The following is a 57,149-nucleotide window of genomic DNA, read 5'->3' on the forward strand; positions in this document are numbered from 1 at the left end:
CTGCGACCGGCTCGTCGCCGTCTGGGACGGCCAGCCCGCCCGCGGACACGGCGGCACCGCCGAGATCGTCGCCTACGCGCGGGCGCTCGGCAAACCGGTCACCGTCATCTGGCGCGAGGGCGTGACCCGGGACTGAGCCACGCCCCGCCCACCGCCCTCAACTGCTGTGCCGCGCCAGCCAGTCCGTGTGCTGCGGAGACACGTACCGCTCCGTCTCGTACACCGACGAGGGCCACTGCGACTCGGTGATGGTCGTCTGCATCACCACCATCATCGCCGCCAGATCCTGCTCGATCAGGGTGTGCGCCTCGATCAGCGGATGATGGCGGCGCACCTCGTTCCAGGCGATGCCGGCCGCCGCCGCCGCGCTCAGCAGCGCGGTCAGCCTCGGCCCCGGACCCGACCCGAACGACCCCAGCAGCGCGAACAGCAGCGCCAGACAGGTCAGCAGCACGATCGTCCACGACCACAGGTTCGTCGCCCGCCGGGACACCTCCGTCCGCCGCCGGTACCAGTTGCGCTGCTCGATCAGCCGGTCCCGGACGTACGTCTCGCGCCGCGCCTGGTAGTCCATCCCGCGCAGCCGCTGCATGGCACCGGTGATCTCCCCGCCCTCCGGCACCGCCCCGGCGGCCCGCGGATCGTCCCAGCCCATCTTCCGCAGCTCGGCCAGCCCCGCCTCCAGCCGGGTACGGTACGTCGCCTCGGGCGCGGCGACCTCACTGCCGAACGGGGCCCCGTGCACCGCGTACCGCCAGGCCAGGGACTTGATGAACTCCGCCGCGCTGCGGTTGAGCTGCCACTGCGGCCGGGCCCGGCGCCGGGTCGCCCGCATGCCCACGCCCAGCACCCCCGCGTACGAGAGCACGCTCAGCAGCCCGAACAGGTACATCGAACCCAGCCTCGGCCCGGCGGGCAGCGCCGCGGCCGCCGCGGCCGCGACCAGCAGCAGCAACTGGGCACGGGTGGCCTGGGTGGACTCCCGCTGCCGGGAGATCGCCGCCTGGTCGGTGTGGTGGAAGAGGGCCGGCAGGTCCTCGTTTCGGAAAGTCATGCTGTCGGTCACAGCGCCCCCCTGCTGTCGGGTGGCGGGCGGCGGGGGACCCGCGGTCGCGGACCCCCGCCGCCCTCCGTGGAATCACACGGCGAGAGGCTCCAGATCGCGGTGGATCCGCCGCTCGTCACGGGCGTACCGGGTCAGGCTGTGGTCCTCGCCGAGCAGCCGGGTCAGCTCGGACACCGCCTCCGCCCGCAGCCGGGCCGCCTCCTCCTTGCGGCCCATCGAGTCCAGGCTGACCGCCATGTTGGAGCTGCTCGCCAGGGTCTCGGGATGGTGCGCCCCGAGGGCCTCGCGCAGCCGCATCACCGCGAGCCGCTCCAGCTCCAGAGCACCCTCCGGATCGCCCAGGTCGGCCCGGGTGTTGGCCAGGTTGAGGTGCGCGAAGACCGTGTGCGGGTGATTGTCCCCGAGCACGTCCCGCATCCCCCGTATCGTCTGGCGCAGCATCGCCTCCGCCGTCTCCGCGGCGCCCGTGCCCCAGTGGAAGACCGCCAGGTTGTTCACAGCCGCCAGGGTGTACGGGTGCCGCTCGCCCGGCACCTTCATGTACTCGTCCACCACCTCCTGGGCCAGGTCCCGCGCCCCGCCCGGATCCCCGGTCGCGAACAGGTCCGAGGCCAGGTTGAGCTCGCAGGACAGCAGGTCCGGGTTGACGGAGGTGTACTTGGCCCGGTAGCGGGCCCGGGTGGCCGTGGTCAGCCGCAGGGCGTCCTCCAGCTGGCCGGCCCGGCGCAGCGACACCGCCAGGTTCTTCGCCGCGGACAGGGTGCCGGGGAAGGCCCGGCCCAGCGTCCTCTTGTAGGTCTCGTACGTCCGGCTCAGCAACTGCGCCGAGTCCTCGTACCGGCCCACCTCGCGCAGGTCGCGGGCGAGGTTCTGCGCGGAGGACAGCGTGTACGGGTGCTCCGGCCCGAGCACCTCCGTCCGCAGGTCGTGCACCTCCTGGTCGATCTCACGGGCCCTGGTGTACTGACCCACCAGCCGCAGGTTCAGCGCCAGGTTGTTCGCGGCGGCCAGCGTGCGCGGGTGCGCCTCGTGGAAGATCTGGCTGAAGCCCTCGTGCGCCTCGGTCGCCAGCTCCATCGCCTGGCCGTACTGGCCCAGCGCGCCCAGCGTGTTGGCCAGACCGCTCATGGTCATGTACGTGTGCGGGTGCGAGGGGCCGAGCACCGCCTTCTGCCGCTCCAGCGTGACCTCGTCCAGCTCCTTCGCCTCCACGAACCGGCCCTGCGAGCGCAGGATGTTCGACAGGTGGAAGCGCAGGTACAGGTACTGCAGGTCGTTGTTGCCCAGCATCTCCTTCCACGCCTCGCGCAGTTCCTCGCCGAGGGCGTACGCGGCCTTGAAGTCGCCCCGCTTCCACAGGTAGCGCACCCGGTCGATCAGCAGCCTGCGCGTCTCCGGTTCCTTGCAGAACCGGGCCTCCGACGGGGTCAGGTGCGACCAGATGGTGTTGAACCGCGGCCACGTCTCCGGATTGTCGATCGGCTCGTCGTCGTCCGGCCGGGCCCCGGCCAGGATCCGGTGGACCGCGTGCCGGGCCTCGCGCTGCTCCTCCTCGCTCAGCTGGGCCCGGATCACCGCCTGGACCAGCCGGTGCACCTGGATGCTGTTGCTGACCTGGTCGACCTTGGCCAGCGCGAACCGGCCGATCTCCCGGATCACCCGGCCGAGCACCAGCTTCTCCTGCAGCGAGGAGTCGTAGGGCTTGAGGGCGTCGATCATCTCCTTGCTGTACAGCAGGTTCGCGGAGATCGGCTCGGGCGCGAGGAAGGCGCAGAGCTGCAGCAGCCGGACGGCCGCCGGGGAACGGGACTGCAGCCGCTCGATGGAGATGTTCCAGGTGGCGGCCACCGGCTCCGGGTATCCCGGCGGCTGGTTCAGGGCCAGGACCCGGGCGGCCTGCTGGGCCAGCTGCTCCAGGTACGCGGACACCGGCGTCGCCGTCTCCGCGATCCAGGCACCCGCCTGCTCGACGGCCAGCGGCAGGTCGCCCACCGCCACCGCCACCTGCTCGGCGTCGTCCTTGCCGAGCCCGGGCGCCCGGCGCTGCAGGTGCTCGATCGACTCCTCGCGCAGGAACACGTCCACCGGCAGCGCGTCACCGTACTGCGACCAGGACTGGTTGCGGGAGGTCACCAGCACATGGCCGGGCCCGCCCGGCGGGAAGAACCGCTTGAGCGTCTCGGGATCGTCCGCGTTGTCGAAGACCAGCAGCCAGCGGGAGGACGGCACCCCGCGCCGCAGCAGGTCGATCGCCTCCTGGGAGGCGGCCGCCATGTCCTCGCCGGTCTGCGCACCCAGCCGCACCGCCAGCTCCGCGAGGGCCGCGACCACGTCGTCGGTCTGCTCCGAGGAGATCCACCACACCAGGTCGTAGTCGGCCATGAACCGGTGCACGTACTCCAGCGCCACCTGGGTCTTGCCGACACCGCCGAGCCCGAACAGGGTCTGCGGCTGCGGCAGCACCACGGCCATGCCTCCGCCGAGCTGGTCGCGCATCCGCTCCAGCACGATGCTGCGCCCGGTGAACCCGGGATTGCGGGGCGGCGCGTTCCAGATCTTCGGGACGGTCCCCGGGAAGCGGGGCCCGGGCTGCGAGGCGCTGTTGACGCTGTCGGGCAGCGCCATCGGCCGCTCCACCGCACGCAGCAGGGCCGTGGTGGCGTGCACCTCGTCGAGCCGGAAGAGGTCCACCGGGTTCCGGTCGATGTACGGAGTGGCGAGCCGTACGTCTCCCACCCTCAGCGGCACCAGCTGGCGCCGGCCCCCCGTCGGGTCCTCGGCGGCCGCGCGCTCCCACACGTCCACGGCCCGGGCCGACTTGAGGTACGCCGTGGAGAGCAGCACCACGGTCCTGGCGGCGGTGTCGATGCTGATGCCCGCGCCCCCGAGGGTGTCCCCGACGGCCGCTCCCGGCGCCCGTTCGGCCGAGACGTCCTTCGGCACGACCCGGAAACCGGCCCGGGTGAGCACCGACTCGATCCAGTCGGCCCACATCCGGTTCTCTGCGACGTAGGACAGGAACAGGTCGGCGGGCAGCGCCGGGCGGCGCCGGGTGAAGGCGTCCCTGATCCGCAGCCTGACCTCCTCGCCGATTGCCGGCATGGAGGTGATGTGCCCCTCGGTGACCACGGCGGTCAGCCGCTCGAACGCGGAGAGCAGGGAGTTGGTGAGCCCGGCCTCGTCACCGAAGGTGGCCAGGGTCTCCTCGTACGCGTAATAGGGGCGGTACGGGATCTCCACCGCGCCCCAGTAGGAGGTCAGCTCGTCCCCGACCAGGCCGTTCGGGAAGCGGTCGAACTTGATCCGGGCCAGCGCCCGGCCGGCGTCGGCCTTCTCCTTCTCACCCTCGTCGATGCGCATCGGGACCGGGTAAATCTTGATGCCGCGGTCGTTGAACCGCTCGTCGATCTGGCGGGCGACGGAGGCGGCGCCGTCGATGGACTGGTCGGACAGGGTGAAGCAGTCGACGAGGATGTCCGGGAGGTGGACGGTGCAGATGTCGGCGATGTCGGACAGGCCGGTCCGGCTGTCGATCAGGACGTAGTCGTAGTTCCGCTTCATGTCGGCGCGTAAGGCGTCGAAGAAGAGCCCGCCGCCGAGCCGGTCGTAGAAGTTGTCCCAGTCGAAGGTGGAGACGGTCGCCGAGTACTCGCGGTTCTGCCGGCCCGCCGAGACGAAGTCCAGGGTGCCGCCGTCGGGGAACTCCCAGCCGTGGGTCTCCGGGGTGAGCGAGACGGCGTGCGGCTGTATCCGCGCGTAGTCCTTGTGCCAGTCGTCGGGTCGCTGCACCGGGCTGGTCGCGGCCCAGGCGTACTCGCTGATCAGATCGATGACCCCGGTGGTGGCCCCCAGCGTGGAAGGGTCCAGGAACGGGTGGAAGAAGCGGTGCAGGCCGGGAGCCTCCAGGTCCCAGTCCACGGCGAGGACCCGCTTGCCGTTGGCCGCAAGGATCCAGGCGGTGTTGGCCAGCGCCATGGTGCGGCCCGTACCGCCCTTGTACGAATAGAAGGTGACGATGCGTCCGTCACGGCTGTCGCTGTCGCTGTCACTGCTCGCTGTCATCCGCGTCCCCCCGGTCGGTGTCGTTGTCGTCGTTGTCGTGGAGGCCGGCCCCCGCGGGCCCGGTCCGGTGCCGGTCGGAGTCGGGCGGGAAGGGGACGCGGGGCGATGGCGGCCCGGGTGGCCCGTTCATCCCCATCGGCCCCAGCAACCGGGGCCGATCGATGGAGGTGTCGCCCTTCGGCGGATACGGCTGTGCGTGTCTGAGGAACTGCTGGGCGGCCGCCTCGACGACCTGCGGCAGGATCTGGCCGAGGGTCTCCACGTTGGCCACGCCGTTCGCGGCGGCCCGGCAGGCGGCCCGGCCCTGGCTCATCGTCTTCGGCATGGTGCTCTCCAGCCGGTCGGCCAGCTCGTTCTCCTTCGACCGGCTCTGATGGTCGTACCGGTTCCACGGCACGACCACGTTGACCCACGGCCGGGGCTCCCGGTCGAAGGCGGCCAGGCGTCGGCGCCGCTGCTCGTCCTCCACCGCCCACCGGTCGACGATCAGGATCTCGGGACGGGTCGGCAGCTGCTTGCCGTCGAGGTGCCCGGCCTCGTCGTCGAAGGAGGACATGGTGGTCTGGTAGTTGAGGTTCTTGACCAGGTCCTCGGCCACGTAGGCGATGGGCCGCTGGGCGACCGGGTGGTACGGGTTCCACTCCATGGCGGTGTCCCCGTAGTACTCGGGGGTGCGGCCCTCGGGCAGATCGTGCCGGGAGGCGGCGGCCACGGTCACGTGCAGGGTGCGGGCCGGGCTGCCGCTGGAACCGAAGGCGCTCGGAACGTTGCGGTAGTCCAGCGGGCGGATGGGGTCCAGGTGGGCGGTCTCGGCGACCTGGACGATGCGCCGGGCGAGCTCGTACACGGCCTGCTCGTACTGCTCGGCGTAACCGCGCAGTTTGATCAGCCCGTACAGGCCGTCGGTGACGTAGCGCTCGCCGAAGGTGTTGTGGTTGAACTGCAACCGCTCGGCCGGACCGGGGAGTTGCTCGGGCGGCACCGGCACCCATAACGCGGGCACGATGGCCTCGGCCTGCTTGTTGCTGACCGCGCCGTGCTGGACGGCGCGCTGCGCGAAGGCGAACCACTCCTTCCCGCACATCTCGCTGGCGAAGTAGCGCGGCGAGAACAGGGGAACGAAGACACGGCAGTTGGCGAGTGCCCGGGCGAGCCGTTCGGACCAGCCCTCGCCGCTGCGTATCTCCCGGTCCATGAACCCGACGTCGTACCCGGCGCGCAGGTCCGTCAGCGCCATGACGTGTCCGCAGAGGTCACGGAAAAGGCGCTCGACCCACATGTCCGGGTCGGGGCCCCCGGCCCCGAACCTCGGTGTATGTGCGTAACTGAGAAAAAAGTACGGCTCCCCTGATGCGGGCACACGACCCCCGTCCCGAAGATGCGAAGCGAAGAAACATCATTCCGGAGCTGCTTCGCCACATCCCCTCATCGTTCAGTCAATCAGCGTCTGTTTTCAGTCATCCAGTCAAGGGCGTGATCGACGGCCTCCGGGAGGGAGAAGAGCATGGTCGACGCGCCTCCCACCCGCCCCCTGCGCACCCGTGAATCCGGGAACGCGTCACCGATCCCCGCGAAATCGCCGTCGTCCAGCGCGACGTCCTCGTATGCGGTCCACTCCCCCTCCCGCCGGTGCCTTTGCAGCCCCGGAAGGTTCACCTTCACCACACACTCGTACATGCGCAAGGGGGGCTTCGGAATTCGATACTCCGCGAGATGGAAAGCGGTACAGACCGAAAACCCCACATTGATCATGAGTACCTGTCCGCCCTCCCAGCACAGCTTTCCCAGGGGTGACTCTTCCCCCAGATGGCTTTCGAGTCGATGACCTGCGCACAGCCGCTCCGCGTCCGCCCCGAGCGCCGCGAAAGAGGTCTGCGGATGGGCGCTGCGCGCCGCGCCCGGCGCGGTGCGGACGGCCTCGGCCAGGGACCCCATGCCCTGGCTCGGGGTGCTCGCCGGGTCGAAGGCGGGCATCCGCTCGCGGAAGTCCCGCACGCCGGCCTCGTCCAGACCGCGGATCCGCTCCTGGTGGGCGCTGGACGTCTTGGAGTTCTCCGGCGTGAACGCCGGGACCACCAGGGTGCCGCGCGGGCCGAGCACCCCCGTCAGGGCGTCGCGCAGCAGCTCGGCGCGCAGCCCGGTCCCGCCGAGGGCGGCATGCACCATGAGCCGCATGCCGGGGCGGACCCCGGCCAGCCGCAACTGCACGGCGAGCCGGAGCCTGCCGGGCCCGGAGGAGGACGTGGACGGCCGCGACGGGGAGGGCGCGGTCACGCGTCGACCGTCTTCAGTTCGTAGCGGAGCTCCGCGACCAGGCTCTTCCCGGTGACGGTCAGCTCCGCGGCCTCCGAGAGCCGGTCCAGGGCCCGGTGGATACGGTCCGAGCCGCCCGGCTCGGGCGTCGCCGTGGCCCGCCGGTACGCCTCCACCGCCACCCGCTCGTGCACGTCGGCCAGCAGCCGGGACACCGGTACCGGCCGCTCCCGCCACGGCGAGCGGTGCTGCCACTGGCCGTCCAGCGCGTACAGGTCGGCCACCTCGGTCAGCGCCCGGAGCCTGGTCCGCCGCCGCCCGGTCAGCAGCGCCAGCGCGGTCTCCCGCACCCCCGCCGCGTACGGCACCCCGAGCGCCCCCGGCCCGTGCCGCCCGGCCTCGCCCCAGCCGCCCGCCCTCGGGCCGCCCGCGAGCGGGGTCAGCGTGGTCAGCCCGGCGGCCGCCGCCCGCGCGAACTCCGGCACCGCCTTGTGCAGCAGCGCCCACGCCCGGTCCAGCCTGCCCCGCCACTCCTCGGCCTCCCCGGCGCCGAGGCGGAGCCTGGGCGGGCGGGGGAAGCAGTTGCGGTACGGGTCGAGGTCCTCCAGGGCCACCGGCGCCACCAGGGCCGCCTCCGGCCCGGGCGACCAGGTGCGTACGGGCTGCCAGCGGGCGTCCCCCGCCGCGGGCCCGAAACGGTGCTCGGCGCGGCCGTCCCGCACGGCGTACCCGTCGTCGGTGACGTGCAGCGCGGCCCGGCCCTCCGTGCCGGGCTCGCCGAGCCGCAGCAGCCCCAGCGTCGGCAGGTACACCTCGCCGTCCCGGTAGGCCACCTCGGCCGGCAGGTCCAGCCCGCCGCGGAGCACGGCCGCGGCGGCCAGCGCGGTCAGCCTGCGCGCCGCCTCCGGGGCATCCTGCGTGCCGTCGCGGGCGGCGTCCAGGGCCGCCAGTACCCAGGTCCGGGTGAAGGGGTGGTCCAGTACGGCGTCCAGCGCGTCCGTGCCCGCCTCCCCGGCCCGCTCCACGGTGGCCAGCAGCTCCCAGGCGTGCGCCCAGCCGGGGTCGGCGGCGAGGTCCTCGTGCAGCCGGGCCAGCAGGATCCGGGTCAGTTCCTGCTGGGACCGGGCGAGTTCGGCCGGGTCGGACAGCTGCGGCGCGGTCTCCCGCCGTGCGGTGCGGCCCTCGACCCCGTCCACGAGCTCGCGCAGGTCGGTGCAGTAGACGGAGGGGTTGTCGAAACCGTTCCGGTCGCGGTAGCGGTGGGTGTAGAGCCCGCCCCCGCACGAACGTACGACGGGGCACCGGCGGCACGAGTCGCTGACGCCCGCGAGGCCCAGCTGCCGGGCGCGGACCCCCGGATGGGCCGCGACCTGGTCAAAGGCGTGGTCGAACACGTTGAACCCGGTGGCGGCCGCCCCCTCGAAGGCACTCTTGAGCGAATCCACCTGCTCCAGGGTCCCGTCGGTCTCCACGACGACGAGGTCGGTGGGCGCGAGGCCGAGCGACTCGGTGAGGCTGGGGCCGCCGCGCAGGGTGGAGAGCAGGGACTCGAAGAGCCGTACGGGCACCGGGCGTCCCAGCCGGTCCCAGTGGTCGAAGATCCGCAGGAGCCAGCGCGCGTAGGCGTCGGGGGCGCCGTCGGGCCGGGCCGGGGGTGTCTCCCAGGTGGCGTGGGGGAGGAGGAAGTCCACGCGTGGGGGCTCCAGTTCGACCAGCGCGTCCAGTACGGCGACGGGGTCGTTGGCCACGTCCACGGTGCAGAGCAGGCCCTGGTAGAGGTGGCGGTACGGCTCGGAGCGGAGCAGCGCGACGGCGGCGAGGACCAGCGGGTGGCTCGTACGGCCGTCGGCGAAGCGGCGATGGCGGTCGTTGGCGGCGCGGTCCCCGTCGAGGGAGATGCCGACCCGGACGCCGAACTCGTCGAAGAGGTCGAGGTAACGGGTGCTGAGCTGGAGCCCGTTGGTGTGGATCCGCAGATCGAGGGCCGCGATCCCGCTCAGCGCGCGGCTGAACTCCTCGCACACGAGGCGGAGCCGGGCAGGGCCCGCCAACAGGGGTTCCCCTCCATGGAGAATCACCGTGACGGAGGGGAGTGCATGGTCACGGGCATGTTCGGCGAGCCTGGACGCGGTATGCGAAATAACCTCGGGGGAGATCACTTTCGGCCGGGCTCGCCAGCTCTGATCTGCGTGTTCGTAGACATAGCAATGATCACAAGCAAGATCGCATCTGCTGTGAACTTTCAGGACGATCTCGCGAAATGCGATCAGGCCGGTCATTCCACCAGTCTAGAGCGCCGAGTTCGGGTCAGAGCGCGGAGTTGAAGATCGGTGCCTGAACCGGACGAGCAGATTCGGCCGGCAGCACGCGACCGAGCGTCGTGACCGCGGACGCGGTGTGGACGTCGATCTTGCCGAGCGGGACCCGGTGGGCCTTGACCGAGCTGGTCGCGGGGGATGCTGAAGTGTTCACGGCACCGTCCTTGGGGAAGCCATGTGGAATGGACATGTGAATGACAACGGCTGCATGCTGCTGTCAAGCAGGGACTTTACTAGGACAGTCCCCCTTGGCAACACGAGACATGACGCCTGGTCAAGACTTCCCCGCATTGCGCGGCGGATTTCTCAAGAGGGTGGATTCGGCCGTTTGCCGGAAGGAAAGATCCTTTTCATTGCCGGGGGTCCCGGCGGCGGTCCGGCCGGACCGGGGCTACGCTGAACGCACCTCGCTGACCTGCTGCGATGCGAGGGCGTGGCCCGCCGGCCGGGAGTCCTCCCCGGCCGACGCGGAACCGCCCCCGCCGAACAGCAGGAAGAGCACGGTGATCACCGCGGCGGCGGCGCCGATCGCGCCGACGGCATCCCCCTTGGCGGCGGCCCCGGCGGTGGCCCCGGCGCCGGCCCTGGCGGCGGTCCTGGTGTGCTTGTGGACGGCGTAGCCGGCGAGGAGCCCGACGGCGGGGATGAGCAGGCGGACGTCGTCGATGTGCAGGGTCATGGCACGGCCTCCACGGCTCGTGGGGCCCTCCCGTCGAGTGGTGGCGGGCCCGGAGGCGTGGACTGTACAAGGGCGACCGGTTCCCAACAGCCCCATCCTGACGTCTGCTTGGGTGTGGTTCAAGCGCCTGTGGGGCCAACCGTCCCTACGCGGGCTGCTGTTCGTTGAGATCCGGTGCCGGGACGTCGCGCAGCAGCCAGTTCAGTACGTCGGGCAGCGCGCGCAGGGCGGCGAAGTGCGCGGCGGAGGGGACGATGTTGGTCGTGGCCCCGGGGATGCGGCGGGCCAGCCAGCGGGAGTGGCCCACGGGGGAGAACACGTCGAGCTCGCCGTGCCAGATCAGCACCGGACAGCGGATGTCGGCCGGGTCGAAGCCCCAGGGGCGGCTGAAGGCGAGGACGTCGTCGATCCATCCGTACGCCGAATGGCGCAGCCCCTCGCGGTAGTTCCGCAGGAGCATCGACCGCAGGCCGGCGTCCGAGACGATCATGCGGTCGTTGTCGGTCAGCTCCCGGCGCAGTTCGTCCAGCAGCCGGCCGGGGTCCTTGCGGATGCCGTCGGCGCGCGGGATCAGCCGGGCCGCCAGCTCCTCGGGGTCGTCGGTGGCGGTGGTGTACTCCCGCACGTTCGACGCGGCCATCCCGGCGAACCAGTCCAGGTCCTCCGCGTCGCGGGGGGCGAGGCCGACCATGCCCGCGGTCCGGGTGACCCGGTCCGGGAGGAGGGCGGCGCAGGCCAGCGCCGGCGGCGCCGCCGGAGCGGCCGGCGACCGCGAAGGTGTCCAGGCCGAGGGCGTCGGCGATGGCGGCCACGTCCTGGGCCACGTCGGCGACGGTACGGCCGGGGTGGCGGTCGGAGGTGCCGTAGCCGGGTCTGTCGTAGGCGATGAGCTGCATCCGGCGCTGGTAGAGGACCATGCCCCGGGGGGCCGGGCCGAGGCGGCTGCCGGGCATGCCGTGCAGCAGAAAGACGGGTTTGCCGTCGGGGTCGCCCCAGCGCTCCACGGTCAGAGCGCGCCCGTCCGCTGTGCGCACCTGATTGCGCACGCGCTCCCTCCTTCACGGTCGATGCGAGTCGTCACCGCGATTGTGCGCGCTGGGGGAGGAGCGCGGTAGGGCGCACTTCCGGCGGAATTCTTGTGAATGCCTTCACGAGCCCGGGAACGCCCTTTTTTCTCTCGCATATGCCCTGGTCAAGGGGGCGCGCCCGAGGAGTGAACGGGAGTGGGCGGGCGTGAACGGGCGTGAACGGATGCGTGGTCACCGGGAATGGCCTTTTCGGTGCGGCGGCTTCCGCTTTCGGCTGTCGAATTGAGCCGCCGGGTCGTAGGGCCGGCGGGCCGGGAAAGGCCGGAGTTCGCCGATCGGGCCCCGTCTCAGGTGCGGGGGACGAGCAGGGCCGCCGCCGAGCGGGCCTGCTCCAGGGCCCGGGCGCGGTCCGCACCGCGCTGGCCCAGGACGACCCGGGTGCTCAGGCCGTCCAGCAGGGCGAGCAGCTCCGAGGCCCGCCCGGGTACGTCCATGGGCGCGAAGCGGCCCTGGTCCACACCCCTGGCCAGGAGTGCCTCCAGGTCCCGCTGCCAGCTGTCGTCGATCTCCTCCTGGGCGGCCTTCAGCGGCTGGTTGGAGGCGGTACGGGCCCACAGCTCGATCCACAGCGTCCAGCGCGGGTCGCGGGGCCCCTCGGGGAGGTAGAGCTCCAGGAACTGGTCCAGTTTGCGCGCCGCCGGCACCCTGCGGCCCAGCAGCGCCCGGCGCTCCCCGGTGAGCTGCTCCTCGCTCCAGCGCAGGGCCTCCAGCAGGAGCCGGTCCTTGCTGCCGAAGTAGTACAGGATGTGGCCGCCGCTGGTGCCGAGGCGCTCGGCCAGCGCGGACATGGTGAGCGCGGCCAGTCCGTCCTCGGCGATGGCCGTCATGGCCTCTTCCAGCATCCGCTCCTGGGCGATCCGCCCGTCGCGCCGCCGTGCTGCTCCCGCCACCGCTCCCGCCCTCCGGATCTTCCTGGGCCGACCTTATCCCGGACAGGTCTTGACGGGGTCGAGGTCCAGCCTTCATCTTGAATGCCATTCAAGAAGTTAGAACGTCATTCAAGATCGTTCAAAGTCAGGGGTCCGTCATGGGGCAGCAGGAGACAGCCGACGTCGACGAGGTGTTCCGGGTCGAAACACACGGGATCGACCCGATTCCCGACGCCGAACGCCACGGCAGCGCCAAGGACCTCTTCTGGCTCTGGTTCGGCTCCAACCTCACCTTCACCTACGTGATCAACGGCGCCCTCGCCGTCGCCTTCGGGCTCTCCTTCTGGCAGGCCACCGCCGTGGTCGTGATCGGCGGACTCTCCTTCTTCGCCATCAGCGCCGCCGGACTCAGCGGCATCCGCACCGGCACCGCCACCCTGGTCATCTCCCGCGCCGCCTTCGGCGTGCGCGGCAACTTCCCGGCCGGCGTCCTCAACTGGGTGGTGAGCATCGGCTACACCATCGTCAACACCGTGGTCGGCACCCTCGCGCTGGAAGTCTTCTTCGCCGAGATCGGCTGGCAGAGCGGCACGGCCGGCCGCGCCGCCGCCCTCCTGGTCACCCTCGCGCTGACCTTCGCCGTCGCCATGTGGGGCCACGCCACCGTGCAGTTCGCCGAACGCTGGATGGCCTACGTCCTCGCCGCCGGCTTCGGCGCCCTGCTCCTGTTCGTCCTGCCCGGCACCGACACCGCCGCCCCGGCCGCCGCCCCCGGGCTCTCCGGCTGGAGCCTCGCCTTCGTCGTCATGCTCGCCGGACCCTTCTCGTACCTGCCGATGCCCGCCGACTACACCCGCTACCTGCCCCGGACCACCACGCTGAAGTCCCTCACCTGGATGGGCGCCCTCGGCGGCTTCCTCTCCTCGGTCGCCCTCGGCGTCGCGGGCGTCGCCGCCGCCACCCAGGCCGACATGACCGACGCGGTCGCCGGCGCCGAGAGCCTGCTGCCCGGCTGGTTCCAGCCGCTGTTCCTGGCCCTCGTACTCGGCGGCTCCGTCACCAATTCGATCATCACGCTCTACTCCTCCAGCCTGAACCTCCAGGTCCTCGGCATCCCCTGGAGCCGCGCCCGGGCCATCGTCATCAGCGCCGCCGTCACCGCCCTCGGCTCGCTCGCCGCACTCTTCCTCACCGACTTCACCACCTCCCTCCTCTCCTTCCTCTCCCTGCTGATCATCGTGTTCGCCCCCTGGGGCGGAGTGTTCCTCGCCGACATGCTGCTGCGCCGCTGCCACTACGACGCCGACGCACTGCACGCCGGGAGCGCGGGCGCCTACTGGTACCGCTCCGGCTACCACCCCGCCGGCCTCACCGCCCTGCTCGCCGGAATGACCTTCGCCGCCCTGACCTGCGACTCCGAGCTGTGGACCGGGCCGCTCGTCGCCCCGCTCGGCGGCGCCGACCTCACCCTCCTCGGCTCGGTCGTCTCCGGACTCGCCTACTGGGCCCTCACCCGCCGCCGGGTCGCGGCCTACGCCGCTGCCGCCTGACCGCCACCGCACACGCAACGGAGCACCCCCGACATGGCACCCCACCCCTTCCCCGCCGACCTGCTGCTCACCGGAGCCCGGATCCACACCGTCGACCCCGGCCTGCCCGAGGCCCAGGCCCTCGCCGTCCACGACGGGCTGATCGTCTGGGTCGGCCGGGACGACGCGGCCGACGCCTGGGCCGGACCGCACACCCGGCGGATCGACGCGGGCGGCAAGCTCGTCCTGCCCGGCTTCATCGACGCCCACAACCACGTTCGGCTCGGCTCCGACGCGGACTGCGTCCAGCTCGCCGGGGTCCGCACCCTCGCGGGCATCCACGAGCGGATCCTGGCCTGGCGGGAGGCCAACCCGGACGCCGGCTGGATCGAGGCCGAGGCCTTCGACTACTCCGCGATCCCCGGCGGCCGGATGCCGTGCGCCGCCGACCTGGACCCCGTCACCGGGGACACCCTGGCGATCGTGCTCTCGTACGACGTGCACACGGCCTGGCTGAACACGGCGGCCATGCGACGGCTCGGGGTCTCGCGGGACCGCACCGACCTGCCCTTCGGCACGGCGGCGGTGGACCCGGAGACCGGCGAACCCACCGGCTTCGTCAAGGACTTCGCCATCAAGGGACTCTCCCGCGACGGCCACCGGGCCCTGCGCGAGCTGGGTGTGCCCTGGGCCTCACCGGACCGGCAGTACGGACGGCTCGCCAAGAGCCTCGACGACGCCATCGGCTACGGCATCACCACCGTGGTCGAGCCGCAGAACTCCCTGGACGACCTCGAACTCTTCGAACGGGCCCGCTCCGAGGGGCGGTTGCGCTCCCGGATCGTCGCGGCACTGTTCCACCCGCGCGGTACCGGCGACGCCGACCTGGACGAATTCGCCGACGCGGCACGGCGGTTCGCCGGAGACCGGCTGCGCGTCGGCCCGCTCAAGCTGTACATCGACGATGTGGTGGAACCGCGTACGGCCGCGCTGCTGGAGCCGTACACCGGCTGCGGCGCGCACCGGGGCGAGACCTTCTACCCGGCGGAGGAGTTCGCGGAACTGCTGGCGAAGCTGGACGCGCGCGGTTTCCAGTGCTTCGTCCACGCGACCGGCGACCGGGGCATCCGGACCGTCCTGGACGCGGTGGAACACGCGCGGACCCTGAACGGCCCGCGCGACGCCCGCCACCAGGTGGTCCACGTGGAGTGCCTGGACCCGGCGGACGTACCGCGCTTCGCGGAGCTCGGTGTGATCGCGTGCATGCAGCCGAGGCACTGCGCGCCGGAGATCGCGGGCCCCGGCCAGGACTGGGCGGAGAACGTGGGCGAGGACCGCTGGCACAAGGCCTGGCCGATGCGGAGCCTGCACGAGGCGGGGGCGGTGCTGGCGTTCTCCAGCGACTGGAACGTGGCGGAGATGGACCCGATGGTCGGCATCTACACGGCCGTGACGCGCCGCCCCCTGTCCGGCGACGGCCCGGCCTGGCAGCCGGCCGAGACGGTGGACGTGGCGACGGCCGTGTACGGCTACACGATGGGCTCGGCCCACGCCAACTTCCTTGACCGGGAGCGCGGTTCCCTCACGGTCGGCAAGGCCGCGGACTTCGTGATCCTGTCCCGGGACATCCTCGCCGTCCCGGCGGAGAAGATCCCGGGCACGGTCGCCGAGACGGTAGTGGTGGCGGGGGAGGTAGTCCACCAGGTGGCCTGATCCCCTGCGGGGTGCTCGGCGGTGCGCAGTTCGGGCTGTTCCGGCCCGGGTGGTCGCCTCAAGCGCCGGCGGGGCTGGGTGGTGTGGGGCGGGGCCCCGCACGAGGGTCTCCTCGGCTCGCGCATGCGGCCGTGGTTCTGCGGCTCGGCCTGGGTTGCGCGCTCGTCCTGCGGGGACCCTCCTGCGTGTCCCCGCCCCACGGCAGGGCTTCGGCAGTGCGAGCGGCCCCTGTCCCTTGGTGGTCTGCGGCGCGGCGGGGTGGGGGGACGTGGCGGGGTGTCCCCGCAGGACGAGCGCGCAACCACCCCGTATGGCTGGACCCTGCCCGCAGGCGCGAGCCGAGGAGACACCCCGGCGCGGCACCCCGCCCCGCCCCAGACCGACAGGCCCGCACACCCCAGCCCCGCCGGCGATTGAGGCGCACCCCGGGCCGGGACAGCCCGAGCCGAACACCGCCGAGCATCCCGCAGGGACACCGCCGAGCAACCCCGCAGGGGAGGGGTCGAACAAGTGTTTCGCACGGATATTCGAATTGCTCTATGGTGGAGAGCGGGGGAGGTGTTCATTCGAGCGAAGCAGGAGGCCGCGGGTGCCTGGTTTTACGCATCTGCACACCGTTTCGGGGTTCTCCATGCGCTACGGAGGCTCACACCCGCAGCGGCTGGCGGACCGCGCCGCCGAGCGGGGCATGGACGCCCTCGCCCTGACCGACCGCGACACCCTGGCGGGCGCGGTGCGGTTCGCGAAGGCGTGCGCGCAAGCGGGCATCCGGCCGCTGTTCGGAGTGGACATGGCCGTCTCGCCCGCGACGGGCCCGGCCGGGTCGGGGGGCCCGACCGGGCCCGGCGCGGCCTCGTACCGGCGGCGCACCCCCGTCAAGGGCGGGGCCTTCGTCGACGAGTCCGCCGCGCGGGCCGTCTTCCTGGCCCGGGACGGGGCCGCCGGCTGGGCCGAGCTGTGCCGGATGGTCACCGCCGCCCACGCGGAGGGGGCCGAGGTCCCGCTCGTGCCCTGGGAGGCCCTGCGCGGGGAGGGCGTCTTCGTCCTGCTGGGGCCCGGTTCCGAGGTGGGGCGGGCGCTCGCCGCGGGCCGCCCCGACCGGGCCGTCCGGCTGCTCGCGCCCTGGCGGGATGTCTACGGCGACTCCCTGCGCCTGGAGGCCGTCCACCACGGCCGCACCGGCACCGGGCCCGGCTCGCTCCGGCTGGCCGCCCGTACCGTCGGCTTCGCCGCAGAGCAGGGCGTTCCGGCCGTGCTGACCAACGCCGTCCGCTACGCCGACCCCGGCCAGGGCCCGGTCGCCGACATCCTCGACGCGGCCCGCCGCCTGGTTCCCGTCGACCCCCGCAACCCCGCGTACCCGCTCGACAGCGGCGAGCGCTGGCTCAAGGCGCCCGCAGCCATGGCCGAGGCCGCCGACCGGATCGCGCAGGCGGCCGGCCTGCGTCCCGCCGACGCCAGGCGCCTGCTCGCGGAGACCCGGCGTACCGCCGAGGCCTGCTCCGTGGACCCCGAGGACGACCTCGGTATGGGGTCCGTGCACTTCCCCGAGGCCCGGCTCGTCGGCGCGGCCCACCGCAGCGCCCAGCGGGTCCTGGCCTCCCGGGCCTCGGCGGGCATGGTGCTGCGCGGGTACGCGGACGACCGCGCGTACTGGGACCGGATGCACCACGAGCTCGACATCATCGCCTACCACGGCTTCGCCTCGTATTTCCTGACGGTCGCCCAGGTCGTGGACGACGTACGGGAGATGGGCATCCGGGTGGCCGCCCGCGGGTCCGGCGCCGGCTCCCTCGTCAACCACCTGCTCGGGATCGCGCACGCCGACCCCGTCGCCCACGGCCTGCTGATGGAGCGCTTCCTCTCCAAGCGGCGGCGGGTCCTGCCCGACATCGACATCGACGTGGAGTCCGCCCGCCGGCTGGAGGTCTACCGGCGGATCATGGACCGGTTCGGCACCGAGCGCGTCGCCACCGTCTCCATGCCCGAGACCTACCGGGTCCGGCACGCCATCCGCGACGTCGGCGCCGCCCTGTCCATGGACCCCGCCGTCACCGACCGGCTCGCCAAGGCCTTCCCGCACATCCGGGCCCGCGACGCCCGTGCCGCGCTGGAGGAGCTCCCCGAACTGCGTGACGTACGCGGGGAGTCGCACGGGCGGCTGTGGGAGCTCGTCGAATCGCTGGACGCGCTGCCGCGCGGGATCGCCATGCACCCGTGCGGGGTGCTGCTCTCCGACGACTCGCTGCTCGCCCGTACGCCGGTGGTGCCCACCAGCGGCGAAGGCTTCCCCATGTCCCAGTTCGACAAGGACGACGTGGAGGAGCTCGGGCTGCTCAAGCTGGACGTGCTGGGCGTACGGATGCAGTCCGCGATGGCGCACGCGGTCGCGGAGATCCGCCGCGGCACGGGGCGGGAGCTCGACCTGGACGACCCGGCGCAGGTGCCGCCGGGCGACCGGGCCACGTACGAGCTGATCCGCTCGGCCGAGACCCTGGGCTGCTTCCAGATCGAGTCGCCGGGCCAGCGGGACCTGGTGGGGCGGCTGCAGCCGGCCACCTTCCACGACCTGGTCGTCGACATCTCGCTGTTCCGCCCGGGGCCGGTGGCCGCCGACATGGTGCGGCCCTTCATCGAGTCCCGGCACGGGCGGGCCCCGGTCCGCTTCCCGCACCCGGACCTGGCCGACGCGCTGCGCGAGACGTACGGGGTGGTGGTCTTCCACGAGCAGATCATCGAGATCGTGCACGTCATGACCGGCTGCGGGCGGGACGAGGCGGACCGGGTGCGGCGCGGGCTGTCCGACCCGCAGTCGCAGCCGCGGATCAAGGTGTGGTTCGCGGCGAAGGCGGCCGAGCGCGGCTATCCGGTGGAGGTGATCGCCCGGACCTGGGAGATCGTGGAGGCCTTCGGGTCGTACGGCTTCTGCAAGGCGCACGCGGTGGCCTTCGCGGTGCCCACGTACCAGTCGGCCTGGCTGAAGGCGCACCATCCGGCGGCCTTCTACGCCGGGCTGCTGACCCACGACCCGGGGATGTACCCGAAGCGGCTGCTGCTGGCGGACGCGCGGCGGCGGGGCGTGCCGGTGCTGCCGCTGGACGTGAACCGGTCGGCGGCCGACCATCGTATCGAACTGGTGTCCGATGTGGGTGGAGTGTGGGGACTGCGACTCGGACTGTCCGACGTCCACGGCATCAGCGGGGCCGAGGCGGACCGGATCGAGGCCGGACAGCCGTACGCCTCCCTGCGCGACTTCTGGGACCGGGCGCACCCGGGCCGCCCGGTCGCCGAACGACTCGCACAGGTCGGGGCGTTGGACGCCTTCGGAGCCAACCGGCGGGACCTGCTGCTGCACGTGTCGGAACTGCACGGCGCGCAGCGGGCCGCAGGCGTGCGCGGACCCCAACTCCCCCTGGACGGCGGCAGGTCCACGGCCTCCGTCGGACTGCCCGACCTGACCGAGGCGGAACGGCTCAGCGCCGAGCTGGGCGTCCTCGGCATGGACGCCTCCCGGCACCTGATGGGGGACCACCACGCCTTCCTGGCCGAACTGGGAGTGATCCCGGCGCGCCGGCTGCGGGACACCGAACACGGGCAGACCGTGCTGGTCGCGGGGGCCAAGGCGGCCACCCAGACCCCGCCGATCCGCTCCGGGAAGCGGGTCATCTTCACGACGCTGGACGACGGTACGGGCCTGGTCGACCTGGCCTTCTTCGACGACAGCCACGAGCGGTGCGCGCACACCGTCTTCCACTCCTTCCTGCTGCTGGTACGAGGTGTCGTGCAGCGGCGGGGCCCGCAGAGCCTGAGCGTGGTCGGGGCGGCGGCGTGGAACCTGGCGGAGCTGGTGGAACTGCGGGCGGCGGGCGGCCTGGACGCGGTCGCGGCCCGCCTCGCCGAACCGGCGGCCGAGCCTGCGGCCGGTTCGGCCGCCGACGCGGCCGCCGGGGAGCCGGGCGCGAAGGGCCCGGGGGGTCCGGGGAGCCCGGGGAGCCCGGGGGGCCCGAGGGGTCCAGGCCGCCGGATCCGCATGTCCACCGGGTACGAGATGAACCCCTGGGCCGACCTCCAGCCACCGGGCACCGGCCCCGCGACCGGCCGCAAGCTGTGGCACTCCAGCCCGGGGAGCGCGGGATGACCGCCGCCGAGCGGGTCGTGATGTGCCTGCGCCCGTACTCCGCCGACGGGGGCCCGCTCGGGGCTCGGGAGTACGCGGGGGTGCTCGCGCTGCTCGGGGGGATCACCCCGGCCGTGCAGGCCCTGCCACCCGACAGCGTCCTGGCCGAGGTCCGGGGCGCGCTGCGGTACTTCGGCTGCGACGCCACCCGGCTGGCCGCCGTGATCCGGGTCCGGTCCCTCGCCCTGTACGGCGTGGACGCCGCCGTCGGTGTGGCCGGCAACCCCATGCTGGCCCGGGCCGCGGCCCGCGAGGCCCGGCCGGGGGAGACCCTGGTGATCCCCGGGGAGCCCGCCGCCGTACGGGACTTCCTGGCGGGCAAGCCCGTCACCGCTCTCGACGGGGTCGGGCCGAAGGCCGCCCGCACCCTGTGCTCGTACGGCCTCGATTCCGTCGGCCGGGTCGCCGCCGCCCCGCCCGCCGCCCTGCGGCGGATCCTCGGCGCCCGGCTCGGCCGGGAGGTGCACGAGCGCGCCCTGGGGATCGACCGGACCCCGGTCCGGCCGGGCGCTGCCGCCCGCGCCATCGCCGCCGAGCGGCTCTTCGATCTGGACGAGCTGGATCCCGCACGGCATCGGCGGGCCCTGCTCTCGCTGACACAGGAGCTCGGCGCGAAGCTTCGTACACAGGAACAGGGCCGGGGGCAGGTCTGCCGTGCCCTCTCGCTCACCGTCCGCTGCGCCGACCGCACCACGCTCACCCGCACGCGCACCCTGGCCGAACCCACCGCGCACTCGGCCGCCCTGACCGCCACGGCCTACGCCCTCTACGCGGGCCTCGGCCTGCAGCGGGCCCGGGTCCGCTCGCTGTCCCTGCGCGCCGAGGACCTGACCTCGGCCGAACGGGCCACGCGGCAGCTCAGTCTCGACCCCGAGGACGAGAAGGCCCGCCGCCTGGAGGCCGTCACGGACCGGGTCCGCGCGCGCTTCGGGCCGCACGCCATCGCCCGCGGCACACTGGCCGCCTGACGGCCCGTCGGGCGGCTTACAGGCAGCCGGCCGGGCGACGCGCGAGTTTTTACCGACGCGTAACTTCCCTGTGTTGCTACTCACCCGTAATTTAGCGGCAGCAGCTCCCCCTTGTGATCCGGATCACGGGACGAACCCCCACCCTCATCCCCTTGAGTCGACCCGCGAGGAGATCACCCGATGCTGCCCTGGAGACGCCTGCTCCGCCCGCTCGCCGTCCTCACCCTCACCGCCGCCGCACTCGTCGCCCCCACCGGCGTGGCGCAGGCCGCGTCCGCCCCCAGCAGCGGCTGGAACGACTGGTCCTGCAAGCCGTCCGCCGCCCACCCGCGCCCCGTCGTCCTCGTCCACGGCACCTTCGGCAACTCCTGGGACAACTGGCTCGGCTTCGCCCCGTACCTCGTGCACCGCGGGTACTGCGTCTACTCGCTCGACTACGGCCAGTTGCCCGGCGTGCCCCTCTTCAACGGGCTCGGCCCCATCGACAAGTCCGCCGAACAGCTCGACGTCTTCGTAGACAAGGTGCTGGCCGCCACCGGAGCGTCCAAGACCGACATCGTCGGGCACTCGCAGGGCGGCATGATGCCGCGCTACTACCTGAAGTTCCTCGGCGGTGCCCCGAAGGTCAACGCGCTGGTCGGGCTCGCCCCCGACAACCACGGCACCACCCTGCTCGGATTCACCAAGCTCCTCCCGTACTTCCCCGGGGCCGAGGACCTGATCAGCACCGCGACCCCGGGCCTGGCCGACCAGATCGCCGGATCCGCCTTCCAGCAGAAGCTGAACGCGGGCGGGGACACCGTGCCCGGGGTGAAGTACACGGTCATCGCCACCAAGTACGACGAGGTGGTGACCCCGTACCGGAGCGCCTTCCTGGACGGGCCGAACGTGAACAACGTCGTACTCCAGGACCTGTGCTTCCTGGACCTCTCGGAGCACGTCGCCATCGGGCTCACCGACCGCATCGCCTGGCACGAGGCCGTCAACGCCCTCGACCCGGCGCACGCCGAACGGACCACCTGCGCCTCCGTCTTCGACTGACGGGGCGCAGGCGGTCCGGACCCGGACAGGGTTCAGCGGCCGTGGCGGCCCGTCGCCGTACGCGCGGTGCGGCGGCGGGCGGCCGCGAACAGCGCGGCCGCGCCGACGGCCAGGGCGGCGGCCCCGGCGATCGCGATCGTCGGGGTGGCACCGTTGCCGCCCGTCTCGGCGAGGTTGTCCTTGGCCGTGGCGGCCGGCGAGGAGGAGCCGGCCGTGATCGGGACGGCGGCGGCATCCTTCGTGCCGTTCGTCTTCGGGTCGTTGTCGCCGTGGCCGTTGTGCTCCACCGTGGACTTGCCGGCGCCGTCGGAGATCTGCTGGTCGGTCGGGGCCGAGGGCTTGTCCACGGGCTTGTCGGACGGCTTCTCGCCGGGCTTGTCGCCGGGCTTTCCGCTCGGCTTGGCACCCGTCCCCGTCCCGGTGCCGGCACCGGTGGTCGGAGTGGTACCGGAGCCGCCGCCGTTGCCGCCGTTCCCGCCGCCGTTGTCCTTGCCGAAGACGACGTCCGAGCAGGTGTAGAAGGCCTCCGGGCTGTCGGAGCGCTGCCAGATGCTGTAGATCAGGTGGCGGCCCGACTTGTTCGGGACGGTCCCGGAGAAGACGTAGTCGCCGTTCTGCATGCCCGGGTCGGTGACCTTCGCGAACGGCGCGGGCTCCAGGTCGGACCAGGCCAGGGGCTTGGTCGGGTCGTAGCCGTCCTTCGTCACGTACAGCTCGAAGGAGCCCTTGTGCGGGGCCGTGCCCTTGTAGCGGAAGGTGTGCGCGCCGGCGGACATCGGGCTGGCCGGCCAGTCGGCACGGGCCAGGTCCAGCCCCCGGTACTTGTCGTTGCCGGCCGAGCAGAGCTGGCCGTTCGGGATCAACGAGCGGTGGTTGCCCGCCGCGTTGGCGATGTTCACCGCGTTCCAGTCGTAGAACGGCTGCGTCCCGGCGGCCGCGACGGCCGCCTTGCACGCCGCCGACTTCGGGGACTCGGGCCCCTCGGCGTAGCACGCGGCCACCCGGCTGACCGGGTCCGTCATCGAGCCGTGGGCGACCGCGGGGGCCGCCGCGTACGCGGCCAGCGCGAGCGGGGCCAGGCCTGCGGAGGCGATACGGGTCAGCGTGACGGCGGTGCGACGGCGGCGTGCGGGCATGGGTGGTCTCCTTCGGGCACAAGGCAGGGGTGTGCCGGCGGAATCGGACTCCGCGGTGCGCCGCCCCCCGGCGGCGCCACAACGGGCCCTTCCTGTCCTGGCTCGGCCAAGCTAGCCGCCCCGACCACGGGTTTTGCCCCTTCGGCCCCGCCGGAGCGGATCCTTAGGGTCCTCTTAAGCCAGGGACAAGAGCGACCTCAGGAACGGGCCCGGCCCGGCAGCCTGCCGGCTCGGAGTGACGCCCCTACGGGCGGAGCTCATCGGTCGTGAGCAGCTCTCTCACCTGTTCGGCCGTCCAGTCGCCGGCGGCGCCGGGGCATGCCGCGAGGTAGTCGGCGATGTCCTGCTCCTGCCAGGGGCCGGACTCCAGGAGGCCGCCCGCCAGGTAGCGCAGGTACGCGGCCGACGGGTTGAGCACCTCGACGTCCTGAAGGCCCCACGGCGCGGTGAAGGTCAGCATGGGGATGCCCTCGACGGTGCCCGGGCAGATGAGGGTCTCGTACCGTCCGGGGCCCAGCTCGTCACGGCCCTCCCGGAGGACCGCCGTGAGATCCAGGTCCGCTCCCGGCTTCCGGTACATCTCCTGCGCGGCGATGTCGGACATCTGGCCGACCGTCACCAGGTGCGCACGTCCACGGGTGCGCCCGGGAGCCGTCGGGTCGTAGAACGCCCGGCCCCCGGTCCACACCGGGGACTCCGTGGCGAAGTACAGACGGCCCTCCAGCTCGACCGCGATCGAGCGCTCGGGCGCGGTGTGGTCCCGGCAGCCCGGGTACGTGCGTGCCGCGCCCGGCGGGGTCCCGCCGGCGATGTACGTGGCGAGGCGGTCCATGTGCATGTTGGAGCCGTAGGAGACGTACCAGACCTGCTCGGGGGCGGGGATCGACCCGGTGAGCGGGGTGGCGGTGTGGACGGGCATGCGCGGTTCCTCGGGGATCGGGGCGAGGGTTTCCACCGGCCCGCGGACGCGGGGCCGGTGATCCGGAATCTCTCCTGTCATATGCCTATCGGGCCACTGGGGCCCGTGCGTATGGTGTGGCCCCGGACCATCCCGGGCCCGGCGCCCTCCCGGCTCCCCACGGGAGGGCCGCCGCGCGCCCCGCACCGCATGTACCCCGGAAAGGAGGCTTTACGGGAGGAGCGCGGAAAGGCCGGCCGCCGACCGGGCCTGGTCGTCCAGCGCGTCGAGAGCCCGTACGGCCTGCGCCGCGGCCTCCGGGTCGCTCGCGGCGAGCCCGCTCTCGGCGAACTCGTCCTCGTCCAGCCGCAGGACGGAGGACCCGTCCGCCGAGACCCACAGGTCGAGGTCGAGGTCCTCGACGAGGATCTCCCCGCTCTGCACCAGGGCCGGGCGCGTGACGTCGCAGTAGCAGCCCTTGAGGACGCCGTCGCCGGTCCACACCTCCTTGACCGCGTACCAGCGGGTCCGCCAGAAGTGCTCGACGAACACGTCGCCCGGTTCGAAGCGCACGAAGCCGAAGTCCCGTACGCCCTCGGCGGCCCAGGGGGCGCGTACGGAGATCCGGTCGCCGTCGTCGGCGACCTGCGCCGCCGGGTAGCGGATCTTGGTTCGTCCGGCCTTGGTCAGGACGACGGTCAGCTGTGCGGTCACCGGGTCTCCACCTTCTTCGTATAGCGCGTCTCGGTCGCGCAGATCTCGTAGCCGAACCACTCGTTGATGGCGAGCATCGGGCCGTTGCCCGCGTCGTTGCCGGTGAAGGCCTCGGTGTACCCGGCCGCACGGGCCCGGTGCAGGGAGGCCGTCTTGGCGAGCTTGGCCAGCCCCCGGCCCCGGAAGGCGCGCAGGGTGCCCGTCATCGCCGAGGCGTAGCGGGTCCCGCCGTCGGTCTGCGCCGCGGCGAAGGAGGCCACCACGCCGTCGACCAGGGCGACGGTGGTGAGCTCCTTGTCGAGGGACGGGCTGTTCCAGGTGTGCGCGAGCCAGTCCTCGTAGTCGTCGAACCCGGCCGCCACGTCGCCCGGTTCGTCGGAGGTCGTCTCGGCGTCGGCCTCGAACAGCGGCCGCGGGTCGGCGGCGAAAGCGGCCCCGGGGCGCAGCTCGACCCCGGCCGGCAGGTCCTGCGGGAGCTCGGGCAGCGTGGCCGCCGCCAGGTCCAGGCGCAGGAAGTGCGCCGACCGGCTGGGGCGGTAGCCGCGCCGCTCGGCGAACGCGCGCGGGGCGGGCTCGTCGAGCACCCACGCGTACACGTCCCGCGCGCCGTGCGCGGCGAGGTGCTCCTCGGCGGTGCGGAGCAGGAGGGCGCCGGCGCCGGCACCGCGGTGGGCGGGATCGACGTGGGCGTTGACGTACGACTGGCCGGGCTCGGGGCTGTCGTACGCGATGCCGACCTGCGCGGTGCCGATGACGCGGCCGTCCGCGGTCTCGGCGACGAGGATCCGGTGGTGCTTCGCGGGGTGGGCGGAGGAGACCTCGAAGGCCACGCCCTCGGTGGTGGTGATCATGAACGGCAGGGCGGCGCGTCGTACCCGTACGACGGACTCCGCGTCCGAGTGGTCGCCGGGGCGGAGGTCGCGGATCGAGACAGTCATGGGGCAGACGCTACGTGCGCCTTCGCGGCGTGCGCCTCCCAATTAACCGCCGATGGTGGACAATCACCCGCGTGACCTCGACAAACCTGAAGATCACCATCGACGGCTCGGCCGGGTCGGCCGCCCCGTACGAACAGCTGCGCGCGCAGATCGCCGACCGGGCCCGGTCGGGGAAGCTCCCGGCGGGCTTCAAGCTGCCGACGGTACGGGGCCTCGCGGAGGAGCTGGGCCTGGCCGCCAACACGGTCGCGAAGGCGTACCGGGCGCTGGAGGCGGACGCGGTGATCGAGACGAGGGGCCGGAACGGGACCTTCATCGCGGCCGCGGGGGACGCGGTGTCCCGCGAGGCGGCCGCGGCGGCCCAGGCGTACGCGGACCGCGTCCGCCGCCTCGGTCTGACCCAGGCCGAGGCGCTGTCCGCCGCCACGGACGCCCTCCGGGCCCGGTACGCCGCGCAGTAACCGGCCCGCGCCTCAAACGCAGGGTTCGGGGCGGAGCCCCGAGAGGCCCCGCCGCAGGTGATGCAGAGCGCATCTGCAGCGCAGCTACAGGTACAGCCCCGCTTCCGAGCTGTGCGGCTGTGGCGGCAGGATCGCCGCCGGGCCCGTGCCGCGGCGCAGGGCGAAGAGCTCCGCCAGGCTGGCGCCCTCGCGGGAGACGCCCTCGTCGGTGCCCAGCCAGTCCACCGCCTCCCGGTGGGTGAGCCGGCCGACCTCGATGCGGGCCAGGCAGCGCCCCGGGCGGACCACCGCCGGGTGGAGCCGTTCCAGGTCCTCGTTGGTGGTGACCCCCACCAGCACGTTGCGGCCCTGGCCCAGCAGTCCGTCCGTCAGGTTCAGCAGCCGGGACAGCGCCTGCCCGGCCGTATGGCGGGCCTCGCCCCGGATCAGTTCGTCGCAGTCCTCCAGCAGCAGCAGCCGCCAGCGGCCCTTCGCCGTGCCCTCGTCCTCGCCGATCGCGATGTCCATCAGGTAGCCGACGTCGTTGAACAGCCGCTCCGGGTCCAGGACGCAGTCGACCTGGCACCAGTCCCGCCAGGACCGGGCCAGCGTGCGCAGCGCGGAGGTCTTGCCCGTGCCGGGCGGCCCGTGCAGCAGGAGCAGCCGGCCCGCGATGTCGTCCGGGGTCACCTTCATCAGCCGGTCCATGGCCCCGGCGACCGGCGCCGTGTAGTTGGGCCGTACCTCCGCCCAGGTCCCGGCCGCGATCTGGCGGGTCGTCCGGTACGGGCCGCGGCGCGGGGAGACGTACCAGAAGCCCATCGTGACGTTCTCGGGCTGCGGTTCGGGCTCGTCCTGCACGCCTTCGGTGGCCTTGCCGAGGACGCCCGCGGCGAGTTCGTCGCTGACCGCCGTCACGGTGACGTCCGCGCCCCGGCTCCAGCGCGAGACGAGCATGGTCCAGCCCTCGCCCTCGGCGAGGGTGGCGCTGCGGTCGCTGTCGCGCGCCGAGCGCAGCACCGTGGCCTCCGGCGGCAGGAGGGTGGCCTCCGCCTTGACCCGCTCGATCGACACGCTGTGCGAGTACGGCTGCTCACCGGACGCGAACCGGCCGAGGAAGAGCGCGTCGACGACGTCCGACGGTGAGTCGCTGTCGTCGACGTTGAGCCGGATCGGCAGCGCGTCCTGCGGGTTGGCTGACATGGCGCCCATGATCCGGCACACGGTGCCCGCGTGCACCCGTGTTTCGCTGGATCGGGTGCCCAAGTTCCCTCTTCAAACGCCTGGGGAGTGAAGGTTCGGGCCGCAACTCTGCCCTGAATATTCTTGGCATGGACACTTCCAGCGAACCTCGGCTGCTTGTACCACGGACTCAGGAGTAATCCCCACAAGGAGCCGCACACATGAGCATGAAAATGTCGCGCTTCGCTGCCCTGACCTCCTCCCTCTTACTCGCCGCGGGCGCCGCCCTGTTCGGCGCCGGCCAGGCGGCCGCCACCGCCCGGGCCGACTTCGGCTACGTCGCCCTCGGCGACTCGTACTCCTCCGGCGTCGGCGCCGGCAACTACGACGGCGCGAGCGGCAACTGCAAGCGCACCACCCGCGCCTACCCGGCCCTGTGGGCCGCCGCCCATTCCCCCCAGACCTTCTCCTTCACCGCCTGCTCGGGCGCGCGCACCGGCGACGTCCTCTCGGGCCAGCTCGCCCCGCTCAACTCCGGCACCGACCTGGTCAGCATCACCATCGGCGGAAACGACGCCGGATTCTCCGACGTCATGACGACCTGCGTCCTGCAGTCCGAATCCACCTGCGTCAACCGCGTGAACCAGGCCAAGGCCTACGTGGACTCCACCCTCCCCGGCCGGCTCGACCAGGTCTACGACGCCATCCACGGCCGCTCGCCCGGCGCGCACGTCGTCGTCCTCGGCTATCCCCGCTTCTACAAGCTGAACGGCACCTGCACCGCCGGCCTGACCGAAGGCGAGCGCTCCGCCATCAACGGCGCCGCCGACTACCTCAACGCCGCCATCGCCAAGCGCGCCGCCGACCACGGCTTCACCTTCGCCTCGGTGGCCGGCACCTTCACGGGGCACGAGATCTGCTCCGGCAGCGCATGGCTGCACAGCGTCAACTGGCTGAACATCGGCGAGTCGTACCACCCGACCGCGGCCGGGCAGTCCGGCGGCTACCTGCCGGTCTTCACGAACGCCGCCTGATCCGTCCCGTCCGTCCGGTCCGTCCGGTCCGGTTCACCGGTCCCGGAAGCCGCCGGAGCGCTCGCCGTCGGTGAGGTCGGTGAGGCCGGTGAGGGACTCGGCCCGGGGGAGGGGGCCCCGCTCGTCGGGGTCTCCTTCCGGCAGGTCACCGAGGTGGCCACCCACTGGGTGGCCACCTCGGCCGGTCCCCGCACCTCCAGCCGGACCGCGTCCTCGAAGGCGCCGGCCGGATCGTGCGTGAGCTCCGTGTGCTCCAGCCGCCGGCTCCTGGGCCCGCCCTCCTCGTACATGACGGAGCGCCAGTCGGGTCCGGAGGTCCGCCCGCTGCGCGTGACCCAGCGGTACTCCAGGACGACCGGGGTGCGCTCCACCTCGACGGTGGCCGTGAAGGCGGGCGCGTACGCGGCGGGCGGCGGACAGCTGCCGGAGTAGGAGGAGCGCACCGTGTCCACGTACACCGACACGTGCTGCCCCGGCGAGCCCGAGGCGGACACCGACGCCGAAGCGGGCGGAGCCGTCGAAGGCGTCGTGGTGACGGCCCGGTCGGTGGTCGTCGCCGGGCCGGTCGGGGCGCCGCCCGTCCCGCCGCCCTTCCCGTTCGTGTCCTCGCGGTCCTTGAGCAGCAGCCACCCCACCGCGACCAGGGCCAGCAGCATCAGCACGATCCCGGCCGCCAGGACCAGCCCGGCCCGGCTCCCGCGCGCCCCCGGCCCGGACGCGGGCCGTGGCGGCGGCGTCCCGTAAGGCGACTCGGGCGGTGCGCCGGACCGCGTCCCGTACGGCGTCGTGTGCGACCTGTCCGACCCGTTCGGCCCGTGCCCCTCGTGCACCGGTCCGGTCGTCGGCGCCTCCGGCCCCGACACCGGTCCGCCGGGGGCCCGTACGGTCCCGCCCGCGCCCACCACCCGCAGCATCCGGGCCGCCTCCGCCGCGGGCAGCCGCTCGGCCGGGTCCTTGCGCAGCAGCCCCTCCAGTACGGGCTCCAGCGCGCCGGCCCGGCGCGGCGGCGGCAACTCCGCGTCCACCACGGCCCGCAGGGTGTCCAGCGGGGTGGCCTGCCGGAAGGGCGATACCCCCTCGACGGCGGCGTAGAGCATGACCCCGAGCGCCCACAGGTCCGAAGCGGGTCCCGGATCGCGCCCCAACGCCCTCTCGGGCGCCAGGAATTCGGGCGAGCCGACCAGCTCGCCCGGCATGGTGATCGCCGAGGAGCCCTCCAGGGTCGCGATCCCGAAGTCGCCGAGCACCACCCGGCCGTCGTTGGCGATCAGGACGTTGCCCGGCTTCACGTCCCGGTGCAGCACCCCGGAGTCGTGCGCGGAGCGCAGCGCGGCGAGCACCTGTTCCCCGACGTGCGCGGCCCGCTGAGGGGTCATCGGCCCCTCGGCCTCCAGGACGTCCGCCAGCGAGAGTCCGCGCACCAGCTCCATCACGATCCAGGGGCGTCCGTCCTCGGACGCCACGTCGTAGACGGTGACGACCCCCCGGTGCGAGACGCGGGCCGCGGCCCAGGCCTCCCGTTCCAGCCGCCGGTACAGCCGCTCCAGTTCGGCGGGTTCCAGTCCGGCCGGGGCCCGCACCTCCTTGACGGCGACCTCGCGGGCGAGTACCTCGTCGCGGGCCCGCCACACGGTGCCCATCCCGCCGCGGCCGATCGGTTCGAGCAGCCGGTAGCGGCCCGAGATGACACGATCGGAGTTCGATTGGTCACTCACGCGCGCCCCCGAGTGTGCTCCCGTGCGCCCCGGTGTCATCGGGCGGTCACTCCAAGTTAGCGCAGTGTGGGCCAAGTGGCCCCTGTCGTGACGGGACCGACGCAGAGGCCTTTCGCAGCGTGACGTCTGTGCGGAGAGTAATCGGCGACTCCGCTGAGTAATCGTCAACTCCCCGTCGCCACAGGGGTAATTCACACCACCGGGATACCCGGGGGCGACGCGGGGGCGATAGGGTTAACCTGCCCGGGCCGGGTGCCCTCGTACGGGTGGGGAGAGATCATGGAACAGATAGCAATGCGCAGCAGGCCGCCTCGCGTGCCTGCCATCACCTGCGGCAGCAGTGCGACCAGCTCGCGCCTCGACCGCCACCTCGCCGTGCTGGGCGGTCCCGCCGTCCCGCACCGGGAGACCGCCGAGGCGACGCTGCTGATGCGCGAGCTCACCTCCCGCGACCACACGCACCGCCTGCGGAGCCGGAGCGCGCGCGTCTCGCTCTTCGCGCCGCTGCGCCGCCTGCGTCGCACGCTCTTCGGCAGCCGCCGCTCGTAACCGTCCCCGTACCGCAGCCGTCGGCCCCTCGGCCTCCGGCTCCCCGGCCCTACCCGATCACACCGTCCCGGCGCAGTTCCGAGATCTGCGCGTCCGCCATCCCCAGGGCGCGCAGCAGGGACTCGGTGTGCTCGCCCAGCGCGGGCACCGCACCCATGTGCGGTGCCGCGCCGCCCGGCAGTCCGATCGGCGGCAGCAGGGCCCGCAGCGGACCGGCCGGTGAATCCACCTCCCGCCAGCGGTCCCGGGCCGCGAGTTGCGGATGCCCGGCCAGCTGGGCCACCGAGTTCAGCCGCGCGCACGCGATGCCCGCCGCTTCCAGCCGCCCGATGGCCTCGTCCGCGTCGAGCCGGCCCAGCGCCTCCGCCACCACCGCGTCGGTCTTCTCCCGGTTCCCGGTGCGCGCCGCGTTCGTCGCGTACGCCGGGTCCTCGGCCAACTCGGGCCGTTCCAGGACCTGCTCGGCCAGACGCCGCCACTCGCGGTCGTTCTGGACCGACAGCAGCACCCGGTCCCCGTCCGCCGTCGCATAGGCGTCGTAGGGCGCGATCACCGCATGGGCGAGGCCGGTGCGCGCGGGCTGCTGCCCGCCGTGCATCGTGTGGTGCAGCGGATGGCCCATCCACTCGGCGAGCGCGTCCAGCATGGACACCTCCACCCTGCCCCCGCGCCCGGTGACCCCCCGGCGCAGCAGAGCGGCCAGGACCCCCGAGAAGGCGTACATGGCCGCCGCGATGTCCGCCGCCGGGATGCCCGCCTTGACGGGCTGCTCCGGAGTGCCGGTCACCGACACCAGCCCCGCCTCGCACTGCACGAGCATGTCGTAGGCACGCTTGTGGGCGTACGGGCCCTCGGCGCCGTAGCCGGAGACGTCGACCGCGACCAGCCGGGGGTAACGCGCGCACAGCGAGGCCGAGTCGAGCCCGAGCCGGGCGGCGGCCCCCTGCGCGAGGTTCTGCACGAAGACGTCGGCCCCGGCCAGCAGCCCGTGCAGGACCTCCCGGCCGCGCGGGTCCTTCAGGTCGAGGGCGATCGACTCCTTGCCGCGGTTGGCCCACACGAAGTGCGAGGCGAGGCCGTGCGCGGCCGTGTCGTAGGCGCGGGCGAAGTCGCCGCCGTCGGGGCGTTCGACCTTGATCACCCGGGCGCCGAGATCGGCGAGCTGGCGGGTGGCGAAGGGGGCCGAGACGGCCTGTTCGACGGCGACGACGGTGATGCCGTCGAGGGGGAGCGGTTCGGTAGCCATGGGCCCCTGCCTACCGGTTCGGACGGGTGGCTGTCACCTGCGGCGGCTCTCGCCGCCACCGGGGACCGCCACCCAGGGCCTCCACCGGAGGCGGTCAGCGGGCGCCGCCCGCGAACCTGCGCGTGGCCAGCGGCACGAACAGCGCGAGCAGCAGCACCGACCACACCAGCGCCCCGGCCACGGGGTGCGCCGCCGGCCAGGCGGCGCCCGCGGCGGCCTCGCCGCCGGCGTTCCCGCACAGTTCGCGTACGGCGGTGGCGACGGCGCTGATCGGGTTCCACTCGGCGACCGTGCGCAGCCACCCGGGCAGTCCGGCGGTCGGCAGGTACGCGCTGGAGAGCATCGGCAGGACGAAGGTGGCACTGCCGAGCTGGCCGGCCGCCTCCTCGCTCTTGCTCAGCAGGCCGAGGTACGTGCCCACCCACGCGGTGGCGAAGCGGAACAGCAGCAGCACGCCCAGGGCCGCCAGCGCGCCGGGCAGGCCGTTCTCGATGCGCCAGCCCATCGCCAGCCCCACCAGCATCAGCGGCACCATCGACACACCGGTGGTCAACAGATCGGCCGCCGTCTGCCCCAGCGGTACGGCGGTACGGCTCATCGGCAGCGTCCGGAAGCGGTCCATCACCCCGCGATGGGCGTCCTGCGCGGCGGTGAACATGCCGGTCATCAGGCCGTTCGCGGCGGTCGCGGCCAGCAGCCCGGGGACGAGGAACTCCCGGTACTCGGCGCCCGGCATGGCGAGCGCGCTGCCGAAGACGTATCCGAAGAACAGCAGCATGGTGATCGGCATGGTCTGGGTGAGGATCAGCAGCGCCGGGGCGTGCCGGGCCTTCTGGAGCTGGCGGGTGAGGACGGCTCCGCCGTCGGACAGCAGGGTGCTCATGCGGCGTACTCCTGGGCATCGGCATCGGCGGTGGGACCGGCGGTGGGACCGGCGGCGTCGAGGTGGGCGTCGGCCGCATCGGCGCCGGTGGCGCCGGAACGGCCCTGGGTGAGGCGCAGGAACACCTCGTCCAGGGTCGGCGGACGCAGGCTCGCGTCCGTCACCGGGACCCCGGCGGTGTCGAGTTCCCTGATGATCCGCGGCAGGGTGAGGCCGCCGTCGAGGACGGTGACCCCCACCGTCAGCCGTTCCTCGTCGAGCGCGGGCCGGCCGCCGGTGAGCTGGTCGAGTACGGCGGCGGCGCGCGCGAGCGTCCCGCGCTCCGTGACGGTGACCTCGGCGCGGGCGCCGATCCGGGCCTTCAACCCGGCCGGCGTGCCGGTGGCGGCGACCCGGCCGCGGTCGACGACCACGATCTCGCCGGCCAGCCGGTCGGCCTCCTCCAGGTACTGCGTGGTGAGCACCACCGTGGTGCCGCCGGAGCCCTTCTCGACGAGTTCCCGCACCGCCGTCCAGATCTGCTCGCGGGCCGCCGGGTCCAGGCCGGTGGTGGGCTCGTCGAGGAACAGCACCCGGGGCCGGGTGATGAGGCCCGCGGCCAGGTCCAGGCGCCGCTTCATGCCGCCGGACCAGGTGCCGGCCACCCGGTCGGCGGCCTCGCCGAGTCCGAAGCGCTCCAGCAGCTCGTCCGCGCGGGCCCGGCCCGCGGCGCCGCGCAGCCCGGCCAGCCGGGCGAAGAGCCGGAGGTTCTCACGGCCGGTCAGGTCGCCGTCGACGGAGGCGTACTGGCCGGTGACGCCGATGGCGCGGCGGACGGCCGCCGGGTCCCGGGTGATGTCGTGACCGGCGACGAGGGCGCGGCCGCCGGTGGGTGCGGTGAGGGTGGTGAGGATCCGGACGGCGGTGGTCTTGCCCGCGCCGTTGGGGCCGAGGAGCCCGCAGACCGTGCCCTCGGGAACGGCGAGGTCGAGGCCCCGCAGGGCATGGACCTCCCCGTAACTCTTCTGCAAACCCTCACTAAGTACAGCGTACGGAGTAGTCATGTGCGTCACCGTACCTCACTACGTACGGTGTACGTAACTAAGATGGGGGCGAGACGACGAGGTGATCTGAGCCATGACAGCCGGCGGGCGACCCGCTGAACCCGAAGTGATCTGGTCCCGCCCCCAGCGGGCGGGCCGCGGCCCCAGGCCCGCGCACAGCCGCGAGTCGATCGCGTCCGAGGCGGTGCGGATCGCCGACGACGAGGGCATCGACGCCGTGTCGATGCGGCGCGTGGCGGCCGGGATCGGCGCGGGGACCATGTCCCTCTACAACTACGTGCCGCGCAAGGAGGACCTGTACGAGCTGATGGTCGACGCGGTCAGCGGGGAGTACGAGCTTCCCCCGCCGACCGGTGACTGGCGTGCCGACCTGCTCGCGCTGGCCCGCCGGACGCGCGCGCTGATGCGCCGCCATCCATGGCTGCCGCGCCTGCTGAGTCCCGTCTACGGCTTCGGCCCGAACGCCCTGCGCTACCTGGAGTACAGCCTGGACTGCCTGGCTCCGCTCGACGTGCCGGACGGCGAGAAGCTGGAACTCGTCGCCGCCGTCAACGGGACCGTCGCGACCTTCGTGGCCAGTGAGCTGGCGCTGGCCGAACGGTCCCGGACGCTGCCCTGGAGCGAGGCGGAGGAGCAGCGCGTACGGACGGCCTGGCTCGGCTCCCGCCTGGTCACGGGGGAGTACCCGCGGCTGGCGGCGGCCCTCACCGGAGGCGGCCCGGTCCCGGGCGCCGGGCTCGACATGGACGAGGTCTTCGACCGCACGGTGTCCCGGCTGCTGGGCGCCTGGGGGGCTTAGGAGCCTGGGGGTGTGGGGGTGTGGGGGTGTGGGGGCGTGGGGGTGCGGGGGTCGGGGGTGCGGGCCCGGTGTCCCGCACCCCGGTCAGAGGAGGGCGAACTGCCCGCCCGGGCCCTCCTCCTGGTGGTCCAGCACCGAAGCCGGGCGCCGGGCCCAGGCGGGCGGCGGCAGCACCCCGGCCGCGCGCAGCGCCTCGGCCGACAGTCCCGGGCCCGGCTCGAACGCGGCGCGCTCCGGGGCCAGTTCGGCCAGCATGGCCAACGTGGTCACCAGGGCCAGCAGCTCCGAGGTCCAGCTCTGCGGCCACTCGGCCGGCCCCAGCGCGGCCAGACCCTCGGCGTCCGGACCCCGGTGCGCGGTGCGGGCGGCGAACCAGGCCGGCAGTACCCGCACGAGCTGCGCCTCGTACTCCCAGGCCCCGGACGGCACGGGGGAGACCGTGCCGCTCCCGAGGCTCAGCGTCTCGCTCTCGGCGTCGTACGCGAGCTCGTGCGGCCAGCCCGTGACCGCCGAGCGGACGTACGGGCGGCGCCCGCCCGGCAGCCGCGGCGGCTCACCGCCGCGCGCCCCGCGCAGCTGCACGCCCAGCAGCCGGCGCCCCAGCTCCAGCCCGGCCCGCCAGCGCTCGGGGTCGGCGGCGAGCGGGACCTCGTACCCGCGCGGCCCCGGGCGGGCGGCCGCGAGGATCCAGCACAGGACGTCCTCGGCCTCGACCCGGCCGCCGTGGCGGGCCCCCAGCAGGGGCAGCAGGCCGGGGGCGAGATTCGGCTCGGCGGCTCCGGGGCGCCGGTGCAGGGGGCGGATCCGGCCGAGGCGGCCGAGGCGGCCGACCGGGAGGTGGGCGGTGACCAGCGGCTCCGGGGTCTCGACGAGGAACAGCTGGTGCTCGTCCCGGACCCGCCAGAGCTCGGGGCGGGCCACGTCGATGAGCCGCTGGTCGGGCAGCAGCCACTGCTCGTCGAAGGGCTCGCGGAGTACCCGTACGGGGTCGGGGCACGGGCCCGGCTCGTCGGCGAACCGGGCCGTGGCCGCCGAGCGCTGCCCCGGCAGGGCGGCCGCCCCGGCGTCGGGCCCGCGGCTGCGGCTCGGGCGGAACAGCCGCTCCCGCTCGGCGCCTTCGGAGCCGGTCAGGGCGGCCCAGCGGGTGCGCAGGGCCGCCGGATCGGGTGCGGCCACCCAGTCCCGCCCCAGGCGCAGGCCGGCCACGGACCAGGGCATCAGATCCTCAAGCAGCGGTACGTCTTTGCTCACGCCGCCGATGGTAGCGACGGCATCCGATGGCCGGGCTGCGTCCAGGTCGAAGAGCTAGGCTCCTTATATACGGATATACACGGTATTGACCGGGGAGGCTGAGGAGGCGGTCATGAGTCAGTACGACGAATACACGACCCCGTCACAGGCCGAGGGCGAGCGACTCGACGAGGACATGGACGAGGCCCAGCGCAAGCAGCGGCACCCCCAGACGACGCGGACGACGCCGTCCCAGGCGGAGGGCGAACGCACCAGGGAGGACGACGACAAGTAGCCGCGCGGCGGGGGCCGGGACCGTCAGTGCGCGTCGACCGTCACGGTGAAGGAGAACCGGTCGCCGCGGTAGCGGATCCGGGCCACGTCCACCACCCGGCCGTCCTCGTCGTACGTGACGCCCGTGTAGTGCAGGATCGGGCTGAGCAGCGGCACCTGCAGCAGCTCGGCCGTCTCCGGGTCGGCCAGCCGGGCCTCCACCGTGTCCGTGATCCGGCTGATGCGCACCCCCACGATGTCCCGCAGGACCTTCGTCATCGGCCAGCGTTCGAGATCGGCGAGGTCCACGGCCTCCGCGAACTCAGGGAGGACCGCGTTCTCGGCCCAGTTGGTCGGCTCGCCGCTCTCCCGGTCGTGGCGCAGGCGGCGGAAGGTGACCACCTCGGCCGTGCCCGGGAAGTGCTCCAGCAGTTCCCCGGACACGGCTGTACGGCCGTGCCCGAGGATCGTCGTACGGTCACCCGACTGCTGGGCCACGATCGCGTCGACCGAGCCCAGCAGCCGTACCGGGGTGCTGCGCAGCGCGCCCGGCTCGATGAAGGTGCCGCGCCGCCGGTGCCGGCTGATCAGGCCCTCGCCCTCCAGCTCCTTGAGCGCCTGCCGCATGGTCAGCACGCTCACCCCGTAGTGCCCGGCCAGCTGTTCCTCGGTGGGCAGGCGCAGCGAGGCGTCCGGGGTGCGCCCCAGTATCGAGGCGCGCAGTGACTGCGACACCTGGTACCAGAGCGGCAGCTTCCGGTTCAGTACCAGCGAGTCGGGGGCGAAGGCGGTCACGGGTGGATCTCCGAGGTACTGGACAGGGGGACGCGCGGCGGGCGCATGCAGGGCAGGGTACGGCGCACGTGGCGTGTGCAGCGTATGCAGTGCAGGTCAGGCGCGGAAGTGGCGCTGCAGACCCTGCCACACGTCGTCGTAGCCCCGCTGGAGGTGATCGGCGCCGGCGGCCTGCGCGGTGGCGGTGATCGGCCAGCGGGTCTCGAACATGAAGGCCAGGCCGTCGTCGATCTTCTGCGGCTTCAGCTCGGCGGCGCTCGCCCGTTCGAAGGTCTCGTGGTCGGGGCCGTGCGCGGACATCATGTTGTGGAGCGAGCCGCCGCCGGGGACGAAGCCCTCCGCCTTGGCGTCGTAGGCCCCCTCGATGAGGCCCATGTACTCGCTCATCACGTTGCGGTGGAAGTAGGGCGGGCGGAAGGTGTCCTCGCCGACCAGCCAGCGCGGCGCGAAGACCACGAAGTCCACGCCCGCCAGCCCCGGGGTGTCGGAGGGCGAGGTCAGGACCGTGAAGATCGACGGGTCGGGGTGGTCGTAGCTGATCGAGCCGAGGACGTTGAAGCGGCGCATGTCGTACACGTACGGGACGTGGCTGCCGTGCCAGGCGACCACGTCGAGCGGGGAGTGGTCGTAGGTGGCGGACCAGAGGTTGCCGCAGAACTTGTTGATCACCTCCGTCGGGCGCTCGATGTCCTCGTACGCCGCCACGGGGGCCTGGAAGTCCCGCGCGGCGGCGAGTCCGTTGGCGCCGATCGGGCCGAGGTTCGGCAGCTCGAAGGGCTGGCCGTAGTTCTCGCAGATGTAGCCGCGGGCGTCGGCGTCGAGCAGCTCGACGCGGAAGCGGACACCGCGGGGGATGAGGGCCATGTCGCCCGGGCGGGCGGCGAGCAGACCCAGCTCGGTGTGCAGGAGCAGTCCGCCGCGCTCGGGGACGATCAGCAGCTCGCCGTCGGAGTCGCTGAACACCCGGTCGGTCATGTCGGCGTTGGCGGCGTAGAGGTGGATGGCCATGCCGGCGCGCTGGGCGGCGTCGCCGTTGCCGCCGAGGGTCCACAGACCGGCGAGGAAGTCGGTGCCGGGGGCCGGGTCGGGCAGCGGGTTCCAGCGGAGCCGGTTCGGGTCCGCCACGGACTCGGTGAAGGGCGCCGAGCGCAGGGCGCCGTTGTCGATCCGGGTGAAGGGCGGGTGCGCGGCCGAGGGGCGGATCCGGTAGAGCCAGGAGCGTCGGTTGTGGGTACGGGGCTCGGTGAAGGCGCTGCCGCTGAGCTGCTCGGCGTAGAGGCCGAGGGGTGCGCGCTGGGGCGAGTTCCGGCCGATCGGCAGTGCGCCGGGGACGGCCTCCGAGCTGTGCTCGTTGCCGAAGCCGGTGAGGTACTCCAGGGCCTCCGCCGTCTTCCTGGCCTGCTCGCTCATGTACTGCTCCCGCTCCGTCGAAGGAATCCTATGGTCGACAGTAGGATTCCGCGGCCCGCACGTCAACGGCGGACCTGCGGTCGACCCCGGAGATCGCCGGGATTCAGGGGGTGGGCTTCCGGTCGGAGGGGCTCCCGGGGTCGGAGGGGATTTCGGGGCCGGGGGGGGGCTTCCGGGGGCGGAGGGATTTCGGCCGAGGGGATTTTCGGCAGGAGGGGATCCCAAAAGATGAACATTGCTCTACTCTCACGCGCATGTCGTGGACCCGCAGGTTCCCTGCCGTGCCGGCGGCGCTCCTCGCCGCCCTCCTCGCCCTCCTGTCCCTCCTCGCCGCCGCGCCCGCCGCAAGCGCGCACGAGGAGCGCCCGATCACCCTCCCCGACGGCTCCGGATCGGTACCCGAGTACCGGGCGGCGGAGCCCGACCTGATCGTCTGCAAGACCGACCGGCCCGCTTTCGAGCGCCGGATATCCGGCTTCCCCGATGAGCTCAGGCAGCGCAACCTCGCCCTGTACGAGCGGTGCGAGAAGAGCGGCTACCGGCACCTTCAGGAGGCCGTCGACGCCGTCGACCGGCCCGGGATGAACATCGCGATCCTCCCCGGCCTGTACGAGGAGGAGCCCTCCCTCCCCGCGCCGACGGGGGAGTGTGCCGCGCTCAAGGCCCCCCAGTCCTCGCTCGGGTACCAGATCCTGTCCTACGAGCAGCAGGTGCGGTGCCGGCACAACCAGAACCTCGTCGCGATCCTCGGCAAGACGAACCTGCAGATCGAGGGCACGGGCGCGTCACGGCTCGACGTGGTCGTCGACGCCAAGTACCAGAAGCTGAACGCCATCCGCGCGGACAAGTCCAACGGCGTCTACTTCCGCAACTTCACCGCCCAGCGCACCACCTTCAACTCGCTGTACGTGCTCGCCGGCGACGGTTTCGTCATCGACGACGTACTGACCCGCTGGAACGACGAGTACGGCTTCCTGACCTTCGCCAGCGACCACGGGCTCTACAAGAACTGCGAGTCATACGGGAACGGCGACTCCGGCATCTACCCGGGCAGCGCCTCGAACATCAACGACGGCCGCGGCTACGAGGTCCCCCGGTACTCCATCGAGATCACCGGCTGCCACAGCCACCACAACATGGTCGGCTACTCCGGTACCGCGGGCGACTCGGTGTGGGTGCACGACAACGAGTTCGACCAGAACATGGGCGGCGCCTCGATGGACAGCGCCTTCCCCGGCCACCCCGGACTCCCGCAGAACCACGCCAAGTTCGAGCGGAACCTCATCCACGACAACAACCAGGACTACTACGGGTACGTCGCCGACGGCACCTGCGCGAAGCCGCCGATCGAGCGCGGCTACGAGCGGGGCGTGGTCTGCCCGCAGATCTCCATGCCGCCGGGCACCGGCATCATCACCGCGGGCGGCAACTGGAACCTCTACGAGAACAACTGGGTGTACGGGCACCGGCGCGCGGGCTTCTTCCTCAGCGCGGTACCCGCCTTCATCCGTGGCGAGGAGGCGTGGTCGAAGCAGACCGACACCTCCCATCACAACCGGTACGCCGGGAACGTCATGGGCAAGGACAGGTCCGGCGCCGCCCGCCCCAACGGCATGGACGTGTGGTGGGACGGCCAGGGGCGCGCCAACTGCTGGCAGGACGGCCCCGACGGCTCCACCCCCGGCACGGTCCCGCAGTGCGGTGACCGCAGGGGCGAGGTCTCCGGGGCGTCCGCCCGGCTGGTCGGCGAACCGGTCAAGCTGGTCCAGCTCCTCGTCTGCGCGGACTATAACGTCCAGGCGCGCAAACTCCCGGCCGGCTGCGACTGGTACGGCGCGCGCGGACTGGAGCGGGTGGAGACCCAGCTCGCGCTGGCCGTGGCCGCGGTGCTGCTGCTCGTCGGCGGCGTCCTGTGGTGGCGCCGCCTGCGCGGCTCGCGCCTGGGCACGGCGGCCTCGCTGGCCGGGCTCGCGGGTCTGGTCCTGGACGTGGCGGGCTCCACCATGTCCCTGACCGCCACCTTCGTCCCGGCGCTCGCCCTGCTCCTGCTCGGCCTGTGGTGGACGGGCGTCGGCCTGGCCCTGCGGGCAGGCCGCCCCTGGTTGGCCCGCCTGACCCTGCTGCTGGCCGGACTCACCCTGCTGGACGCCTTCGACAAGGCCGTCCTGATGATCCCCTGGACCCCCCTGAGCCCCGCCTGGATACGGGCCCTGGTCGCCGTGGTCTGGGTCCTGTGGGCGGTGGTGGCCTCGGCCCGCCCGGGCACCCCGGCCCGGCCGTCCGGCCCCGGCGGCGACCCGACGGGCGACCGCGAGCCGGTCCCCGCCGGCCCCGCCCCGGCGCTCAGCGCGGCTGCCCCGGAACCCCCGGCGACCCCGACGACCCCGGATCCCGCACCGTGACCCCCGCCCAGGCCGCCCCGACCACAGGAGGCCAGCAGTGACCGACCGGCCCGAGCACCGGCCCGACCTGCTCGACGACGACAACCGCTGCGACGCCTGCGGCACGCCGCCACCCCGTGCGGTCCGCAGGCTCCGCCGAACCGCCCGCGCCACGGCCCTGCTCACCCTCGCCCTGCTCCTGGCGGGCGGAGCGGCGACGGGCTGTGGCGGGCGGGCCACCACCCACCACAAGCCCGGCACCAGCCACGAGCAGGCCTCCGGCAGCGTGGGCACCCTGCTCACTGCCACCGACGCCACCGGCCACCGGCTCCGCGAGGTCCCGGCCCAGGGCGCGCCGGAGGTCCGGCTGACCGTCCGCCCGGACTCGGAGGACGGCTGGAACCTCCAACTGGCCGTGACGAACTACCGATTCACCCCCGACAGCACCGGTGGCGCCGCCCTCCCGGGCGCGGGCCACGCCCACCTGGAGCTCGACGGGAGCAAGCTGGCCCGGCTGTACGGCCCCTGGTTCCACCTGCCCGCGGCACAGGTCCCCGAGGGCGCGCACACCCTGACCGTCCGCCTCTACGCGGACGACCACACCGCCTGGGCGGTCTCCGGCAAACCGGTCGAGGGCACGGCCCAGCTCACCGCCACCGCCGCAAGCCGGCCGGGCGGGCACAGCCACGGGGACACCCCGGCCCCGACCGCGCCCCCGGCCCCGGCCTCGACCGAGGCGCCGGAGCAGGCCGACCGCACGGTCACCATCACCGTCCGGGACGGCAAGGTCAGCCCGGCTCCCGCCCGTACCGAGGTGCGGCGCGGAGAGCGCGTGGCCCTGCGTGTCACGAGCGACCGCGCGGACACCCTGCACGTCCACGGCTACGACAAGGAGCTCGCCCTGCCGGCAGGCCAGGAGGCCACCCTGATCCTGACGGCCGACCGCACGGGCCTCTTCGAGGTCGAGACCCACGAGTCCAGCCTCGTCCTGACCCAACTCCTCGTCCGATGACCCCACCCCACCGGAAGCCCGGCCCCGAGCCCAGGCCCGCGTCCCGCCCCGCACCGGAGCCCGAGCCAGAACCCGCGTTCCGCCCCGCACCGGACTCCGAACCCAGGCCCGGGCCTGCGGCCCTGCCCGTGTTCGGCGGGCCGCGGCGCGGGCACGCGCTCGTGCCCTCACCCGCGCTCCGGCCCGTAGGGCGGACCGGGGTACCGCCCGCGGTCCTGGCCGGCGTTCCGCCCCGGCCGTCCGGACGGCCGGGCCGTGTCGCCGACGGGACTTCGCGCCGGGTGGGCCGATGGTGAGCCCGCTCGGGCCGGATCTCCCCCAGGGCGCCGGCGAGGGGGCCCACGGCCGGGGCGTGGTCCTTCACCCGGCCGATCCGCTCACCTCGCTCGCGCACGGGATCGGGTCCCAGCACGATCTACCGATCTCTCCCTTCTACGCCTTCGCCGGTGCCTTCGCCGCGCTGTTCGTCTCCTTTCTCGCGCTCGGCCTGCTCTGGTCCACCTCCCGCTTCCGCGGAGAGCGCTCGGGCCTCGCCCTGCCCGCGGCCCTCCAGCGGGTGGCCGACGCGCCCGCCACCCGAACCGCCCTGCGCTGCCTGGGACTCGCCGCCGCGCTGGTCGTGCTGCTCCACCTCCTCCTCGGTCCCGACGACCCCGCGCACAACCCCGCTCCCGGCGCCGTCTACGTCCTCCTCTGGGTCGGACTCGTGCCCGCCTCCCTCCTCCTCGGCCCCGTCTGGCGCCTGCTCAACCCGCTCCGCACCCTGCACCGCCTGCTCTCCCGGGCCCGGCGCCGCCGCGGCCCCGGCCGCCCCCTCCCCGCCCGGCTCGGTCAATGGCCGGCCGCCGTCGGGCTGTTCGGTTTCACCTGGCTCGAACTCGTCGCTCCCGATCCCGCTTCCACCACCACCCTCCTCGTCGCCCTCACCGCCTACGCCACCGCCCAACTGCTGCTCGCCGCCCGCTTCGGCGAGCGCTGGTTCGACCACGGCGACGCCTTCGAGGTGTACTCCACCCTCTTGTCCCGGCTCTCCCCCCTCGGCCGTCGCAGCGACGGCCGCCTCGTACTCCGTAACCCCTTCCACGGACTCGACGCGACACCCGAGCGGCCCGGACTCGTCGCCACCGTCTGCGTCCTGCTCGGCTCCACCGCCTACGACGGCTTCTCCGACAACCCCGCGTGGATCAACGCCGTTCAGACATCCCCCCTCGGCCGCATCCCCACGGCCACACTCGGCCTGCTCGCCTCCATCGCCCTCGTGGCCACCCTCTACTGCCTCTGCGCAGCGGCCACCCGCCTCGTCAGCGGCCCGCACCCCGGCCCGCTGACCGCCTTCGCGCACTCACTCGTACCGATCGCACTCGGCTATCTCATCGCCCACTACTTCTCCCTCCTGGTAGTCGAAGGACCACGCACAGTAAGCATGGCACTCGGCACTGACAACGCCCCAGAACCCGTGCCACCCCTGGGTCCCGGCGGCCTCGCCGCCCTCCAGGTCGTCGCCGTCGTCACCGGTCACGTGCTCGGTGTCGTCGCGGCCCACGACCGGTCCGTACGTCTCTTCCCGCCCGCGAAGGCGGTGGCCGGACAACTGCCGCTGCTGGCGCTGATGATCACTTACACCGTCGGAGGGCTCAGTCTTCTGCTGAACTGAGGCCCCCACCGAACCGAGAAGCGAGGAGCGGCATGATGGACCCCGTGCCTCCCGCCCACTCCCTGCGCCGTGCGCCGATCCAGCAGCGCAGCGCCGACCGGCTCGCCCGGATCCTCGACGCCTGCGCCGAGCTGCTGGACGAGACCGGGTACGACAACCTGAGCACCCGTGCCGTGGCCGTGCGCGCCGGCGTGCCGATCGGTTCCGTCTACCGCTTCTTCGGCAACAAGAGGGCCATGGCCATAGCCCTCGCCCACCGCAATCTGGACCGCTACGTCGACGGCATCGCGGACCGGCTCGCCGACCTCCCCGCCACCCACTGGCGGCCCGTCGTGGACGCGGTGCTGGACGAGTACCTGGCCATGAAACGCAGCGTTCCCGGCTTCGCGCTCGTGGACTTCGGCGTGCCCGCGCCGCCCGCCGAGGGGCCGGAGTCGGACCCGAACCACGAGGTCGCCGCCCGGCTGACCGAACTGCTCTCCGCGCACCTCGCCCTGACCCCCGACGCCACCCTGGAACGGGCCGTCCTCGTCGCGGTCGAGGCCACCGACGCACTCATACAGCTCGCCTTCCGCGCCGACCCGGCCGGGGACCCCGGCATCGTCGCCGAGACCCGCGCGATGATGCACGCGTACCTGGCGCGCGTACTGGACTGACCCCGCTCCGCCCCGCCCTGGCCCGCTCGCCCCGCCCCACCTCACCCCGGCCCGCCCGTGCCGGACCGGCCCGACGGTGCTTTCGGGACCGGCGGGAGCGGGGGCGTCACCCGTACCCACTCGGTCCCGCGCACCCCTCCCCTCCATGCGTACCGGTCGGTATGCTCGGAGTGCCCCGCGTGCCAGCGCCCCTGCCGCAGACCGCCGCCCCTGGAGGGCCCATGTCCGGAACCGCCCTGCGTATCTGCCCCCTGTGCGAAGCCACGTGCGGCCTGACCCTCACCCTCGCGGACGGCGTGGTCACGGGAGCCCGCGGTGACCGCGAGGACGTCTTCAGCCGCGGCTTCATCTGCCCCAAGGGGGCGGCGTTCGGAGCGCTCGACTCCGATCCCGACCGGCTGCGGGGCCCCCTCGTCCGCCGCGACGGCCAACTGCGGGAGGCCACCTGGGCGGAGGCCTTCGACACCATCGCGGCGGCCGTCCCCGCCCTGGTCCAGGAATACGGGGCCCAGTCGGTCGGTGTCGTGCTCGGCAACCCGAACGTGCACACCATGGCCGGCGCCCTCTACCCTCCCCTGCTCCTCAGGAGCCTCGGCACCCGCAACCTCTTCACCGCCAGCACCCTCGACCAGATGCCCAAGCACGTGTCCAGCGGGCTGCTCTTCGGCGACCCCTTCGCGATCCCGGTCCCCGACCTCGACCGGACCGACTTCCTGCTGCTCCTGGGCGCCAACCCGGTCGAGTCCAACGGCTCCCTGTGCACCGCACCCGACTTCCCGGGCCGGCTCAAGGCCCTGCGGGCCCGCGGCGGCACCCTGGTCGTCGTCGACCCGCGCCGTACGCGCACCGCCGCACTCGCCGACCGCCACCTCGCGCCGCGCCCCGGCAGTGACGCGCTGCTGCTCGCCGCCCTCGCCCAGACCCTGATCGAGGAGAAGCTCGCCGACCCCGGAGCGCTGGAGGAACACTGTGAGGGCATCGGGGAACTCGGCGCCGCTCTCGGGAGTTTCACTCCTGAGGCCGTCGCACCCGCATGCGACCTCACCGCTGCCGAGATCCGCACCCTCGCCCGCGAGCTCGCGGCCGCACCCACCGCCGCCGTCTACGCCCGGATCGGCAGCTGCACCGTCGAGTTCGGCACGCTCGCGAGCTGGCTGGTCGACGTACTGAACGTCCTCACCGGCAACCTCGACCGGCCGGGCGGAGCCCTCTTCCCGCTCTCCGCCACGGCTCCCGCGGGCCGCCCCGCGGGCCCGGGCAAGGGGTTCGCCCTCGGCCGCTGGTCGAGCCGGGTCGCCGGCCACCCGGAGGTCAAGGGCGAACTGCCCATGGCCGCCCTCGCCGAGGAGATCGAGACCCGGGGTGACGGGCGGATCCGGGTCCTGCTCGCCATCGCCGCCAACCCCGTCCTGTCCGCACCCGACGGCGACCGGCTGGACCGGGCGCTGGCCGGGCTCGACTTCATGGTCTCCGTCGACCCCTACCTGAACGAGACCTCACGCCACGCCCACGTCGTCCTGCCACCGCCTCCGCCCTCGCAGAGCGCGCACTTCGATTTCGCCTTCAACGGATTCGCCGTGCGCAACCAGGCCCGCTATTCACCCGCCGCCCTCCCGCTGGAGGCGGGGCGCATGGACGAGTGCGAGATCCACGCGCGCCTGATCCTCGCGGTCTCCGGCCTGCACGGAGCGCCGCCGGAGGCGGTCGACGAGCGCGTCATCGCCGACAGCCTGGCCCGGGCCGTCACCGATCCCCACTCGCCGCTCCACGGCGGCGACCCGAAGGAGACGGCCCGCCTGCTGAGCGGCCGCACCGGCCCCGAGCGGCGCCTCGACCTGATGCTGCGCACGGGCCCGTACGGCCTGACGCTCGACGATCTGCGGCAGGCCCCGCACGGCATCGACCTCGGCCCGCTGCGGCCCCGGCTCCCGGGCGTGCTGAAGACCCGCAGCGGCAGGGTCGAACTGCTGCCGGACCCGATCGCGGCCGAACTCCCCAGGCTGCGCGCGGCGCTCGCCGACCGCCCCGCCACCCTGGTGCTCGTGGGCCGCCGCCACCTGCGGTCCAACAACAGCTGGTTGCACAACGTCCCGGCCCTCACCGGAGGTTCCAACCGCTGCACCCTTCAGGTCCATCCGCGGGACGCGGACCGGCTGGGCCTCGTCGACGGAGGGCAGGCCAGGATCACCGCCGAAGGCGGGAGCCTGGAGGTGCCCGTCGAGGTCACCGACGCCATCCGCAGCGGTGTGGTGAGCCTTCCGCACGGCTGGGGCCACGACCGCGCCGGCTCGCGGCTGTCGGTGGCCGCCGCGGCGCCCGGCGCCAACGTCAACCAGCTGCTCGACGGCACCCGCATGGACCGGCTGTCCGGCACGGCGGTCCTCAACGGCTTCCCCGTCGAGCTCGCGCCCCTGCCCTGAGCTGGGGTTTTGCTCGTATTGCTCACGCGCGGACGTCTTGTTGGCGCAAGGAGGGGGCACCTACCTTCCCCACATGCTGACCTTCCTCGGCTTCGCCATGATCGCGACGTTCCTGGTCCTGATCATGATGAAGAAAATGTCGCCCATCGCGGCGCTCGTCCTCATCCCCGCACTCTTCTGCGTGTTCGCAGGGAAGGGCGCGCACCTCGGCGACTACGTCATCGACGGCGTCGGCAAGCTCGCCCCGACCGCCGCCATGCTGATGTTCGCCATCGTCTACTTCGGCGTGATGATCGACGTCGGCCTCTTCGACCCGATCGTCCGCGGCATCCTGCGCTTCTGCAAGGCGGACCCGGTGCGGGTGGTGGTCGGCACCGCCGTCCTCGCCGCCATCGTCTCGCTCGACGGCGACGGATCGACCACCTTCATGATCACTGTGTCGGCCATGTACCCCCTCTACAAGAGGCTCGGCCTGAGCCTGGTGGTGATGACGGGTGTCGCGGCCACGGCCAACGGCGTCATGAACACCCTGCCCTGGGGCGGTCCGACCGCCCGCGCCGCCACCGCTCTCAAGGTCGACGCCGCGGACATCTTCGTCCCGATGATTCCGGCCCTCGCGGTGGGCCTGCTCTTCGTGTTCGTCCTGGCCTACGTCCTCGGTGTGAAGGAGCGCCGCCGGGTCGGCACGCTGGCGCTGCCCGGCCAGGCGGCGCCCGAGGCCGCCGAGGCCGCCGAGGAGCAGGAGCTGGTCCCGGCCGCGCCCGGCACGGCCACCGCAGCCGCCGCTGTCACGTCCACCTCCGCGGAGGGCTCCGCCGGATCGACCGCCTCCGCCGGATCGACCGCCTCCGGCGCTTCCGCCGCGGGTCCGGGCTCCGCCGCCCCGCACGGGGGCGGCTCCGACGCCCTGCCCGAGGGCGGATTCCAGGGTCTGGATCCCCACCGTCCCACCCTGCGGCCCCGTCTCTACTGGTTCAACGCCGGCCTCACCGTGGCCCTGCTCACCGCGATGATCATGGAGCTGCTGCCCATCCCGGTGCTGTTCCTGCTCGGCGCCGCCCTCGCCCTCACCGTCAACTTCCCGCACATGCCCGACCAGAAGGCCCGGATCGCCGCCCACGCCGACAACGTCCTGAACGTCGCCGGCATGGTCTTCGCCGCCGCCGTCTTCACCGGGGTCCTCACCGGCACCGGCATGGTCAAGCACATGGCCGACTGGCTCGTCGGCGCCATCCCCGAGGGCATGGGCCCGCACATGGCGCTGGTCACCGGTCTGCTCAGCCTGCCGCTCACCTACTTCATGTCCAACGACGGCTTCTACTTCGGCGTCCTGCCCGTCCTCGCCGAGGCCGGCGCCGCCCACGGGGTCTCCTCGCTGGAGATAGCCCGCGCCTCCCTCGTCGGCCAGGCCCTGCACATGTCGAGCCCGCTGGTTCCGGCCGTCTACGTCCTCGTCGGCATGGCCAAGGTCGAGTTCGGCGACCACACCCGGTTCACCGTGAAATGGGCGGCCCTGACCTCCCTCGTGGTCCTCCTGGCAGGGATGCTTTTCGGCATCATCTGAAATCCGGCGCCCTCCGGCCGGTAAAACTACCGCCGCTAGTTTGTAGGGTGTTCGCGAGGTCGGATCTACGCGCTCGTGCGTGCTCGGGAGGAATGCCATGAAGGCTCACGACGGGATGTACATCGACGGCGCGTGGCGGCCCGCCGTCGGCGGCGAACTGATCGAGGTCGTGAACCCGGCCGACGGCCAGGTCATCGCCCGGGTCCCGGCCGGTACCGAAGAAGACGTGGACGCGGCCGTACGCGCGGCCCGTGCGGCCCTCCGCGGCTGGGCGGCCACGGCCCCGGCCGAGCGGGCCGCCCTGATCGGCGCGCTCCGTGACGCGCTGCTGGCCCGCGCGGGCGAGCTGACCGAGACCATCACCGCGGAGCTCGGGTCCCCTGTCGGCTTCTCCAAGGCGGTGCACGTCGGAGCCCCGCTCGCCGTGGCCGCCTCCTACGCCGAACTCGCCTCCTCGTACGCCTTCGAGGAGCGGGTCGGGAACTCCACCGTGCTGCTGGAGCCGATCGGCGTGGTCGCGGCCATCACGCCCTGGAACTATCCGCTGCACCAGGTCGTTGCAAAGGTGGCGCCCGCTCTCGCCGCCGGCTGCACCCTCGTCCTCAAGCCGGCCGAGGACACTCCGCTGACCGCACAGCTCTTCGCCGAAGCCGTGCACGAGGCGGGTATCCCGGCCGGAGTCTTCAATCTGGTGACCGGTACCGGTCCGGTCGCCGGCCAGGCCCTGGCCGCGCACGAGGGGGTCGACCTCGTCTCCTTCACCGGCTCGACCGCGGTCGGCAAGCAGATCGGCGCCACGGCCGGGGCCGCCGTCAAGCGGGTCGCGCTCGAACTGGGCGGGAAATCGGCCAATGTCATCCTGCCCGGGGCCGACCTGGTCAAGGCGGTCGCGGCAGGCGTCGGACACGTCATGAACAACAGCGGTCAGAGCTGCAACGCGCTGACCCGGATGCTCGTCCACCGGGACCACTACGAGGAGGCCGTCTCGCTGGCGGCCGCCGCCGTGGCCGACTACCCCACCGGTGACCCCCGCGAGACGGGTACCCGCGTCGGCCCGGTCGTCAACGCCAAGCAGCACGCGCGCGTCCGCGGTTTCATCGCCAAGGGCGTGGCGGAAGGCGCGCGCCTCGTCGCGGGCGGGCCGGAAGCGCCGCTGGAGCAGGGGTACTTCGTGGCGCCGACGGTGTTCGCCGACGTCACGCCCGACATGACCATCGCCCAGGAGGAGATCTTCGGCCCGGTGCTGTCGATCCTCCGCTACGAGGACGAGGAGGACGCCCTCAGCATCGCCAACGGCACCGTCTACGGCCTGGGCGGCGCCGTCTGGGCCGCCGACGACGAGACGGCCGTGGCCTTTGCGCGCCGTATGGACACCGGGCAGGTCGACATCAACGGCGGCCGCTTCAACGTGCTCGCGCCCTTCGGCGGCTACAAGCAGTCGGGTGTCGGCCGCGAGCTGGGCGCGCACGGCCTGGCGGAGTACCTCCAGACCAAGTCCCTGCAGTTCTGACCCCCTGCTCGAACCGCCCGCCCCGCCCCGCCCCCTGCACGGCCCCGCCGCGCCCGCCCCGTACCGGAAAGACGAGATGACGACCATGGTCCGCGCCGCAGTCCTGCCCGCCGTCGGAGACCCGCTGGAGATTCGGGACATCGTGCTGCCGGATCCCGGTCCCGGGCAGGTCCGGGTGCGGCTCGCCGCCGCCGGTGTGTGCCACTCGGACCTCTCCCTCACCAACGGCACCATGCGGGTCCCCGTGCCCGCCGTCCTCGGCCACGAGGGCGCGGGCACGGTCCTCGCCGTGGGGGAGGGCGTCACCCACGTCGCCCCCGGTGACGGCGTGGTGCTCAACTGGGCCCCGTCCTGCGGAGAGTGCCACCACTGCGCGATCGGCGAGATCTGGCTCTGCGCCACGGCGCTCACCGGGGTCGGGGCCGTCTACGCGCACGACGCGCAGGGCACCGCGCTGCACCCCGGGCTGAACGTGGCCGCCTTCGCGGAGGAGACCGTCGTCGCGGCCAACTGTGTGCTGCCCGCGCCCGCCGGGATCCCGCTCGCCGAGGCCGCCCTGCTCGGCTGCGCCGTCCTCACCGGCTACGGGGCCGTTCACCACAGCGCCCAGGTCCGTCCGGGCGAGTCGGTGGCCGTCTTCGGCGTCGGCGGTGTCGGCCTGGTCGCCCTCCAGGCCGCCCGGATCGCGCAGGCGGGCCCGGTCATCGCCGTCGACGTGTCCCCGGCCAAGGAGGAACTGGCCCGCGCGGCCGGGGCCACCGACTTCGTGCTCGCCTCCGACACCACCGCCAAGCAGATCCGGGCGCTGACCGGCGGGCAGGGCGCCGATGTCGCCGTCGAGTGCGTGGGCCGGGCCGAGACCATCCGGGGTGCCTGGGAGTCGACCCGCCGCGGCGGCCGCACCACGGTCGTCGGCATCGGCGGCAAGGAGCAGCGGGTCACCTTCCACTCCATGGAGATCTTCCACTTCGCCCGCACCCTCACCGGCTGCGTCTACGGCAACAGCGACCCGGCCCGCGACCTCCCGGTGATCGCCGAGCACGTCCGCGCGGGCCGCCTCGACCTCGGGGCCCTGGTCACCGACCGCATCACCCTCGACGGCATCCCGGCCGCCTTCGACGCCATGCTGGCCGGCAAGGGCGGCCGCTCCCTGGTCGTCTTCCAGCCCTGACCCGGGCCGTCTCCTTCGACCTGGGCCGGCACGCTCCGGGGCGGGGAGGCGGACCCCGCCCTGGAACGCCGAACGGCCGAGCGGCCGAGCGGTCTAGCGCGTCACACGGTTTCCTTCAACGCCTCGTACTGGAGGGCCAGTCCGTCCAGCAGTGCCGCGAGGCCCGTCTCGAAGGCGCCCTCGTCCACCTCGCGCCCGCGTTCCGCCAGCAGGTGGGCCTGGCCCAGGTGCGGGTAGTCCGCAGGGTCGTACGCCGTGCGGTCGTCCACGAAACCTCCGGCGAAGGAGGCCACCGCCGAGCCCAGGATGAAGTACCGCATCAGCGCGCCGATCCGGGTCGCCTGCGCCGCGGGCCAGCCGGCCGCCGTCATCGCCCCGAACACCGCGTCCGCCAGCCGCAGCCCGGCCGGCCGGCGGCCGGGGCCGCGCGCCAGTACCGGGACGATGTTCGGGTGGTCCGCCAGGGCGTCCCGGTACGAATGCGCCCACGCGTGCAGGGCCGCCCGCCAGTCCTGGCCGCCGTCGAACATCGACAGGTCGACCCGCGCGCTCACCGCGTCCGCCACCGCGTCCAGGATCTCGTCCTTGGTGCGGAAGTGGTTGTACAGGGAGGGCCCGCTGACCCCGAGCGCGGCTGCCAGCCGCCGCGTCGACACGGCCTCCAGTCCCTCCGCGTCCACCAGGGCGCCGGCCGCCTCGACGATGCGGTCCCGGCTGAGGAGGGGCTTGCGCGGTCTGGCCATGCGCCACATAGTAGGGCCTGCCCGCCTTAAACTACCGGTGCTAGTTAAAGCGTCGGACGAGCGCCCCGGAGGTGCCCGGTGAATCTGGAGCTGAGCGAGGAGCAGACCGCCGTCCGCGGGCTCGCCCGCGAGTTCACCGAGCGCGAGGTCGTCCCGTACGCCGCCGAGTGGGACCGCTCCGAGAGCGTCGACCGGGCCATCGTGAAGAAGCTGGGCGCGCTCGGCTTCCTCGGTCTGACCGTCCCCGAGGAGTACGGCGGGTCGGGCGGTGACCACCTCGCCTACGTGCTGGTCACCGAGGAGCTCGGACGCGGGGACTCCGCCGTGCGCGGGATCGTCTCCGTCTCCCTCGGCCTGGTCGCCAAGACCGTCGCCGCCTGGGGCACCGAGGACCAGAAGCGGGCGTGGCTGCCCCGCCTGTGCTCCGGCGACGCGCTCGGCTGCTTCGGTCTGACCGAGCCCGGCACCGGCTCCGACGCCGGAAGCCTCACCACCCGCGCCGTGCGCGAGGGGGACGCGTACGTCCTCGACGGCAGCAAGATGTTCATCACCAACGGCACCTGGGCCGACGTGGTGCTGCTCTTCGCCCGCACCGGCGGCGAGCCCGGCCACCGCGGGATCTCCGCCTTCCTCGTCCCCACCGACACGCCCGGCCTGACCCGCCGCGAGATCCACGGCAAACTCGGCCTGCGCGGCCAGGCCACCGCCGAGCTCGTCCTCGACGGCGTACGCGTGCCCGCCTCCGCGATGCTCGGCCCCGAGGGCAAGGGCTTCTCGGTCGCCATGTCCGCCCTGGCCAAGGGCCGGATGTCGGTCGCCGCCGGCTGTGTCGGCATCGCGCAGGCGGCCCTGGACGCGGCGGTCTCGTACGCCGCCCAGCGCGAGCAGTTCGGCCGGCCGATAGCCCACCACCAGCTGGTCCAGGAGCTCATCGCCGACATCTCGGTCGACGTGGACGCGGCCCGGCTGCTGACCTGGCGGGTGGCCGACCTCATCGACAGCGGGCAGCCCTTCGCCACCGAGTCCTCCACCGCCAAGCTCTTCGCCTCCGAGGCGGCCGTGCGCGCCGCGAGCAACGCCCTCCAGGTGCACGGCGGCTACGGCTACATCGACGAGTACCCGGTGGGCAAACTGCTGCGCGACGCCCGCGTCATGACCCTGTACGAGGGCACCAGCCAGATCCAGAAGCTGCTCATCGGCCGCGCCCGTACCGGGGTTTCCGCCTTCTGAGCCCGGAAGCCCGGCAGCCCAGGAGTACGGAAGCCCGACTGAGTACCCGTCTGAGTACGCGTGCGGATGTGTCCTTCCCCGGTCCGCCCGATGCTCGACCCATGAACGACACACCGGTCAAGCAGCAGAGCACGGGGGCGTACTACGGACAGGCCGTCGCCTCCTTCGGGATCGCCATCGGCGCCGTGGCCGTGGGGATCTACAACCTGGAGGCGAGCGGCTGGGTCCGGGCCTTCCTCGGCATCGCGGTCCTCTACCTCACCACCTCGGCCTTCACCCTCGCCAAGGTGATCCGTGACCGCCAGGAGGTCACGCAGATCGTCAGCCGGGTGGATCAGGCCAGAATGGAGAAGATGATGGCCGAGTACGACCCCTTCGCGCCGAAGTAGCCGGCTCGCCGGGCCCGGTCGGCGCGACATCGCTAAGCGCTTGCTCACCCTCCGGTAGGGTGTTCACTTCCACACGGTGAAGGGTGAGTGAGCGATGGGCAGCGCGGAGGATACGGTCGACGGCTACCAGCCGTGGTCCGAGGTCACCCCCGACGCCGCACGGCGGCTGCTCGTCGCCGCCGTCGAAGCCTTCGCCGAGCGCGGCTACCACGCCACCACCACCCGTGACATCGCGGGGCGTGCCGGTATGAGCCCGGCCGCGCTCTACATCCACTACAAGACCAAGGAAGAGCTGCTCCACCGGATCAGCCGGATCGGCCACGACAAGGCGCTGGAGATCCTCACCACCGCCGCCGACGGCCCCGGCAGTGCCGCCGACCGCCTCGATGCCGCCGTGCGGTCCTTCGTACGCTGGCACGCGGCGCACCACACCACCGCGCGCGTGGTCCAGTACGAGCTCGACGCCCTCGCTCCCGAGCACCGCACCGAGATCGTGGCGCTGCGCCGGCAGAGCGACGCGGCCGTGCGCCGCATCATCGCCGACGGGGTGGCCGCGGGGGAGTTCGACGTCCCCGACGTGCCGGGCACCACGCTCGCCGTGCTGTCGCTGTGCATCGACGTGGCCCGCTGGTTCAACGTGGCCGGACAGCGCACGCCCGACGAGGTCGGCGGACTCTACGCCGACCTCGTACTCCGCATGGTCGCCGCGCGGCCGGGCCCTCAGAAGTAGTAGCGCGAGACCGACTCCGCCACGCACACCGGCTTGTCGCCGTCCTCGCGCTCGACCGTGACGGTGGCCGTGACCTGCACGCCGCCTCCCGCCTCCGTGACCTCCGTGATCACGGCGGTGGCGCGCAGCCGTGAACCGACCGGCACCGGCGCCGGGAAGCGGACCTTGTTCGTCCCGTAGTTGAGGCCCATCCGCATGCCGTCGACCCGCATGATCTGCGGTACCAGGATCGGCAGCAGCGACAGCGTCAGATAGCCGTGCGCGATGGTGGAGCCGAAGGGTCCGCCCGCCGCGCGCTCCGGGTCCACATGGATCCACTGGTGATCGCCGGTGGCGTCCGCGAAGAGGTCGATCCGCTTCTGGTCCACCTCCAGCCACTCACTGGGGCCGAGCGGTTCGCCGATCCCGGCGTGCAGCTCCTCGGCGGACGTGAAGACCCTCGGCTCGGCCATGCCCTGTTCCTGTCTCTCGCGGACCACTGACAACGAATAAGCGCTTGCTCAGCATGCTGGGGGGCGTATGTGTATGTCAACGCACCGCCGACTACGCTCGGCCGGGTGCCGCAGATTCCCGAGAAAATCCACGAGCTCACCGTCGGTCAGCTGTCCGCCCGCAGCGGCGCGGCCGTCTCGGCGCTCCACTTCTACGAGGCCAAGGGCCTGATCAGCAGCCGCCGCACCTCCGGCAACCAGCGCCGCTACACGCGTGACGCCCTGCGCCGGGTGGCCTTCGTACGGGCCGCCCAGCGCGTGGGCATCCCGCTGGCCAGCATCCGCGAGGCGCTGGCCCAGCTCCCCGAGGAACGCACCCCCAACCGTGCGGACTGGGCCCGTCTCTCCGAGGCCTGGCGCGCCGAACTCGACGAACGCATCACCCGGCTCGGCCGTCTGCGCGACCACCTGACGGACTGCATCGGCTGCGGCTGCCTCTCGATGAAGACCTGCGCCCTGTCCAACCCGGACGATGTCTTCGGCGAGCGGCTGACCGGCTCGCGGCTCTAGGCCGCTAGGCCGCCCGCGCCGCCGATTCCCGCGCGACCATCTCCCGGGCCGCCGCCACCAGTTCGGCGTTGGACCGCGCCGGCCGCCCGTCCGGCAGGTGCGTCACATCGCCCACGCCGGTCCGCACGCCCGTGCCGCACCGCGCGGCCAGCCGCAGCACCGGCCAGGCGGCCGCGTCCCGCCCGTACAGCAGCACCGGTACCGGCGGCAGGGCGCGCAGCCCCGCCACCAGGGCGGGATCCGGCGCCGCCAGCTCGGCCGAGAGCCGGACCCGCCCGGGCTCGCGCACCGGCCAGGCCAGGAACCGGGCCAGCGGTTCCGGCCCGGCCGCACCGCCCAGCGGTACCACCGCGTCCACCGCGACGCCCCGTGCCAGCAGGGCCTGCGCCAGCTCCGCGGCGTCCGGCTGCCCGAAGTGGACCACCGCCCGGTCCGGCAGCACCGTCCACGAGGCGATCCGCTCCAGGCGCCCCGCCGGATCGGGCTCGGCGGCGATCGACACCGGTACCGACAGCGCTACGCCGACCCCCGTGCGCCGCAGCTCCTCCACCACCGGCCCGACCACCCGCGGCGAGAGGCTCTCCCGCCCGCACGGCGTCCGCGGATGCACCAGCACCTCCCCGGCCCCGGCGGCGACGGCCGCCAGCGCCGACTCCGCCAGCGCCCGCGGCGACAGCGGCACGGCCGGGCCGTCCGCGGCGTTCCGCGAGCCGTTCAACGACACCGACACAGGCACCGGCAGCGGCAAGGGCGCCTGCGGCGGTGTGCTCACGCGGCTCCCGCCGAGGGGATGTCCAGCAGTGCCGGGGCGTCCACCAGGGCCGGTCTGGGCACCACGATCCCGCAGCCCGCGCACACCGGCCCGTCCCAGGCCAGCGCCCCCGCCCAGGGGCCGACCGGAGCCACCTCCGGCCAGTGCAGTTCGGTGTCCCCGCACACCGGGCACGCCGTCCCCGGCGCCGACTCCAGCGCCCGCACGAGCCGCCGCAGCACCTCGCCCAGCGCCCCCTCCGGCCGCACCCCCGGATCCGCGCACCGCACCACCGCGTCCCCGCTCCCGCCCCACGCCCACTCCGGCCGGCGCAGCCCGTGGTGCTTCTCGCGGCGGCGCCGTTCCGCGAACTGGCGCTCGTACTCCAGCCAGACCGCCCGCGCGTCCTCCAGCTCCTCCAAGGCCGCGACCAGCCGCAGCGGATCGGCCCCCCGGTCCTCCGGGGCGATCCCGTGCCGGTCGCACAGGTGCCACCACGTGGCCCGGTGCCCGTACGGCGCGAACCGCTCCAGGCAGCGGCGCAGCGAGTGGCGCCGCAAAGCCCGGTCATTGCGCGCGTCGCGCACCTGGTAGGCCAGACTCCGGAATCCCGCCATCACACCATCACCTCCGCCGATGTGCCCAACATGCCCGGCCGGAGGCAGGCGCATGCGGGGGCGGTCGAGGCGTGCGGGTGGCACATGGCCAGAAGTCAGCGCCCCATGCGCCCCGCGGCCACCACCACCCGGGCCAGTTCCTCGTGGCAGATATCGCTGTGCGCCCCCGACGGGGCACCGCCGCGCCGCACCACGGAGCCCGCGTCCACGCTGACGCAACCGGCTGCGGGCACCCCCTCGCGCAGGGCGGCGTCCAGGCTCAGCCGGGGCGCGCCCGGAACCGCCTGGACCCCGTCGTGCCCGATGGCGCCCCATCGCTCGTCGAATCCGAGCAGACCGGCCGAATCCCCTGCCATCCGGGAGGCCAGCGGGTAGAAGACCTTGAGGGCCGAGTCGTGCGGGGAGTGGCAGGCGACCACCGGCCCGTCGACCCGCCGGTGGAGGCCGCGCAGGGCGCCGCCGTTCGCCTTGTCGTGCGGCAGCCGGTCGGCGAACGCGTAGTGGGAGAAGGCCCCCTGGAGGAGGGTCACGGATTTCACGTACCGGGCCCGCTCCGGCACGGCGCGCAGCGAGAAGGAGACGACACGGGCCCCGAAGCTGTGCCCGATCAGATGGAACCGCAGGGCGGGGCGGGCGGCCGCCAGCTGGGCCAGCACCGGGCCGAGGCCGCGTTCACCGACCACACCCGCCCGCTTCTTCATCTTGTAGTACGCCGCCTGTCGCAGCAGTTCCTTGGCGCCGCCCCACAGGCCGCGCAGCCCGCCGCCGACTGTGATACCCGCGCCGCCCGCCGCGGCCGGTGGCACCGCCGCGCCCGCCTCACCCGGGGCGCCCGCCCTGACCAGGGCGGCGGAAAGGGCCCGGCACACCTCCAGCACGTCATCCGTGAAGATCGCGGGTACCGACGGCGCGAGCACCGCGGGCACCGCGTCCACCCCCGCCAACTCGCGTACCAGGGCGCCGAACTCGATGAGGGCGGCCGCCGAATCCGGCCGTTCCTCCAGCAGTTCGGCCACCCGGTCCAGCTCCGCCCGCCGCTCCGGCCAGAACTCCCCGAGCGCCCGCCGGGTGAGGGGGTCCAGCGCGCAGCCGGAGTCCGGTTGCGCGAGGGCGCCGGGCGGGTCGAAGTCCGGTATCGGCTCGTCGGAGAACCGCATCGAGGGCCATACGACACCCACATAGCCCAGGCGCACCCCCGACCCCACCAGTTCCGGGAAGGGGGCGAAGAACCGGTCGTAGAGCCGCGTCGCCGTGGACCGGTCGCTGTTCCAG

48 protein-coding genes and 1 pseudogene (2 of these 49 cut by a window edge) are annotated in these 57,149 nt (G+C 73.1%); 23 read left to right on the forward strand and 26 right to left on the reverse strand.

What is annotated here, in order from left to right; genetic code table 11:
- Positions 1-136 carry the 3' portion of a hypothetical protein gene (locus Sspor_RS32045; RefSeq protein WP_202202210.1) on the forward strand. The gene continues 344 nt to the left of window position 1, outside the view, so 136 of the gene's 480 nt are visible here — the last part of the coding sequence; its start codon lies off the left edge, out of view; it ends in the stop codon at positions 134-136.
- A 21-nt stretch (positions 137-157) separates the two neighbouring features.
- On the opposite strand, the gene Sspor_RS32050 is transcribed toward Sspor_RS32045, so the two are convergent.
- The 9 genes and pseudogenes from Sspor_RS32050 to Sspor_RS32090 all read right to left on the reverse strand — a co-directional run bounded on the left by Sspor_RS32050 (position 158) and on the right by Sspor_RS32090 (position 12,356).
- The gene (locus Sspor_RS32050) at positions 158-1,054 is read right to left on the reverse strand and encodes a DUF4231 domain-containing protein (RefSeq protein WP_202202211.1); all 897 of its coding nucleotides are present in this window, start codon (positions 1,052-1,054) and stop codon (positions 158-160) included.
- 84 nt (positions 1,055-1,138) lie between these two features.
- Positions 1,139-5,128, reverse strand: a complete 3,990-nt coding sequence (fxsT, locus tag Sspor_RS32055) for an FxSxx-COOH system tetratricopeptide repeat protein (RefSeq protein ID WP_202202212.1) — start codon at positions 5,126-5,128, stop codon at positions 1,139-1,141.
- A complete protein-coding gene (locus Sspor_RS32060) occupies positions 5,112-6,488 on the reverse strand; it encodes a TIR-like protein FxsC (RefSeq protein ID WP_202202213.1) in 1,377 nt (458 codons plus the stop codon). The genes fxsT and Sspor_RS32060 overlap by 17 nt, the downstream gene beginning before the upstream one ends.
- 80 nt (positions 6,489-6,568) lie before the next feature.
- Positions 6,569-7,303 carry an AAC(3) family N-acetyltransferase gene (locus tag Sspor_RS32065; protein ID WP_202204002.1) on the reverse strand — a complete coding sequence of 245 codons (735 nt, stop codon included), beginning with the start codon at positions 7,301-7,303 and terminating at the stop codon, positions 6,569-6,571.
- A 95-nt stretch (positions 7,304-7,398) separates the two neighbouring features.
- Positions 7,399-9,660 (reverse strand): radical SAM/SPASM protein FxsBH, inactivated beta-hydroxylase extension form, encoded by a 2,262-nt coding sequence (gene fxsBH / locus Sspor_RS32070; protein ID WP_202202214.1) that lies wholly within the window; start codon positions 9,658-9,660, stop codon positions 7,399-7,401.
- A gap of 28 nt (positions 9,661-9,688) precedes the next feature.
- The gene (locus Sspor_RS32075) at positions 9,689-9,853 is read right to left on the reverse strand and encodes a hypothetical protein (RefSeq protein WP_202202215.1); all 165 of its coding nucleotides are present in this window, start codon (positions 9,851-9,853) and stop codon (positions 9,689-9,691) included.
- A gap of 237 nt (positions 9,854-10,090) precedes the next feature.
- A complete protein-coding gene (locus tag Sspor_RS32080; RefSeq protein WP_202202216.1) occupies positions 10,091-10,378 on the reverse strand; it encodes a hypothetical protein in 288 nt (95 codons plus the stop codon).
- A 145-nt stretch (positions 10,379-10,523) separates the two neighbouring features.
- Positions 10,524-11,424 (reverse strand): annotated as a pseudogene (locus Sspor_RS32085) (alpha/beta fold hydrolase).
- Positions 11,425-11,753: 329 nt separating this feature from the next.
- On the reverse strand, positions 11,754-12,356 hold the full coding sequence (locus Sspor_RS32090; protein ID WP_202202217.1) for a TetR/AcrR family transcriptional regulator: 603 nt from the start codon (positions 12,354-12,356) through the stop codon (positions 11,754-11,756).
- Positions 12,357-12,493: 137 nt separating this feature from the next.
- Here Sspor_RS32090 and Sspor_RS32095 point away from each other — a divergent pair, with 137 nt between their 5' ends.
- The 5 genes from Sspor_RS32095 (at position 12,494) to Sspor_RS32115 (ending at position 21,763) form a co-directional block, all read left to right on the forward strand.
- Positions 12,494-13,885 carry a purine-cytosine permease family protein gene (locus Sspor_RS32095; RefSeq protein WP_202202218.1) on the forward strand — a complete coding sequence of 464 codons (1,392 nt, stop codon included), beginning with the start codon at positions 12,494-12,496 and terminating at the stop codon, positions 13,883-13,885.
- Between the two features lie 33 nt (positions 13,886-13,918).
- Positions 13,919-15,577, forward strand: a complete 1,659-nt coding sequence (locus tag Sspor_RS32100; RefSeq protein ID WP_202202219.1) for an amidohydrolase — start codon at positions 13,919-13,921, stop codon at positions 15,575-15,577.
- A 589-nt stretch (positions 15,578-16,166) separates the two neighbouring features.
- Positions 16,167-19,715 (forward strand): DNA polymerase III subunit alpha, encoded by a 3,549-nt coding sequence (locus Sspor_RS32105; protein ID WP_202202220.1) that lies wholly within the window; start codon positions 16,167-16,169, stop codon positions 19,713-19,715.
- The gene (locus Sspor_RS32110; protein ID WP_202202221.1) at positions 19,712-20,722 is read left to right on the forward strand and encodes a DNA polymerase Y family protein; all 1,011 of its coding nucleotides are present in this window, start codon (positions 19,712-19,714) and stop codon (positions 20,720-20,722) included. Before Sspor_RS32105 ends, Sspor_RS32110 begins: the two co-directional genes overlap by 4 nt.
- A gap of 180 nt (positions 20,723-20,902) precedes the next feature.
- Positions 20,903-21,763 (forward strand): esterase/lipase family protein, encoded by an 861-nt coding sequence (locus Sspor_RS32115; protein ID WP_202202222.1) that lies wholly within the window; start codon positions 20,903-20,905, stop codon positions 21,761-21,763.
- 32 nt (positions 21,764-21,795) lie between these two features.
- Here Sspor_RS32115 and Sspor_RS32120 read toward each other — a convergent pair whose 3' ends face one another.
- The 4 genes from Sspor_RS32120 to Sspor_RS32135 form a co-directional block, all read right to left on the reverse strand.
- The gene (locus tag Sspor_RS32120) at positions 21,796-22,899 is read right to left on the reverse strand and encodes a lytic polysaccharide monooxygenase auxiliary activity family 9 protein (RefSeq protein ID WP_202202223.1); all 1,104 of its coding nucleotides are present in this window, start codon (positions 22,897-22,899) and stop codon (positions 21,796-21,798) included.
- 244 nt (positions 22,900-23,143) lie between these two features.
- On the reverse strand, positions 23,144-23,818 hold the full coding sequence (locus tag Sspor_RS32125) for a histone deacetylase (RefSeq protein ID WP_202202224.1): 675 nt from the start codon (positions 23,816-23,818) through the stop codon (positions 23,144-23,146).
- A 210-nt stretch (positions 23,819-24,028) separates the two neighbouring features.
- The gene (locus Sspor_RS32130) at positions 24,029-24,511 is read right to left on the reverse strand and encodes a ribonuclease FAU-1 family protein (RefSeq protein WP_202202225.1); all 483 of its coding nucleotides are present in this window, start codon (positions 24,509-24,511) and stop codon (positions 24,029-24,031) included.
- Positions 24,508-25,449, reverse strand: coding sequence for a GNAT family N-acetyltransferase (locus Sspor_RS32135; protein ID WP_202202226.1), 942 nt, complete (start codon positions 25,447-25,449; stop codon positions 24,508-24,510). Before Sspor_RS32135 ends, Sspor_RS32130 begins: the two co-directional genes overlap by 4 nt.
- A 71-nt stretch (positions 25,450-25,520) precedes the next feature.
- On the opposite strand from Sspor_RS32135, the gene Sspor_RS32140 reads away from it, so the two are divergent.
- Positions 25,521-25,910 carry a GntR family transcriptional regulator gene (locus tag Sspor_RS32140; protein WP_202202227.1) on the forward strand — a complete coding sequence of 130 codons (390 nt, stop codon included), beginning with the start codon at positions 25,521-25,523 and terminating at the stop codon, positions 25,908-25,910.
- Between the two features lie 84 nt (positions 25,911-25,994).
- Here Sspor_RS32140 and Sspor_RS32145 read toward each other — a convergent pair whose 3' ends face one another.
- Positions 25,995-27,092: a DUF5925 domain-containing protein gene (locus Sspor_RS32145; RefSeq protein ID WP_202202228.1), complete on the reverse strand. Its 1,098-nt coding sequence runs from the start codon at positions 27,090-27,092 to the stop codon at positions 25,995-25,997.
- 206 nt (positions 27,093-27,298) lie between these two features.
- Here Sspor_RS32145 and Sspor_RS32150 point away from each other — a divergent pair, with 206 nt between their 5' ends.
- Positions 27,299-28,105: an SGNH/GDSL hydrolase family protein gene (locus Sspor_RS32150; protein WP_202204003.1), complete on the forward strand. Its 807-nt coding sequence runs from the start codon at positions 27,299-27,301 to the stop codon at positions 28,103-28,105.
- Here Sspor_RS32150 and Sspor_RS32155 read toward each other — a convergent pair.
- Entirely contained in the window at positions 28,075-29,820 is a 1,746-nt protein-coding gene (locus Sspor_RS32155) for a serine/threonine-protein kinase (RefSeq protein ID WP_237404122.1), read from the reverse strand. The genes Sspor_RS32150 and Sspor_RS32155 overlap by 31 nt on opposite strands.
- Before the next feature lie 279 nt (positions 29,821-30,099).
- On the opposite strand from Sspor_RS32155, the gene Sspor_RS32160 reads away from it, so the two are divergent.
- Entirely contained in the window at positions 30,100-30,369 is a 270-nt protein-coding gene (locus tag Sspor_RS32160) for a hypothetical protein (RefSeq protein ID WP_076046471.1), read from the forward strand.
- Between the two features lie 49 nt (positions 30,370-30,418).
- On the opposite strand, the gene Sspor_RS32165 is transcribed toward Sspor_RS32160, so the two are convergent.
- From Sspor_RS32165 to Sspor_RS32175, 3 genes are all read right to left on the reverse strand, one after another.
- Entirely contained in the window at positions 30,419-31,615 is a 1,197-nt protein-coding gene (locus Sspor_RS32165) for a CaiB/BaiF CoA transferase family protein (protein ID WP_202202230.1), read from the reverse strand.
- 94 nt (positions 31,616-31,709) lie between these two features.
- Complete coding sequence (locus Sspor_RS32170; RefSeq protein ID WP_202202231.1) at positions 31,710-32,498, reverse strand: ABC transporter permease; 789 nt, start codon at positions 32,496-32,498, stop codon at positions 31,710-31,712.
- Positions 32,495-33,541, reverse strand: coding sequence for an ATP-binding cassette domain-containing protein (locus Sspor_RS32175; protein ID WP_202202232.1), 1,047 nt, complete (start codon positions 33,539-33,541; stop codon positions 32,495-32,497). The genes Sspor_RS32170 and Sspor_RS32175 overlap by 4 nt, the downstream gene beginning before the upstream one ends.
- A gap of 73 nt (positions 33,542-33,614) precedes the next feature.
- Here Sspor_RS32175 and Sspor_RS32180 point away from each other — a divergent pair, with 73 nt between their 5' ends.
- Positions 33,615-34,340: a TetR/AcrR family transcriptional regulator gene (locus tag Sspor_RS32180; RefSeq protein WP_202202233.1), complete on the forward strand. Its 726-nt coding sequence runs from the start codon at positions 33,615-33,617 to the stop codon at positions 34,338-34,340.
- Between the two features lie 84 nt (positions 34,341-34,424).
- Here Sspor_RS32180 and Sspor_RS32185 read toward each other — a convergent pair whose 3' ends face one another.
- Positions 34,425-35,558 carry a type ISP restriction/modification enzyme gene (locus Sspor_RS32185; RefSeq protein WP_202204004.1) on the reverse strand — a complete coding sequence of 378 codons (1,134 nt, stop codon included), beginning with the start codon at positions 35,556-35,558 and terminating at the stop codon, positions 34,425-34,427.
- A 145-nt stretch (positions 35,559-35,703) separates the two neighbouring features.
- Here Sspor_RS32185 and Sspor_RS32190 point away from each other — a divergent pair, with 145 nt between their 5' ends.
- Positions 35,704-35,865, forward strand: coding sequence for a hypothetical protein (locus tag Sspor_RS32190; protein WP_202202234.1), 162 nt, complete (start codon positions 35,704-35,706; stop codon positions 35,863-35,865).
- A gap of 23 nt (positions 35,866-35,888) precedes the next feature.
- Here the strand turns inward: Sspor_RS32190 and Sspor_RS32195 are convergent, their stop codons facing one another.
- Positions 35,889-36,638 (reverse strand): GntR family transcriptional regulator, encoded by a 750-nt coding sequence (locus Sspor_RS32195; RefSeq protein ID WP_202202235.1) that lies wholly within the window; start codon positions 36,636-36,638, stop codon positions 35,889-35,891.
- Between the two features lie 96 nt (positions 36,639-36,734).
- Complete coding sequence (gene hmgA, locus Sspor_RS32200) at positions 36,735-38,048, reverse strand: homogentisate 1,2-dioxygenase (protein WP_202202236.1); 1,314 nt, start codon at positions 38,046-38,048, stop codon at positions 36,735-36,737.
- A 254-nt stretch (positions 38,049-38,302) separates the two neighbouring features.
- Between hmgA and Sspor_RS32205 the strand changes: the two genes are divergently transcribed.
- The 8 genes from Sspor_RS32205 (at position 38,303) to Sspor_RS32240 (ending at position 50,416) form a co-directional block, all read left to right on the forward strand.
- The gene (locus Sspor_RS32205; RefSeq protein ID WP_202202237.1) at positions 38,303-40,450 is read left to right on the forward strand and encodes a right-handed parallel beta-helix repeat-containing protein; all 2,148 of its coding nucleotides are present in this window, start codon (positions 38,303-38,305) and stop codon (positions 40,448-40,450) included.
- A gap of 157 nt (positions 40,451-40,607) precedes the next feature.
- Positions 40,608-41,441 (forward strand): cupredoxin domain-containing protein, encoded by an 834-nt coding sequence (locus Sspor_RS32210; RefSeq protein WP_202204005.1) that lies wholly within the window; start codon positions 40,608-40,610, stop codon positions 41,439-41,441.
- A 352-nt stretch (positions 41,442-41,793) separates the two neighbouring features.
- Entirely contained in the window at positions 41,794-43,095 is a 1,302-nt protein-coding gene (locus Sspor_RS32215) for a hypothetical protein (RefSeq protein WP_202204006.1), read from the forward strand.
- 35 nt (positions 43,096-43,130) lie between these two features.
- On the forward strand, positions 43,131-43,751 hold the full coding sequence (locus Sspor_RS32220) for a TetR/AcrR family transcriptional regulator (RefSeq protein WP_202204007.1): 621 nt from the start codon (positions 43,131-43,133) through the stop codon (positions 43,749-43,751).
- Between the two features lie 221 nt (positions 43,752-43,972).
- A complete protein-coding gene (locus Sspor_RS32225) occupies positions 43,973-46,171 on the forward strand; it encodes a molybdopterin oxidoreductase family protein (protein WP_202202238.1) in 2,199 nt (732 codons plus the stop codon).
- Positions 46,172-46,244: 73 nt separating this feature from the next.
- Complete coding sequence (locus Sspor_RS32230) at positions 46,245-47,735, forward strand: CitMHS family transporter (protein ID WP_202202239.1); 1,491 nt, start codon at positions 46,245-46,247, stop codon at positions 47,733-47,735.
- Positions 47,736-47,832: 97 nt separating this feature from the next.
- Positions 47,833-49,245: an aldehyde dehydrogenase family protein gene (locus Sspor_RS32235; protein ID WP_202202240.1), complete on the forward strand. Its 1,413-nt coding sequence runs from the start codon at positions 47,833-47,835 to the stop codon at positions 49,243-49,245.
- 85 nt (positions 49,246-49,330) lie between these two features.
- The gene (locus Sspor_RS32240; RefSeq protein WP_202204008.1) at positions 49,331-50,416 is read left to right on the forward strand and encodes a Zn-dependent alcohol dehydrogenase; all 1,086 of its coding nucleotides are present in this window, start codon (positions 49,331-49,333) and stop codon (positions 50,414-50,416) included.
- 101 nt (positions 50,417-50,517) lie between these two features.
- Here Sspor_RS32240 and Sspor_RS32245 read toward each other — a convergent pair whose 3' ends face one another.
- Positions 50,518-51,168: a TetR/AcrR family transcriptional regulator gene (locus tag Sspor_RS32245; protein ID WP_202202241.1), complete on the reverse strand. Its 651-nt coding sequence runs from the start codon at positions 51,166-51,168 to the stop codon at positions 50,518-50,520.
- A 69-nt stretch (positions 51,169-51,237) separates the two neighbouring features.
- On the opposite strand from Sspor_RS32245, the gene Sspor_RS32250 reads away from it, so the two are divergent.
- The 3 genes from Sspor_RS32250 to Sspor_RS32260 all read left to right on the forward strand — a co-directional run bounded on the left by Sspor_RS32250 (position 51,238) and on the right by Sspor_RS32260 (position 53,508).
- Positions 51,238-52,389 carry an acyl-CoA dehydrogenase family protein gene (locus Sspor_RS32250; RefSeq protein ID WP_202202242.1) on the forward strand — a complete coding sequence of 384 codons (1,152 nt, stop codon included), beginning with the start codon at positions 51,238-51,240 and terminating at the stop codon, positions 52,387-52,389.
- A gap of 101 nt (positions 52,390-52,490) precedes the next feature.
- Positions 52,491-52,778 (forward strand): YiaA/YiaB family inner membrane protein, encoded by a 288-nt coding sequence (locus tag Sspor_RS32255; protein WP_202202243.1) that lies wholly within the window; start codon positions 52,491-52,493, stop codon positions 52,776-52,778.
- A gap of 94 nt (positions 52,779-52,872) precedes the next feature.
- Positions 52,873-53,508: a TetR/AcrR family transcriptional regulator gene (locus Sspor_RS32260; protein WP_202202244.1), complete on the forward strand. Its 636-nt coding sequence runs from the start codon at positions 52,873-52,875 to the stop codon at positions 53,506-53,508.
- Here the strand turns inward: Sspor_RS32260 and Sspor_RS32265 are convergent.
- Positions 53,499-53,960, reverse strand: coding sequence for a MaoC family dehydratase (locus tag Sspor_RS32265; protein WP_202202245.1), 462 nt, complete (start codon positions 53,958-53,960; stop codon positions 53,499-53,501). The two genes, Sspor_RS32260 and Sspor_RS32265, sit on opposite strands and share 10 nt — an antisense overlap.
- Positions 53,961-54,065: 105 nt before the next feature.
- Here Sspor_RS32265 and soxR point away from each other — a divergent pair, with 105 nt between their 5' ends.
- Positions 54,066-54,509 carry a redox-sensitive transcriptional activator SoxR gene (gene soxR, locus Sspor_RS32270; protein ID WP_202202246.1) on the forward strand — a complete coding sequence of 148 codons (444 nt, stop codon included), beginning with the start codon at positions 54,066-54,068 and terminating at the stop codon, positions 54,507-54,509.
- 4 nt (positions 54,510-54,513) lie between these two features.
- On the opposite strand, the gene Sspor_RS32275 is transcribed toward soxR, so the two are convergent.
- From Sspor_RS32275 to Sspor_RS32285, 3 genes are all read right to left on the reverse strand, one after another.
- On the reverse strand, positions 54,514-55,281 hold the full coding sequence (locus tag Sspor_RS32275) for a 3-keto-5-aminohexanoate cleavage protein (RefSeq protein WP_237404123.1): 768 nt from the start codon (positions 55,279-55,281) through the stop codon (positions 54,514-54,516).
- A complete protein-coding gene (locus tag Sspor_RS32280) occupies positions 55,278-55,877 on the reverse strand; it encodes a hypothetical protein (RefSeq protein ID WP_202202247.1) in 600 nt (199 codons plus the stop codon). The genes Sspor_RS32275 and Sspor_RS32280 overlap by 4 nt, the downstream gene beginning before the upstream one ends.
- Positions 55,878-55,972: 95 nt before the next feature.
- Positions 55,973-57,149, reverse strand: the 3' portion of a protein-coding gene (locus tag Sspor_RS32285; protein ID WP_237404124.1) for a serine-threonine protein kinase. It continues 197 nt past the right edge of the window; 1,177 of the gene's 1,374 nt are visible here — the last part of the coding sequence; the start codon falls outside the window, past its right edge — the gene reads right to left on this strand; it ends in the stop codon at positions 55,973-55,975.

Source organism: Streptomyces spororaveus (assembly GCF_016755875.1).
Classification (GTDB): Bacteria; Actinomycetota; Actinomycetes; order Streptomycetales; family Streptomycetaceae; genus Streptomyces; species Streptomyces spororaveus.

Bases quoted from the DNA above. Each gene is read 5' to 3' on its own strand.
- Sspor_RS32050 (WP_202202211.1), bottom strand. From the start codon at position 1,054: ATGACTTTCCGAAACGAGGACCTGCCGGCCCTCTTCCACCACACCGAC.
- fxsT (WP_202202212.1), bottom strand. From the start codon at position 5,128: ATGACAGCGAGCAGTGACAGCGACAGCGACAGCCGTGACGGACGCATC.
- Sspor_RS32065 (WP_202204002.1), bottom strand. From the start codon at position 7,303: ATGCGGCTCATGGTGCATGCCGCCCTCGGCGGGACCGGGCTGCGCGCC.
- fxsBH (WP_202202214.1), bottom strand. From the start codon at position 9,660: ATGACCGGCCTGATCGCATTTCGCGAGATCGTCCTGAAAGTTCACAGC.
- Sspor_RS32080 (WP_202202216.1), bottom strand. From the start codon at position 10,378: ATGACCCTGCACATCGACGACGTCCGCCTGCTCATCCCCGCCGTCGGG.
- Sspor_RS32095 (WP_202202218.1), top strand. From the start codon at position 12,494: ATGGGGCAGCAGGAGACAGCCGACGTCGACGAGGTGTTCCGGGTCGAA.
- Sspor_RS32100 (WP_202202219.1), top strand. From the start codon at position 13,919: ATGGCACCCCACCCCTTCCCCGCCGACCTGCTGCTCACCGGAGCCCGG.
- Sspor_RS32110 (WP_202202221.1), top strand. From the start codon at position 19,712: ATGACCGCCGCCGAGCGGGTCGTGATGTGCCTGCGCCCGTACTCCGCC.
- Sspor_RS32115 (WP_202202222.1), top strand. From the start codon at position 20,903: ATGCTGCCCTGGAGACGCCTGCTCCGCCCGCTCGCCGTCCTCACCCTC.
- Sspor_RS32120 (WP_202202223.1), bottom strand. From the start codon at position 22,899: ATGCCCGCACGCCGCCGTCGCACCGCCGTCACGCTGACCCGTATCGCC.
- Sspor_RS32125 (WP_202202224.1), bottom strand. From the start codon at position 23,818: ATGCCCGTCCACACCGCCACCCCGCTCACCGGGTCGATCCCCGCCCCC.
- Sspor_RS32135 (WP_202202226.1), bottom strand. From the start codon at position 25,449: ATGACTGTCTCGATCCGCGACCTCCGCCCCGGCGACCACTCGGACGCG.
- Sspor_RS32145 (WP_202202228.1), bottom strand. From the start codon at position 27,092: ATGTCAGCCAACCCGCAGGACGCGCTGCCGATCCGGCTCAACGTCGAC.
- Sspor_RS32150 (WP_202204003.1), top strand. From the start codon at position 27,299: ATGAAAATGTCGCGCTTCGCTGCCCTGACCTCCTCCCTCTTACTCGCC.
- Sspor_RS32160 (WP_076046471.1), top strand. From the start codon at position 30,100: ATGGAACAGATAGCAATGCGCAGCAGGCCGCCTCGCGTGCCTGCCATC.
- Sspor_RS32165 (WP_202202230.1), bottom strand. From the start codon at position 31,615: ATGGCTACCGAACCGCTCCCCCTCGACGGCATCACCGTCGTCGCCGTC.
- Sspor_RS32170 (WP_202202231.1), bottom strand. From the start codon at position 32,498: ATGAGCACCCTGCTGTCCGACGGCGGAGCCGTCCTCACCCGCCAGCTC.
- Sspor_RS32175 (WP_202202232.1), bottom strand. From the start codon at position 33,541: ATGACTACTCCGTACGCTGTACTTAGTGAGGGTTTGCAGAAGAGTTAC.
- Sspor_RS32180 (WP_202202233.1), top strand. From the start codon at position 33,615: ATGACAGCCGGCGGGCGACCCGCTGAACCCGAAGTGATCTGGTCCCGC.
- Sspor_RS32185 (WP_202204004.1), bottom strand. From the start codon at position 35,558: ATGCCCTGGTCCGTGGCCGGCCTGCGCCTGGGGCGGGACTGGGTGGCC.
- Sspor_RS32190 (WP_202202234.1), top strand. From the start codon at position 35,704: ATGAGTCAGTACGACGAATACACGACCCCGTCACAGGCCGAGGGCGAG.
- hmgA (WP_202202236.1), bottom strand. From the start codon at position 38,048: ATGAGCGAGCAGGCCAGGAAGACGGCGGAGGCCCTGGAGTACCTCACC.
- Sspor_RS32205 (WP_202202237.1), top strand. From the start codon at position 38,303: ATGTCGTGGACCCGCAGGTTCCCTGCCGTGCCGGCGGCGCTCCTCGCC.
- Sspor_RS32220 (WP_202204007.1), top strand. From the start codon at position 43,131: ATGGACCCCGTGCCTCCCGCCCACTCCCTGCGCCGTGCGCCGATCCAG.
- Sspor_RS32225 (WP_202202238.1), top strand. From the start codon at position 43,973: ATGTCCGGAACCGCCCTGCGTATCTGCCCCCTGTGCGAAGCCACGTGC.
- Sspor_RS32230 (WP_202202239.1), top strand. From the start codon at position 46,245: ATGCTGACCTTCCTCGGCTTCGCCATGATCGCGACGTTCCTGGTCCTG.
- Sspor_RS32235 (WP_202202240.1), top strand. From the start codon at position 47,833: ATGAAGGCTCACGACGGGATGTACATCGACGGCGCGTGGCGGCCCGCC.
- Sspor_RS32240 (WP_202204008.1), top strand. From the start codon at position 49,331: ATGGTCCGCGCCGCAGTCCTGCCCGCCGTCGGAGACCCGCTGGAGATT.
- Sspor_RS32245 (WP_202202241.1), bottom strand. From the start codon at position 51,168: ATGTGGCGCATGGCCAGACCGCGCAAGCCCCTCCTCAGCCGGGACCGC.
- Sspor_RS32255 (WP_202202243.1), top strand. From the start codon at position 52,491: ATGAACGACACACCGGTCAAGCAGCAGAGCACGGGGGCGTACTACGGA.
- Sspor_RS32260 (WP_202202244.1), top strand. From the start codon at position 52,873: ATGGGCAGCGCGGAGGATACGGTCGACGGCTACCAGCCGTGGTCCGAG.
- Sspor_RS32265 (WP_202202245.1), bottom strand. From the start codon at position 53,960: ATGGCCGAGCCGAGGGTCTTCACGTCCGCCGAGGAGCTGCACGCCGGG.
- Sspor_RS32280 (WP_202202247.1), bottom strand. From the start codon at position 55,877: ATGGCGGGATTCCGGAGTCTGGCCTACCAGGTGCGCGACGCGCGCAAT.